The organism is Microcoleus sp. T3_B1 (genome assembly GCF_036700445.1).
Taxonomy (GTDB): domain Bacteria; phylum Cyanobacteriota; class Cyanobacteriia; order Cyanobacteriales; family Microcoleaceae; genus Microcoleus.
Genome location: NZ_JAUBOX010000027.1, coordinates 1 through 57,671 on the forward strand (window position 1 = coordinate 1; position 57,671 = coordinate 57,671).

The following is a 57,671-nucleotide window of genomic DNA, read 5'->3' on the forward strand; positions in this document are numbered from 1 at the left end:
CTCATTACCAGAGGGAGAGGAAGACCCAGAATTCAAGAAAAAGCCAGAAATAGCCATAAATTTAATCGACAAAACCTTAGCGAGAGGCTATAAACCAGGAATAGTGTTGATGGATGCAGGGTATGGTAATAACACCAGTTTTTTACAAGAATTAGAAAACCGAAAATTAAAATATATCGGAGGAATTGCCAAGAATCGCAAAGTAATAATAAAAAAAACAGTAGATGAAACAGAAGAAAGGAGAGTAGATAATTTAGCGAAAGCTTTACCTGTAGAAGCTTTCAAAAAAATTCAACTGGCTCTCGAACGACCGAGAACAGTATGGGTGGCAATTAAAGAAGTCGAGTTATCAAAATGCACGGGTAAGAAAGTAATAGCTATCGTCATGAATGCAGAAACTTTCGATGCCGCCACTGAAATAGATTATTTGATAAGTAATGTTGACTTATCAACAGCGACAGAGGAGTGGATAGTGAAAACTTATTCACAAAGAAATTGGGTCGAAGTTTTCTATCGGGAAGCCAAGGGCTGGTTGGGGTTAAATGAATATCAAGTCAGAGATGAAATCAGCCTGAAAAGACATTTCATTATGGTGTTTTGTGCCTACACTTTCATTCTCTGGCATACCTTAACAGGAGGATTAAGGCGCAAATGGGCAAACAAACCTTTAAACACTTTTAGTGATGCACTCGAAGCATTTCGGACAGCCATATCTTTTAGGTTTGTGAAATGGTTGAACCAAAATTGGGACGTATTCTCCGCTTATAAAGCCAGTTTAGGCTTTGTTTGGGCTTAAAATTTGTTTAAGTCCCGATAGGAAGGAACAAGAGGCGGCTCTTGTAGTGGGCTAGTATGAATAGTTTGATTGAGGTCTGATAGAGTAAGGAGGTACATTGCGAGCGAGCATAAAAGACTGAGCAATAGCGGCGATCGCCAGAAGTCAGGGGGGAGTGGGAAATGAGACAGTGATTTTTCCGGCTTCTCAACTGAAAACCGTAAGGGTGCAGGCTGCTTGTTACCAACTATACAAGTTTGGCTAAAAATGCTACTGAGGAAGAAATGATATCGGCAATATCATCTGGATCGAGGGAATAAATCTTTGCTAAAACTTCTTTTTTGATTTTTTCAGAGCCTATCCTTTTGCTGCCACTCACTTGACCGATCGCCACCTCATCCAAACCGCGTTGATAAACTGATAGGGATATTTCTCCATCCAAATAAAGTTGCAGAGTCTTGGTACTGCCACCGCTTAACTTTGCCAGTTGCCGAAAGTTCTTAGAATCGGATTCGGGTATCGTTTTCCCTTTTAACCACCGATATACGGTTGAAAAATCTACTCCGATAGCGGACGCTAAAGCGCTTTGAGTCCAGCCTTCTTTCAGCAGCAGCTCGATCAACTGAGTCAGCCGCTTTTGGCGATCGAGTATAAGAGAAGATACAGAGCTAACAGTCACAATTGCTTACCGAAAATTTAGGTTTAAAGTCCTGGGGCACACGGGAACTAACGCCCTTGCGAGACACCGACAAGAGTTTGGCTGAGGAGACTCCTCCGAGTGTAAGCCGAGTAGTGGAAAGAGGAAGCCCAAAGAGTGGTCTTGGGAATCCCCGCGCGCGATCGCACCCGGAGGATGTCAACTAACGCTTTTACCGTACACTATTTTACTTTCTGCTGCGTTGAAGCCGATACTTTTTCGCTATTTTACGCCCTTTCTACAAAATTTGAGCCATCAAAGCCTTAATCGATTACGCAACTACCCTTGCACTATGCAATACTTAATCTTGCACCGCGCAAAACGGACGGAACATCAATGTCATCCTCCAACACAGTTCGCGGTTCTGATGCACATAACTTCTCTGTTGTTCGCAGCGCTGAACTCACTGCGAGAGTTGCACAGGACTGCCAGCTAAACAAAGCCGACGCTAAAGATTTGTCTGCCCAGAGCACGCTCACTGATGCTGAAGCATTAGAATTAAGCAGCTTGGAAGCTACAGTCGAACGGAGCTTGAAAGCTTTTTGGGAAATAGGGCAAGCTTTGCGCCATATCCGCGATCGGCGTCTCTACCGACAAGACTTCTCGACTTTTGAAGACTATTGCACTAAGCGGTGGGAAATGTCTCGTCGCTCAGCTTACCAATTGATCGAGGCGGCAACCGTCTATGAAAATGTGCGCCATGGCGCACAAATCCTTCCCGCCAATGAGCGCCAAGTTCGCCCTCTAACAGCACTACCCTCCCAAGAGCAGCCTAGGGCTTGGGCCCAAGCCGTTTCTACTGCTCCGAACGGCAAACTTACGGCTTTTCACGTTGCCCAAGTTGTTGAAGAACACCAGAAAAAAATTTCGAGGAATAAGTCTAACAACGAGAGCAGTTCCAAAAACCAACGAACTCAAACAGCCAATCATCCGTCAAACCGTGAAATTTCAGCATCCACTCAAAAGAATGCTGGGGAATTGGGAGCAACATCCAGTCAGAAAGAAACTCCATGCCGAAGCTGCTGGAATTGCTATCATTGCAGTTTTGAGCCTGTTCAAGACGACCCTCACAGTTTTTATTGTCAAAAGCTAGGCAAACTAAGCTTTATTGAGAAAGATGGTAACGAACGAGGATCTAAATGTAAATTGTGGCTCGATCGATGGATCGAGCCAGAGTTAGTCAAAAAGGCAAGACGAGCCCAACGAGATACTTTTACCTTAACTCTACAGCTCCCGATACACCTGCAAGCCCAGATGCAAGATGCGGCTAAAACTCAAGGGCTGGCTGTAGTAGATTGGGCAGCACAAATCCTTCAAGCAGCAGTTGGTAAGTAGTATTGGGCTAGAATTCGTCTAAATTAAACAGCGTAAATTGATGAGGCGATGTTGTCGTATTTCTGGGTCGGCGTTTGCCCTTAACAACTTCTTGAACTACTGGATTTGAGTGAATTGATGTCTGATCATTCAAGTCAATAACTTCTGAGCTTTCTCCTGAACTTATTTCATGTTCGACTGGATAATCAGTATCATTTTTAGCCTGAGATTCGACAGGCTCAAACCACTCATTATACCAGTAAGCAGCGTTTATTGATTGGGGTCTATCGCTACTTAAAGTATTGCCAAGGAGCAAATCAGTTTGACCCAACCACCAAATCGGAACAGCCAGCCAAGGCGAAAACAGATAAAACTGAAACAAAGCGCATTTTAACAGAGTAGGGTCTATATCTTGACCGATACCGCTCAGACAGTAATTCGACTGTGTTAACATTAGAGCACCCGTACCGCACGCAGGTTCATTGAAGCTGGAAATTCGCTCTGTTTTATCACCACTGACTACTTCAGACATGAACTGACACAAAGCTAAGGGTGTCGGATAAAACCCTGAACTTTTTTGAGCAGTCTTTCCGCAAATTTGGGGTAGCAGTCTGCCCATATAATCTTCAGGATATAGCATGAGAATTGACAGGTCAAACATCTGATAAAGACGCATTGATGCACCTTCACAGCCGGCGGGTTCTTTGGGTAAAATCTTGTAAGCTGGATGTCCGAATGCGAACAAAACCCAGTCCAAGAAAAACTCCAAATAGTCCCAAGCTGACCAAGTTTTCCATTCTCCATGTTTGGGAATGCAATTGAGAGTGTTATCTAACATGGCTTCTGCGGCAGGAGAATGCTGCCATTCAATTTGGGGAATCGGTTCTGCTGGCAAAGTTTCCTCAATTACAAATTTGGGTAAGTTTTCGGGTTTTCTGTTTTCCAGAATGGCTAGCATTGGCTCCATCTTCCACCGCATCCAGGCATGAGCGGGGACAGCTTGACACAAAGCCCAATAATCCCACCTTCCCCATAAACATCGGTCTATTTGTGCGAGAATTGTTAAAAGCCAGCCCGGCTTTAAATCTCGTTTGAGGTTGGGAATTAAAGCTTGCTTTTTCTTAGGTTTATAGGGTTGATTTCTGAAATGTAACAGCGTTGACTCTCTAGTCTTGGAGTCAATGACTGGTAAGACAAGCTTGTTTTTCATAAGTACAAGTCTGAAAAATGCACCCCTAAAAACCGCAGTAGCGGTTCGCACAATTCTATGTTGATGCAAGCAGCGTCTTGTTTAATAAAAACAGTAAAAAAATTTGGGGAATAGAGTGTAGCTATTTTCACACAAAAAAGCTACACTCTATTCCCACTCCCATTTTCCCTATTTCTCTGTCCCTATTCCCATTTCTCAGCCGTCTCTTCCACCAATTTTTTGATATTTAAGGAGTAGAAAATGCTTCGCACAGCAGCAGCCCCACCTGCTTGAGTAAAGCTTTATTACCATCAGGGCATCCCGACTGAATCAAACATTTAGGACAGCCAGAACTGCAAGAACAACTGCGGGCTAACTCAGCAGCCGCATGAGCTAATTGAGGGAGAGAACGAAAAATAGCTTCCGAGGTTCCCGAACCCCCTTCTGCTAAATCGTAAAAGAGTCCTGCATAGTCATTTGCACCTCTCTTCTCTACCAGAAAATTCACATCATTAGGTGAAGCCAAAATAGTCAGAGGTAAAGCTGCTAAAATTTGATGGCCGAAACTGTGAATAGCCAACAAATTCGCGGGGTACTCCCACAACTGCTGATATCCGGGCGGAATCTCCTGTTGAGATTGAAGCAATTCCTGGCGAGTAGCTGTTACTACCTGTTGCAGATAACATTCAACCGGGGAATTAAAACTAATTTGCAGTACAGGAGTCGCAAATTTGATTTCGTAAGGTTGCTCAAAGTTTACCTCATTAAGAACCGATGTTAGCTCAGCAGAGCGAGTTCTCTTGCCACAAACAGGACAGGCAGTACATTTTGGTAAATGCTCTTTGTAATTGACACACTTTCTATTGAGACAAGTTAACTCGTAATTGCGAGTTAATAATTGATAACCCGTGACGAGTTGGCTAATTTCTCCCCAAACCAGTTCCAGAATAGCTTGAGCTGGAATTGCCTTACTATCCGTTGAATTGGTTTGAACATTTCCTTCAACTTCTGGAATGACCAACGGGATTTGTTGAGGCAAACTCAAATTCTGCTTGAGGCTGGTATGAGTGTGGCTAATCGCTACAGTAAACAGTCGAGTTTCAGGGGTGTTTTGCAAAATAGCTTTGCCATTCAAGAGCGAGCGCGAAGTATAAGTCACCAAACAGCCGTCTGAGTTTTGCGTGCGGTAAATAGCACCAGGAAATACCTCTCGATAAGCAATCTCCGCACTGAGGAGTTCAATCTCTTCTTGAGTCTCCGCATCCACCAGTTGTATCGTGCTAGAACCCGTTCCCCCTCGAAAGTTTACATCTTTATGGGGAAAGCCTTTAGCCCATAATTTATCCCGACTTTTGTGAAGAACACCTTGCTCAATTAAAGCCGTTGCAATTTGAGGAGCGCTCTTGCCAAAGTAGTGCTTGAGCTTATTGGCAGGAATGCCAGTTTCAACAGCCGCGCACATCAAATGTTTGGCAATATCTATGGGATAATTGGCATTAAAGCTCACCAATTCAGATTCGGCCGACACCAACAATTCAGGGCGCTCGGCAAAATAGTTATCCAAAGGTGATTGTCAGAAGTGTTGAATGCTTATTTGATAGGATTCTGAAAATAGACATACGAATCCTATAAATTGCTGATTTCAGCAATTAAAAACAAGTTCCTTAAACCAGTGAATATAGCTGATTTTCTCACACATAAAAGCCTGTAAATATCGTAACTTGTCTAAGAGTTTATTTCCAATAATATCAGGAACTTCAACTAACTGAAGCAACAAATAACAAATCAAACAGGCATAGATTTGTATCTTAATTCCATTAGTATTTTTAGTAATTAGACGAGCCAATTTTAAATGCATTTTTAAGAATTTCCACAGCAATTCAATCTGCCATCGTCTTCGATAAATTTCTCCAATTTCTTCATTGGTATATGCTAATTCTCCTGATTCAGGCAAATTAGTCACAAACCTAAATTCAGTCCGTGTTTCTAAATCTGAAAAAGTCACTAATCTTACTTGAACTTTTCGTTCGTCACTCCACACTTCATAAGTTCCATCTTCCTTCATGTTGATAGTAGAATTATTCTTAATTCGTAGTACAAAATATTGATTTTCTTTTTTCATCAATGCTTGAACACGTTCAGAACTAGAAAAACCTCTATCCATTACAGCAACTCCATTTTGAGGTGTGGCTGCTATGGTTTCATCTCCATACAGACTGTCATGACATTGGCCAAAATGAATGTGTACTCCATCAATTATTCCCCGTTTATTGTCCGTTCCAGCAAATAATTTTACTTGATGGTATTCCTGTTGCCATAGTAATTTACTTGTTAACGTAACTATCGTTGAATCTAAAGGAAATAAACTCATCCTATCTTTGCTGATTAATTGACGTTTTATATCCCCTTGCAATCTTTCAAAAATTTTTACAAAAACATCAATATCTCTCTGCTTACTAGCCTTTGAAAAAGTTGATATATCTAGGGAAATATCTCGACTGTTTAAACGGGAAAATAGGGAACGCATAGTATCGAGACTTTGGTCAAAACTGAACCCTAGCCAGCAGGAGACAAATGTGAAGCTATCTAAAACAGGATAATCATCTTTGGGTAAATGGGCGAGATACCGTTTGACAATTTTGGGGAAGTTAGAAAATAGCATTTCAGTTGATTATTAATAATTTATAACTCTGCAATTATACATTGCTCTGCCAATTTTAGCAATCTTTTCCTATCATTCAACACTTCTGCAAAAATACTTGAGTGGATCGTGATATAATTTACCTACGAAGTACAATTTCAACATTAAGCTGTTCTGCATTTAAATTGTATGTCAAAAAATAATCAAACTATTGTGGGGAGTAGGGGTTGGGCGTCCCGCCCGCCCTGAACCTACAATTTAAATGCGCGACAGCTTAGACCTCTAACAGAGGTTCAATAAACCACAAATACTTTGATTGTCTTATGGAATCACAAATACTTTCTAAAAAACTTCCTGCTGAATTACTTACACTAGAAAGCTTTCGACCGTATGGAGAGCTAATCACTGCTCAGGATCAGGGTACATACAATGGTAGACCTTCTGATAGAAGCGGCGGTGTTGTATTAAACCTAGAAAATGGCACTCCTTTTTTTTGGGGTATGCGCTTGAAAAAAACGGGTCGAAATGTTGACAAAATATTTCGTCACCTTGAATGCAATCAATGTATAGGCTCTATTCAAAAAGACTGGTTTATTGTTGTTGCTCCACCGACGGAGGTAGAACGACCAGAAATAGAGAAACTAACCGCATTTAGGATTCCTGGTAATTGCTTTATTAAAATAGGAATGGGTGTTTGGCACGCTGGGCCTTTTTTCAATTATGATTTCGTAGATTTCTATAACTTAGAGCTTGCTGATACAGGAGATAGAGATCATTTCACTCATAACTTCATCGAGAAGGATTGTCTAACAATTGAGATTGTTGACTTGGGAATGAACACAAACTGATCTATAAAACAATACGGTTCAGTTAAGCCCGATCCCCCCTAGCCCCCCTTCTTAAGGGGGGGGACAAGAACTTACTCAAAGTCAACCCCTACTCCCCAACAATCAGGGGGATTTAGGGGGATCTCCGAAGAATAAACAGTTTTAACTGAACCGTATTGATCTATAAAATGTCTGAATTATTGATTTTTTTTAGCATTAGGCAGATTGATAATGTATCCCATACTGAATTTAACAGCTCCGATTGGTAATTTAAACCACTGCGGACATATTGGTCATATTGTCAATGATTTTGAAAAACTTTGTCGTTTGGCTCATCAATATCAATTTGAGGGAATTAATATTGATTTTAATATGCCAAATCTATTAAATATTTATGAAGGCAAACAATTGCTAAACCAGCTTAATTTAAAACCAGCTTCATTTGGCATTCCTGTGAACTTATTTGGTAGTAAAAAAGAATTTCAGGAGAATTTACCATTATTTGAACTACAGGCTAAAAAAGCTAACGAAATCGGCTGCAACTTAACTCTATGTTACCTCCCACCATTTAGCGATAACTGCAACTTTAACGAGCTATTTATTCAAACAAGCAATCGATTGCGAGAACTCAAACCAATTTTACAAGAATACGACCTCAAAATAGGCTTAGAGTTTATTGGTCCAACTGAAACTAGACGCAGCACAAAATACGATTTTATTCATACTATAGATGGCATCCGCGCCTTGATTGCTAGTGCTGGATTATATGGATATGGTGGCTTAAAATTAGATGTTCACCATTGGCAAAATAGTGGGGCAGGGATATTGGATATTCACCATTTGGATTTGGAATATATATTTTATGTTGAATTAAATGATGGATTACCTGGTTATGATATATTTAACATTCCAGAATTTGAAAGAGAACTACCATTGACGACAGGAGTGACCAAGATCACAGATTTTTTACAAGCACTTTATAAGAAAGGATACCGAGGACCTGTCGCGGTAGAACCCTGGAATCATAAAATAAGAAGTATGCCTTTAGAAGAAGCTGTTAAGACAGTAAAACAGTCTTTAGATCGGTGTTTATTTTTTATAAAAGAGTAGCGTTCGCTTTTGCTTGGTTAAAGCTACCTGCTCCGGTTCCTCCGTTATTAAGGTTAATTGGAGTAGGTGGAATATTATTTGGAGGATATTGTTATGAGTTAGTCTATAAACTCTTTTTTAAAAAGTGAACGTGCCTTCGCAGGCACTACGCTGTCTGAATGTATAAAGTCGAGTTTAGATGAAGCATAAAAGCCTTAATAAGCGTACAATTCGCGGAAATACTCGCGATATAGATCGCAGCTAACAACTGATTGATTGTCGGTAATATGCACCAAACCTAAACTTTTTAACTTAAACGCCACCTCCATCTCTAACTGAAGAGGAGCCGTTAAAACCTGCTTAAAAGCGTCAGCTAATTTAGGATATTGCTGAAAAATATACAACTGATACTGAAGATGTTTATGATAAATTCCCCTATCAATGGTAGCATCTTGAAGTAACGTTTTTATAGGAATATTCAAGCGACTACTTTGATACAAAGCGAGTCGGATTAAATACGGAAAGCCACCAGTAAGCTTCATTAACTGCTCAAGTTCAGGCTTCGTGAGTGGAAGTTGGTGACGTTGAGCTAAATCCTGCACCTGTTCTTGGTTAAAGGTAGGCAGCTCGATCGCCAATCCTACATTAAATGGAGAACGATGGGTGGGTAACGGAATGTAAACTTCAACGGCATGAGCCATCACGACTCGTAACTTCTGCCAAACCGAAGTGTCCTTTGTTTCCTCATACCAGGAACGCAACAAAACGAAAAAATCACCAGCGAGTCCTGGATACTGAAATAATTGGTCGATACCATCTAGTGCTAAAATAATAGGGTTACAGGTTTCCTTGAGGATATAACCTTGAAAATAAATCGTGCTGTTCATCAAGGCTCCCATATCCTCATCCCAGTAGTCATTTAATCTAGATGCCAAACCCAACTGTTGAGTGACATTGGTACAAAACCAGCGTAAGAAGCGATCGCTCGAAGCAAATACCTCTGTGCCAGCGCAATGTAAGCTAAGTCTCACTGTGTGGTAATTCTGACTGCTACCATAATCCAAAATGCGTGCGATTAGGGAAGTCTTCCCCATTTTTCGGGGTGCAAAGATGCGAATGAACGCACGGGGTTGGAGAATTTCTTGATAACAGGTTTGTTCGATGGTCGATCGCTCAATGTAAAGGCCCGAAGCGAGGGGAACCTGTCCTTCAGGAGATTCTAAAACGTAGTGTTCAGGAGTCAAGCCCACCCCAGACATTGCTGTTGTTGTCTCAGTCGGCAGAGGATTATTCTGATTTACCAAGTGCTGTTCTAGCAGCGCCGGGAGATTTGTTTTATTAACTTTTTCACCGATCGCCTGTGAAAGCAACTGCCATAACTTAGGTGCAACTGAAAACTTAATATAGCTTTCCGAATAATTATTTTCTTCAGCAATCTGAGCGTAAGTTTTTTTGTCTTCGAGTAGAGATTCTCGCAAGATTACCTTTTGAATAAAGTTAAGCGAAAACCCTGTTTCTGTAGCAACTAACTCGATCGCAAATTCAACAATTTCTTCAATATTTTTCATTCAAGTCGCAACTTGTTAAGCTGGGATATTCCTGATTTTTCACGGCATCTCTGGTTAGGGGCTGGGTGTGGAGGAATGACACTAAGAACGAGCTGGGGAGCTGGGGAGCTGGGGGAGCTTAATGTTTCATCAACCAAGGTGATGGGTTGTTAATCATGCTTACAAGACCAGCTAAAACCTGGTTATAAGTTCCATAAAGTTCTCGACCTGTTTCAGTATTTATGTAATTGCATCTAACTGCGAATTCAATCCATGTTTGGGTTTCGGCTGCTTCAGCTTCGCAATCGTTTAGCTTAGCGATAAAGGCTGCTTGATACCGACGCTTTCGCCATGCCTCAGCAAAGTTAGCACAAACAGAGCGTGATGACCGACGAATCTGATCTGTCAATGAGTATCGTTCTTCAACCGGAAACTTTTTGGACAATTCAAAAATCTGCATCGCAGCTTCAAACGCCTTCTTGTATATGTCCAAGTCCTTATGACTTTTAAAGGTTTCTCTACTCAACTTCCCCAGCTCCCCCAGCTCCTGATCTTATTCTTGTATATGTCCAAGTCCTTATGACTTTTAAAGGTTTCTCTACTCAACTCCCCCAGCTTCCCCAGCTCCCCCAGCTTCCCCAGCTTCCCCAGCTCCCCCAGCTCCCCCAGCTCCCCAGGGCTGTCAGGGGATATTCAAGGCTCCATTGGCTCTGAGCCACTGCTTCTGTTGGCAAGTCAACCCTTGAGCATCTGTAAAACAGGCTTTTTTGACGCGAGAACCAGAGAAATCAGCACCCATTAGCTGAGTATCTTTAAAATTGGCGTGTCTCAGATCGGTCTCAACTAGATTGGTATCTCGCAAGACTGCTCCCTCTAGGTCAGCTCGAAATAGAGAGGCTTGTTTTAGATTAGCACGACTTAAGTCAGCGCCAACTAAGTTGGCTAACTCTAGAGCAACTCGGCACAAAATTGCTTCTGTCAAATCCGCATATCTCAAATCAGCCCCAACCAAATCCGCCTCCGTCAAATCAGCTCTCTTTAAAATTGCCTCATTAAGTTGGCTCTCTTCCAGATCAACTCGCTGTAACGAGGCTTGGCTTAAGATGGCACCTTCCCAATTTGTCTGACGCAGATTTGCTTCATCGATGTTGGCTGCCGTGAAATCTGCCCCTTTCAAGATTGCTTTCAATAAATTGGCTTGACTCAGTATTGCTTGAACCAAACAAGCGCCTTGTAAAGACGCTTCACTTAAATTAGCACCCTTTAAACAGGCAGAAGTTAGATTTGCATTATTTAGGAGAGCATGACTCAGGTTGGCGTTAACTAATATGGCTTCCTTTAAATCCGCCCAAACAAGGCTGCTGTGGAGTAGACACGCTTGACTTAAGTTTGCCTGTTTTAAGTTGGCTCGATTCAAATCTGTCCCCATTAGATTTGTATCGCTTAAGTTGGTGGAACTCAAATCGGCACTATTAAGGTTGGCATTACTAAAATCACTTCCTTGTAGGTCAGTACCCTTCAGGTCAACTCGACTAAGGTTAAGATTTAGAAAATTGCGTTCCTCCTCGGCATAACGCTTAAGAATGTCACTGGCATTAATTAGGTTCATGAGCATTAACGAGGCCTGGCTCGGCTTAACGATTGTTTTTGAGCAAACTGGATTCTGATGCCTTATATTCCTACCTTTGTCATCTATACTAATACTTTGTCCTCGCTTGTTTCCCAGACTAAGGCTAGATTTAAAATATTCATGAATACTATAAAAAATTGGCTGAATTTAGGAGTTTAGCGCTCGCTCTGTCTCGATTCACCAGGTTGATGTTACCTACAAAAAAAATTGAGCTTAAACTGAACGCAAGCAAATTCTAGCATAACTCTAATTAATAGTCCACACTATACCCAAGACTCGCATCAGATTTCCGAGCGATTATTCCGAGATTTACCAACTTTTGGTCAACCCGTATATCTGATAGTTTCCGGCAAAAAATTTATTGTGGTCAATACCAAAAGTATAACACAGAATGCTTAAAGTTTTTTAAGGGGCGGCGTCTTGATACTAAGTGTAATGAAAAAAAAATACGAATTCAACCCAAGCATGGAAAATATGTATTAAGGTGACTATCAAATATTCGTTCTTTATTTTTTAGAGGGGGATTTCCGGGATTGCAGATAGATGTTGCCTGAGACTCTGAAGTCATCGGGTTCTCAGGCAACTTCTATCTGCGCTCTGAATCCTTAAGTGTCAGCTTACTCGTAGGGACCAAAGAATAAGTTACCAGGCGATTCTGGGTTATTACTCAAGTAGAAATCAGCAACTAAATTCAGGTGGTCATTTTTCATAATTTTGCCATCCCCATCGAAATCAAGCTTGGAAAAAATTTCTGCGGCTAAACTATCATCACCAATTCCATGAATTTTGTAGATGAGTTTATATTCTTCAAGACTTATTGCACCGTCCTTATCTACATCCTGAATCTCGTGAAACATACTTGCTATTTTCAGCCAGAGAAAGTCGCTTTTGGGATCGTTCACTAAGTTGTCTTGATAGGAAAGCCACTCATCTAAACTCACTTTATTGTCTGCGTTTGTGTCTGCCTCTTTTGCAAGCCCCTCCCAGCGCTTAGCATAGGTTGAGGAAAGATATTGGTAGGTTTCAGAATCCTGTGATAGGTTGTAAGTTTCTGCATAACCATTGACAATTTTATCAAAGTCAGATTTTTCCAGAAAACCATTTTTATCAACGTCAAATATAGAAAATTGATAGGTCAGTTTCTTTTTTTGAAGTTCAGTTAGCATAGGTTGACCTGTATTGTGAGAACTCAACCCATAATAAGCTATTTTTTTATTTTTTAATCGTGGTTGTAATAAGTTCCTACTTTTCCTACTTTTCCTACTTTTCCTACCTTTCCACTTTAAAGTAAAGGATATTTTAGCTGCAAAAAGCTTAGAAAATGGCTTGACTCAAAAAAAATAGTGTGATATATATAAAGTCAGACATACAATTTTTATAATGAAAAAATCAATAAAGCCTCGAAATAGTAGATATATTGGTTTGTTGGTATCTACTTCACTATGTCTATTTAGCGGACAGGTCAAAGCTTATGAAGGGGTTTCCCAAAGATTTTATGCTTTTAAGAAACCTACTCAGGAACTCGCTCAATTAACCCAGCAAACGCAAACCTTAGTCTTTAATGGCAATAATCTCACGCCCTCTGATGTTATAAAAGTGGCCAGAAACGGTGCCAAAGTGAGCATTAGTGATGCAGCTTTAAAACGACTTCAAACCGCACATGAATTGCTGCTACTTGCTGCTAAAAATGGTCAAGCCATTTATGGTCTCACTCAAGGGGTAGGCTTAAATAAAGACCAGACTCTAATTGATGCAAAGGGAAATTTGAGTGAAGAGGTTATTCGACGCTCTCAAGAATTCAACCGAGGCTTAATTTACGCTCATAGTGCAGGTGCAGGCCCTGAAATGAGCAAAGATGTAGTACGAGCCATCATGGCGGTTCGCCTCAACTCTATTTTATTTGGTTCAACAGGCGTTCAACCGAAAGTTGCCCAATTATACAGCGATTTTTTAAACAACGACATTGTTCCTATAATTCCCTCTAGAGGCTCTGTGGGACAAGCTGATATTACCCTGATTACCCATATTGGTTTGGCGATGATTGGCGAGGGAGAAGTGTATTACCAAGATAAAAAGATGCCTGCCAGTCAAGCCTTGAAAATGGCTGGGCTTGAGACTTTAGTCCCCTTTGGTAAAGATTCACTGTCAATTCTCAGTTCCAATGCTTACTCAGCAGCCTTGGGTGCATTAGCAGTAGCCGAGCTTGAAAACGCATTAAATATCTCAAAACTGGTCTTTGCTTTAAGTCTTGAAGCTTTCGACGGTAATATTGAACCTTTCTTAGAAGATGCTAACAAAATTCGACCTTTTCCAGAAGCAAATCAGGTATCGAGAGACATCCGAGAAATTCTCAGTGGAAGCTATCTCTGGGAAAAGTCAGAAGAGAGAGCTCTTCAAGACCCTCTTTCATATCGCACAGGTGCTTATATACTAGGCGCGGGCGAACATTCTTTAAAACAACTACAGGAACAACTCAAGATTCAACTCAATTCCTCGGATGATAATCCGGCTGTTGTACTCGATGTTGAACCACCATCAACTCGATCTGAGGAAGCATCTCTCTATGTTAATGAGGGAGGAATTCGAGGAGCTGTTATGCCAACGGCTAACTTTTCGCCCTTACCTTGGGTAATTTCGTTTCAAGAAGCGGCGATCGCTTTGAGCTACCTTTCAAACGCATCGGCCCAGCGAACAATTAAGCTGGGCGACCCACATTTTACACACTTGTCCCGATTTTTAGGAACGGAAAATACCGTTCATGCCTATGGTGCAATTCAGAAAACTTTCGTAGCTTTAGCCGTAGAAAATCAGGAACTAGCAGCACCAATACTTGATAATTTTGCCATTGCTGGAAATATCGAAGATGTCTCAACCAATGCTCCCAGAACTGTGCAGCGTGTTAGGACACAGATTGATACCCTCTATTACATCTTAGGAATCGAAATGATGCACGCTGCACAAGCTATTGACTTAAGATTGCAAAAGAATCCTAATTTGAAATTATCGACAGTCACCAAAAGTTTCTTTGAACAGTACAGGCAGGTTGTTCCTTTCATGAAAAGCGATCGGGTGTTAACGTATGATATAGAAAAGTCGTATTCGTTCTTGAAAGCCTACCCTAAATAGGTTTATCAGTTTGAAAAAAATCACTAATTTTAGTTGTTATAGAGCAATAAAAAAGATGTTAAATTCCCTAAATCGCTTGCGTAAATTCCGTAATGCCTCCCTAGGTAATCTCAAACTGGGTAATTTCAAACTATTGAGAGGCTGGACAATTCAATCCAAAATGCAAGCGCTACTCCTAGGAGTTAGCCTCGGTTCCGTAGTGGTAGTTAGTGGGATTGGTTGGTATCAAACACAAGCTACCCTCAGAAACAAAATCGCCGAGCAACTTGCAGGTATCAGCAGCAGCAAAGCCGAGCAGTTTGAATCCTACTTTGAAAATTTGAACAACCAAGTAGGGATGCTGGCAGCAGAGAGCAACGTTGTTAAAGCAATGGTGGATTTGAATGGGAGTTTCCGCAACCTGGAGCGCAGCTTTATTCCTGCCGAATGGGATACAGCGCTGGATACTTACTACACGGAGCAATTTTTCCCTCGGTTGAAAACAAATCTCGCCCCACAAGAAGTGACCCCCAGTGTCTATCGTCCCACCGGACAAGCAGCTCGCTATCTCCAGTATCACTACATTGCTTCTAATCCCAACCCAGTCGGAGAAAAAAACAAACTACTTGATGCTGGTGATGGCAGCAATTACACCAAAGCTCACGCCAAATATCAAAAATTTTTTGCAGGGATTATCCAAAAATTCGGTTATTACGATTTATTTTTGATTAATCCTAAAACAGGGGATATCGTCTATTCCTATTTTAAAGAGACAGATTTTGCGACTAATCAACTACAGGGTTTTTACGCCCAGAGTTCACTAACTGATTTGGTGCAGGCAGTCCAGTCAAATCCTATACAAGGTAACATTCAGGTTGCTGATTTCAAACCTTACCGCCCCTCTTATAACGCTCCAGCCGCTTTCCTGGCAACACCCATTTATAGCGGTTCTAACATGATTGGCATTTTGGCCGTGCAAATTCCCATTGAAAAAATCGACCGGGCTATTAGCCGGAGTAATAATTGGGAAGGCAGTGGTTTGCAGAAAACGGGGGAAGTTTATTTAGTCGGGCCGGATTCCTTAATGCGTTCGACATCCCGTTTTTGGGTTGAAGACCCCAAAAAATATCAAAACGTGGTTCGTTACACGGGGACTGACCCGACAACTCTGCAACTGATGGAGAAATTCAACACTACCATTGGCTTACAGAAAATCAACTCGACCGCAGCCCAAGCTGCCTTAGCAGGGAAACAAGGCTTGATAGTAGACCGCAACTATCGCGGGGCTGAGGTATTGAGTTCCTACGCTCCTTTGAAGTTGAACGGCTTAAATTGGGCGATTCTGGCAGAGATGGAGGTGGGGGAAGCTTATCGTCCGCTTTACACGTTGCAGGTAATTCTGTTGATGGCGGCGGTACTTTTTCTACTAGGAACGGCGTTTTTAGCGGCAATTGCTGCAAAGATTTTCACATCTCCCCTGCGTCGTTTGACTGATAGCGCCCGGAGACTTAGTGCCGGTGAACTGGATGTGGAAGTTGATGTGAAATCCCAAGACGAATTTGGGGAATTGGCAACCGAGTTCAAAGAGGTGGCGAACAAATTACGCCAAACAGAGGAGCAACTGGAAACCAAGAAGCAAGAAAATGATATTCTCTTGCATAATATCCTACCCAGCGCGATCGTCGATCGCCGAAACGAAGGAGAGTTAGTAATTGCCGACAGCCTCAAGCAAGTAACCATTCTCAATGCCCATGTGGCAGGTATTGCTGAGTTGAGCAAGCAAATGTCACCGGTAGAGGTAACAGAAATGCTTACCAGACTATTTGATGAATTTGACCAAGCGGCAGAACATTTTGGTGTAGAACGGCAAAACACTCTTAGTACAGATTACGTAGCAGTGTGTGGACTCACCCAAATCAGATTTGACCACAGCAAACGAACGGTTGATTTTGCCCTAGCCATGTTAGACATTATCCAACGCCGAGAAAATGGTCGTCGTAATTTTGCTTTAGGTTTACGCATCAGCATTCATGCAGGCCCAATCACAGCAGGAGTAGTCGGAACCCAGAAAATTGCGTACAGCATCTGGGGCGAAACAGTGTATTTGGCAAGTCGCTTACAAAGCAAAACTGAGTTGAACTATATTTTGCTAACTCAGAATGTGTATGAACGGGTAGCAGATAGCTACACATTCATGCAGAACCCTTCGGTAAATATTGAAAATCTAGGAAATGTAGAAACTTGGACGTTAGTAACGGCCCAAAAGTTGATGAGAAGTCAGGTGGACTTGGTTCAGTCATCTTTTGAAAAAGTCAAGCCTATTTCTGGGAAGGCTGCCGAACTATTCTACAATCGGCTGTTTGAATTAGCACCTTCTTTTCGTCCTATGTTTAAGGGGAATATGAAACCGCAGGAAGGTAAGTTAATGGCTACGCTTGCTATCGCAGTCGAAGGTTTGCGTCAGCCAGAGAAGATTATCCCAGCCGTCCAGAAATTGGGTCGCGACCATGCGGGCTATGGTGTCAAGGCTGAATACTACGATACCGTCGGCGAAGCTTTGCTGTGGGCTTTAGCGCAAGGACTGGGTGAAGAGTTTACTACGCCTGTGCGAAAGGCATGGGAAGAAGCTTACACATTCTTGAGCGAGATTATGAAAGAAGCAGCAGCAGAAGTTGAGTTGGAAAAAATAGGCGTTTGAAGGAGGCAGGAGGCAGGAGGCAGGAGGCAGGAGGCAGAGGGCAGAAGGCAGGAGGAGGTAGGAGACAAGGGGCAGGAGGGTTTTAAGATTTGATTTTTTGAATGCTTGAAACTAAAATTCCTTGAAACCTATCGACTTCTTCCAAAACAGGACTAAATAGTTCAGGAGATGCTAATCCGACTTCCTTGGAAATAATCAACTGAGTGTCAAGTTCTCGAAGCGAACCTAAAGCAATGTGTAGAAAATGGATATATTCGTTTTGCGTTCGTCTTCCATAGCCTTCGGCTATATTTGATGGCACAGAAACTGCCGAACGTCTAATCTGGCTAGTTAATCCGTAAATTTCAGATTTCGGGAATTTTTCGGTAAGTCGATAGCAGTTAATAGCAAGCTTGACTCCACACTGCCAGATAAATTGCTCTCTGTAGCTCATGGTTTAGAAGTTAGAAGTAGGAAGTTGGGACAAACTAAACTAAACAATTATAAACCTCCTCCTGCCCTCTGCCTTCTGCCTCCTCCTGCCCCCTGCCCCCTGCCTCCTGCCTCCTCCTGCCTCCTGCCTCCTCCTGCCTCCTGCCTTCTGCCTCCTGCCTCCTACCCCGCTACTTACCGTTTGTTGGTTAAAAAACAATCATGGATAAATCACTTCTGGGATGGCTATTGCTTTTAGGGTTGGGATTCCCCTTGTTTGGCATACTGCTTGGTGAAGCTGCTTCAAGATTGGAACGCGAGCAACACCCCTTAGCAATTGGTCTGCGTCAGGTGCGCGAGTATCTGTTACCGCCGTTAGCCGTGCTGTTGGTAATGCGGCAGCTTTTGAACGTCGCTGGCAAAGATTCCTGGGCACGTTTTGTGGAAACGTTAACTTGGGTTGCCATGATTGTAGCGGGACTTTCTTTAGTCAACGCTTTACTGACTACAAAAAAAGAAACTATTAAATGGCAAATTCATGTCCCTAACCTGTTTTTTCAGGTAGCTAGGGCTGTAGTAATCTTAGCCATTGGCTATCACATTCTCAATGGAGTTTGGGATATAAGTTTTACTGGTTTGGGTTCCAGTGTAGGGATAGCTTCAGCAGTAATTGCCCTCGCGTTGCAAGATACCCTCAGTAACCTGGTATCAGGATTGTTGCTGCTATTTGCTAAACCCTTCAGAACGGGTGACTGGATTGAGGTAGACGGAAAGCAGGGGCGGGTACTCGAACAAAATTGGTGGTCGGTCACCATAGGAACTCCTGCCTGGAAATTAAATGTTCCCAATGGTGTGTTGTCGAAGGCAAAGATTATCAATTATGGCCAGGGAGCAATGTTTAAAAATATTTCCGCCAGCTTTTCTTACGACGACTCTCCTAATGAAGTGATTCCAGCACTAAGTAGCTTGTTGGAAGGTATAGATGCGATCGAAGGCAAAGGTTTTGCTGAGGTTAATTCCTATGGAGATTCCAGTATCACCTACGACCTTTGGTATAAAGTGCTGCCTGAAAAAGCTATTTTCGTTGCTCCAGAGCTCAAATCCCGACTTTACTATCTGACCAAACGTTATGGTTTTACCGCCCCCTATCCGATCGCAGTTCAGTACAGCGTCGATGCTAAACTTGGGATACCGAGCCGGATTCCTCAAGTAGTAGAGAACCACCAAGAGGAATTGGTAACTTATTTGCGATCGCTCCCTTATTTCCTAACGCTCAATGACAATCAAATTGAAAAATTGGCCCAACGAGCTAGATTAAAAGCCTACGGCAAGGGTGAGCTAATTATCCAGGAAGGCAAAGAAGACGAGGGACTTTATATTATGTTCAAGGGTACGGGAGAGGCATACCTAAAAGATGAAAAAGGCGATCGCAAGGTAGTGGATGAGCTTGAACTTAACGAAGCCTTTGGTGAAATGGCTATCTTTCCTGGAGAGGTAAGTCCAGTTACAGCGATCGCCCTGGAAGATGTTGAGGTTGTAGTCATTCCCGCCGCACAGATTATCGAAGCAATTGAGTCTAACAACAAATTTGCCTCAGAATTTCTCCAATATATCGAAGAACGCAAAAAAATGGTTCTAGTTGCCAAAGGAATTAAGGAGGATGTAAAGTCGTTGATTAATAATAACAATGGTAGCCGAGTGCAAGTGAGAAGATAGTTAAATAGTTGACAGTTGACAGTTGACAGTTGACAGTTGACAGTTGACAGTTGACCGATCAAGCGTGAGATTTTTCGGATGGATTTACAAAAACATTCCGCCCTGAAAGCGGGGTTTTGAACCCCGGACTTTTGAGAAAATTATAGCAACCGCCTAGGGATGCCGGACACGAGCGATCGCACAAACAGGTAGCTTTTATTACTTCTGTTTCCTGCCTCCTACCTTCTGCCTCCTGCCTCTTGCTATACTGAAATTGGCGCTAAAAATAGTGATTTTTTTTGTAGTTTGAGGCTTGACTTTTTAGGTCAAATAGGGTAAATTTTGTGTAGTGGTAAAGTTTAAAGTTTACCTCAAATAAATACGCTAAATTCAGTCAACTAAACACTACATTTTGCCGGAAAGGAGAGTAAAAACACACTAAAATATTTCCTATTTTTTTTCAATTTACCTCCTAACCACCTTGGCGGTTCCCATATATGTCATCAATCAGGATGAGAATAAGTAGAGCAAAAAATTACATAAATTACTTATTTTTGCTCAACCTAGTTTTAGTATTAACAGCCTGCGCTGGTCAATCCCAAACCTCACAAGCAAATATTGGCAATCAAGCTAGTACGGATCAAGCTTCAAAAGAAAACTTGGGTATTCAGAAAGTCGAGGGAAAATTAGTTAAATCACCCTCAAATCAAGACTCAGCTAAACAGGGCATTGTCTTACCCGCAGTCAATCCCCTGGAACTAGAGGGAACACTGGCGATATCGGGAAGCCAGGTAGTTTTGCCGATTAGTCAGGCTATTGCTCAACGCTTTATCCAAGACGGCTATCCCAGCAAGATTAATCTCGCTGGTATTGATACTCAGGTTGGCTTCAAGCTATTTTGCGAGGATAAAAAGGTAGATATTGTCAATGCAGTTCGCCCGATTACCAGTCAGGAGTTAGCAGCCTGTGCCAAATCAGGTGTTGAGCCGATCAACTTTCAAATAGCCACCGATGCTGTGACTATTGTAGTCAGTTCTCAGAATAGTTTCCTCCCAAACAGTCTGACGCGCGATGAACTAGCAAAGGTATTTACTGTTCAACATTGGTCAGATGTCAATCCCAAATGGCCAAAAGAGCTGATTAAACGCATTATCCCAGCGGGGGCTGCTACTGGTGGCTCTGTTGACCTGCTTTCCCAAGCTATTTTCCAAGGAAACGTTAGCCAACTTACTAATGCTCCCAATACGGTATTTTATGACTTTGTAGAGCAGTTGCACTCAGAAGCTTTAATTAATCCCTATATGATAGGCTTTTTAGAGTATGCCTCCTATCAACAAAACCGCGACAAGTTAAGGGCGATCGCTATTGATAGAGTAGACCCTTTCCTGGCAACATATCCGATAACTCGTCCGTTGTATATTTATGCGGATGCCAAAGCGATTCGGCAACGACCGGAAGTAGCAGGATTTGTTAACTATTACTTGACCTATGTGAACGAAGAAATTTCTAGTTTGGGCTACTTCCCAGTTAAACAAACCGTATTGGATGAATCAAAAACTAAGTTTTTACAATTGAAATGAACCAGAAAAAAATAACTACAAAAATGCGAACTTCCGGCATGGCTACTTCGGGGAAATTTTTAAGACTTGCAGGAATAGCTATCCTTGCCTCCTCTGTTTATTTGGGTGATGCTCAGGCTCAATCTCTCACTAACAATAGAAGTTTATCTCCGAAGGCAGGAGGCAGAGGAGCCCCTGAGAAAGCTCATCAACCCTCCAGCTTCCAGCCTCCAGCCTCCAGCCTCCAGCCTGTTTCATTAATAGCCCAAAATCTAGGAGGAATAGTCCGAAAAATTCCCCTAGAAGAAGTAGCACTTCCAGCAATGTCTTCAGCAAAGACAGCGACAAATGCTGCATTTAGCCAAGCCCGAATTGAACTGAAGTCAGATGGTTCGTTAATATACATACTCAGAGGTAAAAACCAACAAGGCTTTGAAGTTGAAGTACAAGTTACTCCCAGTGGCACTCTGATTCAAGTTGACGAGCAAATAGAGTCCAGTGGAGTCCCTGAAATTGCTCTAAAAGCTTTCAAAAAATGGGCACCAAATGACCCACTTATCAGCACTTGGCGGAGTACCCGTCTTGGCGAATTTTTCTATCAATTTGTCATTCGGGATTTTTGGTTAGAAATTGCTGCTGATGGTAATAAGGTCGTCATTTACCGCAAAAAAATCAATATTTAGCACATCAACAGTCAAAATATGCAATTTTGCCGCACAGATCCATGAAGAGATTTACGCTCCGTAATTGGCAGAGAATTGTCGCTGCCACACTAACTGCAACAACAATTGCTTTCACTACGAATGCTGCTTTTGCTCAATTACTTAAGGGTGCTGGTGCTTCTTTTTCCGAACCTCTTTATCAGCGCTATAGCGCAGAATACGAACGGGAAACAGGGGTCAAGTTCAACTATAGTTCCATTGGCAGTGGTGGTGGTATTCGGTTGTTCATTAATAAAACACTGGACTTCGGAGGTACTACTTTAATTCCTACCCCAATTGAGAAAAATCAGATGGAAGATGGGTTGTTAATGGTACCCACAGGAGGAGGGGCAATAGCTATTGTTTACAACCTTGAAGATGTGACCTCCGATGTCAAGTTATCTCGCGAGCAACTGGCACAAATATTCACAGGTAAAATTGCCAATTGGAACCAAGTTGATTCCCGTTTTCCTAACAAAAAGATTCAAGTTGTAGTTCAATCCGATAGTAGCGGTACTACCTTCACGCTCACTAAATACTTGCGAAAAATTACAGGTGGAAAGATAGAAGCGGCGCGGGAACCTAATTGGGGATTTCAGGTTTTCGCTGCCCTTCCTCAAGATAGTGCAGTGGCTGGAGAAGTACGAAGGATTGATGGTGCGATCGGCTATGTGCAAACAAGCTTTGCTCGTAAGAACAATCTAGCTATAGCTAGGATTGAAAATCGGGCTGGTCGTTACGTGGAACCGACTTTGGCAGAGACTGAAAAAGCCTTAGCTAATATAAAGTTTAACGATGACTTCACGACGGAAGATATTGATGACCCAGAAGATGGCTACCCCTTGGTTAGTTTGAGTTGGCTACTATTTTATGAAAAGTATCCCAATGAAACTCTTGTCCAAGCTAATAAGAACTTGTTGACATGGATTCTAACTAAAGGTCAAGGATTTAATCGAGAATTAGGGTACACGAAAATTCCTGAAGATGTAGCTAATAAAGTGATTGAAACTGCAAATAATGAATTTAGAGTTCGTCCTTAATGAAGGAGGCAGAAGGCAAGAGGCAGGAGGCAGAAGGGAAGAGGCAGGAGGAAAGAGGAAGAAGGAAGGAGGAAAGAGGAAGAAGGAAGGAGCCAGAACAAGTGTTTTTACAAATATGAGATGCTCCCCAAGAGGCAGGAGGAGCTTTCTCAGTAGGGGATTCGACTTCTCCTGCCTTCGGTCTTAAACCCTTGCTCCCTCCGATGTGGCAGGAAACAGACGGCAGTTTTCCTTCTGCCTCTGCCTCCTGGCAAGAGCCTCCTGCCTCCTGCCAAGAGCCTCTTCCCTCCTGCCAAGAGCCTCCTGCCTCCTGCCAAGAGCCTCCTGCCTTCGGAGATAAAAAGGTTTGTTATCCATTGTATGTACGATCGGAAAGAGAAATTATGAGCAAATTGAGTCTGCCGTTGCCGCTAACCTCATTAATACTGGGTTGTAACTTGTTAATATTACCCCCTGTATTGGGGCAAGCAAATCTTGCCGATATTCCATTACCGGACTTTCAAACAACTACAACTGCGAATTTGCCAGAGAAGAATGAGGCTACTGAGCAAGTTATTAGATTGGCAGAGCCTTCAGATGTTATGCTTACATCAACTGATGAAATTAATACGACTAACGAATCTCTGCGTCCATTATCTGTAACAACTTTAAACTCAAATGATTTTGGGGAAGAATCCCAAGACTTGTCGGTTAGTAATATTGAATCGTCGAATATTCCCCCAACTCCTCTTGGAAAGGAGGAGGGCTATGTCCCCCCCTCCTTAAGCCAGATCGAAGGTAAGGAGGTTAGGGGAGATCGAGTCTTATCCGAGAAGTATTGGGAAGAATTACTGAGTAATTCAAAGGTAATTTCTAACACATTAGAAAACCAAGTATCTTCTGGTAATAGGTTGCCCTCAGTTAACGCGGATGATAAACCTCAAGTCCAAGAAATTCCTACTAACCAATTACAACCGCCCCAACTATATAGCCAACCACCAGATGCTATGGAGGAAGTTACCAGTGTCACAGACTTGCGAGATGTTAGTCCGGGGGACTGGGCTTATGAAGCGCTGCGAAGCTTGGTAGAAAAATATCGTTGCGTTGCTGGTTCTGGCAAAGGTACTTTCGAGGGTAATCGTGCTATAACCCGTTATGAATTTGCTGCTGCCTTGAATACTTGCTTGATTAAAGTTGGACGTATAATTTATAGCTTAAGCAATACATTCCCCAATAAAGAAGAGTTGGCAGTTGTACAAAGGCTACAAGCAGATTTTGCTACTGAACTGAAAACTCTCACCGCTAAAATAGATAATTTAGAACAGCGAGTAACCTCTCTCAACGAAAATCAGTTTAGCACTACTACAGTGCTCCGGGGAACAGTAGATTTTAATTTAATTAGTGCTTTTGGAGACGAGAAAGCTGTTCCTCCTGGGGAAAAGCCCCGGGACGACTTGAATGAAAATCTCACCTTATCAGCGCGCCTAAATCTCAACTTTGATACCAGCTTTACAGGTCGAGACCGATTACGTACTAGCATTCGGGCTGGAAATGTCAGCAATTTTGGTAGTAGTATTACAGGAACAGATATGACTCGCCTGATTGGTGCCGTTAACACTACCGATAACACTACCAATAATATTCAGCTTCAGCTAGGCTCGTTGTTGTATGAGTTTCCTATAGGTAAACGCGGTAAAGTAATGATTGCACCTCGTGCAAACTATCCTACTCCCATTTTCCCTGCACTTAATCCTGTTTCTTCTATTTCTAATTTTGGTGGTGAAAGTCCTATCTATTCGTTTGCTTCGGGTACGGGGACTGTAGTTTATTATAATTTTACCGATAAAATTGCCGCTGGTGTCAGTTATTCAACTATGAGTGGTAGCAATCCAGTTGAGGGACTATTTGGCGGTCAATATACTGCTTTAACTCAGTTAACTTATACTCCATCTAATAGGTTAGCGATCGCTTTTACCTACGGTCATTACTACGCTCCTGAACGCGGTTCAACTGTTAATGTAACGGGGAGTAAAGGCAGTATATTTGCTCAGTCACCTTTTGGAAAAAGTACAGCGACTTCTTCTAATGCTTATGGCTTACAATCTACTTATAAGTTGAGCAATAAGTTGATTTTAGGCGCTTGGGTTAGCTATTTTAATGCTAGGGCTGAGTCTTCGCCCCGTGTTAATAGTTTAGATGGTTCAAAGGGATCTAGTGCCGATATCTGGAGTTGGGCAGTTACTGCGGTAGTGCCAGATTTGGGTAAGTTAGGGAGTCAGTTAAATTTTGTCTTTGGGATGCCCCCGAAGGTGACAAGTAATGATGTTTCTTCTCGCTTAGACCGCGATAGTTCGCTGCATTTTGAGCTATCTTATCGTTATCCACTTACTAACAACATATTTATTACTCCCGGAGTTTTGTTAATTACTAATCCTGAGCATAATGCTGCTAATGATAGTATTTGGATTGGCTTATTCCGAACTACTTTTACGTTTTAATTAAAAAGACATCTCCAAAATAGTAACAGTTCGTGGTAAGATCACATCATAAAGCTTTTTTGACACAGAAACATGAGCGACATACTCAATCATATTGAAGAGCATCCTAAAGAAACACAGCGATTAATGGGTCTGGATTATGAGCAGTTACAACAATTAATCCAAAACGCGGAACGATTACATCATGAAAAACAAGCTTTACTAGAATCAAAGAAAGTTAGACTTATTGCTAGTGGAGGCGGTAGAAAACCCAAACTATCTCGCTCGCGAACAAATAATTTTAACATTGGTCTATCTGAGGCATCTGACAACATTTCAACTTCTGGGCATCCAGTTTGGAGTAAGTGAGTCTACAGCTAATGATACATTTAACTATTGGTTGCCTCAATTGCGAGAATTGCTACCATGTAGCTTACTTGAACAAGTAAAAAAAACGCTGCTGACTATGAAATAGTCAAGGAAATACTCACAGAATATGAATTAATAGTAGATACCTACGAACAAGTCAGAGAGAGACCTGGAGATCAGGATGAACAAGAAAAATACTTTTCAGGCAAGAAGAGTAATCATACATTTAAAAGTCAAATAATTGTCATGCCAGATGGTAGAGATATCGTTGATGTTGTGGCAGGGAAACCTGGACCTAAAAGCGATATAACTTTATTCCGAGAAGAACGCTCACAGTTTGACCCTCAACTCATATTTAAGGGAGATAAAGCTTACGTTGGAGAAGCTTTAATTACAACTCCGATTAAAAAACCCAGAAATCGAGAATTAACAACTGAACAAAAAGAACAAAACAAAGCATTTTAGGCTCAAAGAATCTTTGTTGAACATCGAATTCGCTCGCTCAAAATATTTCGATTTGTCCAAGAAAGATTTAGGTTGAATCCCCAAAAATATGAGCAAGTAGTGTTGACGATTTGTGGCTGGGGGGGTGACAGAAAGGTCTAGGAGATAGACCGGATAAGGGTTGCAGCCCGCATACCTTGTTGATAAAATCGGCGTTTATTTGGACTTAACTTCATTAACTCTTCAACTTGTTCAGCATATTGTTTTAGATAATTAACCCACTTTTCTCCATCTATACCCACACCAAATGTACTCCGTCTACGATATTTTTTTTTGGGTTCTTTACGACGAGATACATATTTTTGCACCTGCTTTTGCCGGATTTCAGTTCCTTGAAATATTGCCGCAGTGTAGGCGAGAGTCATCAGCAAAATCATCTTAATCAGTCGGTCTCCTTTTAAGCTAGTTCCTTCAAGATCGTAGCCTCCTGTTTTACAATCTCGGAACATTTCTTCAATTCCCATCCGCTGCTTATAAGCATTGATTGCTGCTGGCAATGACCCTAAATCTGTGAGAATAAACCATGCTTCATCCACTGTAAATCCTCCATAGTTTCTTTTCCATTTACAGGCTAGGTCAAATCCAGTAGCAGGACGACTTTTTCTGACTCTTTTTCCTTGAAAGTATAAAGACGTTCCCGGCACTATTCCTAGTTGATCTAGCCGTTGCCAAACTAAATGTTCTGTTTCGATACAATGATTCTTTTTCAGCCTCAAGCAAAAAGACACACCTTTTTCCATCAGCCAGTTCCCCAAATCTACAGAGCAGAATTCACGGTCTCCCAAAACGATGACTTTATATTCTGAAAACAATGGTAAAACTTGCTCTAAATTTGTAGTTTGTTCTTCCAAATTACTATTTCCTAATTTGGGCAACAGTGACCAGTATAATGGAATTGCTCTGCGCTCCCAGATTAAGCTTACCATAAACAGATTAATACGCCCCCATTGACTGCGGTCAATTGCGATTGATACACGAGTACCAACAGGACAATACTTGGTCAACCAATAAGCAATTAATGGGAACCAAATAGCATTAATTGTTAAACTAGGCCAATCCAAAAGTCTTTGTAATTTTCGCCGACGACTTTCGGTTGAAATTGGGTACGGAAATACCCTGGTCAACCGCTCTAATCTCACTTGTTTTTCTGCTTGTATTATAGGTAACAAGAGTTCCATCACTTTCAACTGAGCTAAAGTTAGTTGTTTTTGTAAATGTGTCTGGTAGAATGTTGGTAACATTATTTTTTAGATAGGCAAGCCTGTAACAATTTTGCTGCCTATCTTTTTTTACCACACATTGCCTCAATCCTTACCAAATAAGGGTTCCAGGCTCCTTGTCACCCCCCCAGGATTTGTGGAATAGTAAGGTTACGAATTAGAGCGCTAATATTACCATGAGAAATATCTGCTACATCATCAGGTTAAAATCAACGCAGATAACTAGATATTTTGGCTTAATTATCAACAATAAATATCTCAAAGCCTTATTAGAGCGTACAGAGTCGCTAATTTAGGATGATTGCATTTACGTCATACAGCCTAGTTACACAAAGGCTTTAATTGTTTTTGGAGATGTCTATTTATTCGCGGCCTAGGTACTAGCTCATTTCCGAGGGCGTGAGTTTCGATTTCTTTTCGGCGGTCATCCCGATTTTCGCTCGAATCGGACTCAAAACTAACCGTTATTGGGTTGTACACCGCGAAATCGATCAAGAACATTTAGCAATGGGAATTGACCTCAACCCCCAGTGCGATGAAGATTCGGCATTGGGAAAAGAGTACAGCCGCATCGCTTATGAAACTAGCGTGCTGTATGGTCGGATGCTGGATTCTTGGTGTACCGCCGACAAGGGCAATCAGGAGAAACCTTCACCTGCTCAAATGGTGGCAGCAAGAAGATAGCGGACACCTAATGAAAAAGCAACTAAATCATGGTGGCGAAACTCGCGCAGCGCCACCATTTTCAGTATCGCAGGGCATCCCTGGAAGTTGGCTTCCTAAAAATTAATCGCGCTAACTTTGTTCTGCGATTCTCTCAAGCGCCTTGCGATTAACAGCATGGCTTGGTTTTCTTCAGTCTCGTCTTTGAGTTCGGACAGAGCGCGTTCGATCCTTAAGAGCGGGTGCTCTTCTCTCTCTCTTTTCTTCCTCTCCAAGTCATTTTGAGAGGTGATGATGCTAACCACCTGGGCGCACTCACTGCGCGGGCGCAACCGGGCAATTACCTCCATGCACCGCCACAGCAAGTCGCTGCTGAGATCCTGCTTTCCCTGCCGCACTTTGCTCCAAGTCTGCCGCGCAATACCGCTTTGTTGAGCTAATTCTGTGCCATGAATGTCCGCCTGTTCTTCACAAAGCCACCTCAATAAAGGTGATACGGGTTCAGTCATTGTAAATATTTATTACATATTTACTTTGATAGAGCTTTGGCGGCGGGTCACAAAGAAGTAGTAGTGGTCGAAGGGGTGACGGATGCAGCGGTGGCTCAAGCATTGGGAGATAGCCGAGTTGTGGCTTGTGTAGCTGCCAGCTTGTCGGGAGAACAGGTGCAATCACTACGGCGTTCGGGTATCGAGAGAGCGGTGATTTGCCTAGACCCGGATAGCGCGGGGGATAAGGGTATCGAAAGCTGCATTAAATCTTTGTTGTTGGCAGGGATTACACCTTATGTAGCTCCCCGATTGCCGGTGGGTGAAGATGGTGACGGCGACCCGGATAAATTCATTACCCGAAACGGCATCGATGCTTGGCTGCAACATACTCACTTGACAAAAGCCCAACACGGCTTGAGGTGGAAAGCTCAACAAATAACTCGTTTGGCGGGAAACACCGATGCTGACAAACAAGCAGTGCTCCTAGAAGCGACTAAGGAATGAAAATTTAATAACATCAGCGATGTATAATAAATAAATGAGTGAATATGAATAGGTTTATGTTGCGGTAGAGATATCAAATATTATACCTACTTGGTTCTTTTTATGTCGGCCATGATTTTTTTATTTGAATAATTTCTGACTAACTTAATTTATGTGTTACTCAGACGAAATTACTGATTTAATGCGAAAACATCATCAGTCTTTATCTGAAAAAGACCAAAGAAAATATGCAGCGATAGAAGCCGTAAAACTTGGCTATGGTGGAATTATTTACATAGCCCGAGTTTTGGGAGTAGACAGGAATACAATAGCCAAGGGAATTAAGGAGTTAAAAAGTGAATCAGACACTACTTGTAATCAACAGAGAATTCGCCGACGTGGAGGAGGAAGAAAAACTAGGGACTCTGAGATACCGGAGTTAAATGAGCGTTTTTTAGAAGTCTTAAAAAACCATACAGCCGGAGATCCAATGTCGGAAAAAATTAAATGGACAAATCTTACCCAGCAACAAATAGTTGAAGGTCTGAAGGCTCAGGAAACAATAGTCAGTACAACAGTTGTTCAAAAACTGTTAAAAAAACATGGATATGTAAAACGCCAAGCTCAAAAAAAACAAACAACCGGAGTAACAAAGAATCGTAATGAATAATTTGAAAATCTTGCCCGAATTCCCGCAGAGTATGAGTTACAGGGAAATTCGATTGTTAGTATGGACACGAAAAAGAAGGAATTTATTGGAAATCTATATCGAGCAGGAAGTCTATATACTACGGAAGCTATTACGACATTTGACCATGCTTTTTGGAGTTTGGCTGAAGGAAAAGTAGTACCTCATGGAATTTATGATCTGCAACATAACCGAGGATATTTAAACCTGGGAATCAGTAAAGACACGAGTGAATTTGCTTGTGAATCGATTAAATTATGGTGGGTTAATTACGGAAAATTTATCTACCCTCCAGCCTATTCAATTTTGATAAAATGCGATGGCGGTGGTAGTAATAATTCCAACCATCATATCTTTAAATCGGATTTACAAAAATTAGTTGACGAGTTAGGAATAGAAATTAGAATCGCACACTATCCCCCCTATAGAACCCATTTGAGATCTTTTTAGCGATCGCGAGCCGCAGTCGATCGGTTCACAGCAGGCGATCGGCTTGACAGCAAGCGATCGGCTTGACAGCAGTCGATCAGCTTGACAACAGGCGATCGGCTTGACAGCAAGCGATCAGCTTGACAGCAGTCGATCAGCTTGACAACAGTCGATCGGCTTGACAACAGTCGATCGGGTAGAATCAGTAAGGTTAAGTAGGTCAGGGCTGAAAATGGGTTATTCGAGTGATGTGAGCGACAAAGAGTGGGAAATCATCGAGCCATTACTGCCGCAGAAGAAGAAAACTAGGCCACCAGTGTGGACAAAACGGCAAATTCTCAACGGCATATTTTATCAACTCAAAAATGGTTGTAATTGGTCTGACCTACCCAGAGATCTACCGCCATACTCGACAGTATTTTGGCATTACCAGAATTGGTGTGAGGAAGGTGCACTCGATCTAATCTTGGTACAGCTACATAGCAAGGTGCGTGAACAAGTCAAAAAAAACCGCAGTGGACGACATTAATTATGGTTGATTCACAAGCGGTAAAAAACACTTGTAATGCTAGTATTGAGTCGAAAGGGTTTTGTTTTTACAAGACAACAAACGGTATCAAAAGACACCTAGCCGTCGATATCCTGGGCTTTCCGTTCTTTACTCATTGCACCAAAGCTAGCTTATCAGATGATTGTGGTTTGATTGAAATGTTTTCCCAAAACATCGATTATTTCAAATTGAAACCTGTCGAGTTACCGAAGACAACCATCTTATTAGATAACGGCTATCATCCTGAAAAACTCACGCAAGCTTTGGAGGAGATTTACCCTGACATTATGACTAAGATTCAATTTGAACTCTCAGCCAAACCATCAAAAGCAGAGAAGGCAGCTAAAGGGCAATCTGGATTTGTGCCTGTGGCGGCTAGATGGGTAATTGAACGTTCAAATGCTTGGGTAGATCGATGTAAAAGCTTAATCAAGAATTTTGACCGTACACTCGCTCGTTCCAATGCCAAGCTCAAGCTGTGTTTCATTCGGCTAATGCTCAAACGGCTAGCATCCTCTTAAAAAGATCTCAAATGGGTTCTATAAGTTTGGCTGAATTTTCATCTCGATCCAAAGACTCCCCGCACTGACAGGAATGCCAGCGCTCCGATAATCCTTTCGGCACTTTGTTGAGGCAGTTCCAACAGTGCTGAGAAGTGCCTTTCGGGTCATCAACAAACAAAATGCTTTTACCCAATTTCCAAGCGACATATTTTAGGACGATCGCGAATTGCCCATGAGCCGCATCAAGCATGGATTTATTCAAGCCACTTTTAGCTGACTGACCGTTCGGCAAATAAACCAAATTACCATTTTCAACATCAGTCTTGGGTTTGGCACGTCTAGTTAAATTTTTGCCACTCAAGTCTTCAACAACTAAAACATCACATTTGCTAAATAACTCATGTGCAGTTTTAAATTGAAAATCTAATCTAGCTCTAGCTACGAAATGTCGCTCAGTCGAGCGGCATAGTTCACGGCGAAGCCTTCCTTTCCCCTCCCCAAATAATCAGCTTTTTCTACCCTTCCCCTTCCTCTTCCCTTCCTTTTTCCACCCTTCCCCTTCCCCCTCCCTCTCTTGCAAACCTTTTAAGAGATGAAAAACTGATAAATTCCGAGCGCATAGAACCAGATTTAAGGTTAAGGAAAGTGGCAAACCTCCGCAAGTCATTCGTCAAAGTGAGACGGAATAAATAGTCAGCAATAATGGAGGCCATCGCCTGATTAATTGTGAGACTCTGAGCGTTAATAGTGGATAACTCAGCACAAGATAAATGGGGTTCTGCCAGTTCTTCAGGCTGGGATTCTCTCAAATTGGGGCACTGCCAAATAGGAGAGGGTAACGCTCCCATAATGCCTGTTTTCTCAAATTGATCTAGGTGAGTAATTAACCCCTCACCACAATTATGACTACCTAGTAGAATTTGACCGCTATCAAAGTTATTGCCAGCATCAAGATACCAGATTCTTGGAATATCAGAGTGGCGGTTACTTTCTAGTGTTTTGCCGAGGGAACGACGAGCCGCACTATTGTCAACGCAGCCAGTGATAATTACCAAATCATTCCAGTATGATTTTACCAATTTGGGGTCAAAATAGTCAGGAATTGCACTAATTTCTAGCCCCCAGGTAAGATTGTAACGCAAAGCAAGAGTAGCGGCTTTATTCAATCCGAGTTCAGATTGACAAAATCTCTGCCTTCCCAAGTTTTTCTCTTCAACAATGTCAGGGTCAACAAAGGCAACATTGACATTTTTACCACGTTGTTTGAAAACGTAAGCTAATCGTGCTAAACTTTCAGCTACATAAGAGCCAGTGCCCCCACAGCCAACGAGCCACAAGTGTAGGTGAGAGTAATCTTTGAGGAGGAGAGGGGTAGAATTGGCGTACTCAAAGTCGAGGTTTAAGGGAGTTTTGGTAAGCATCGGTGATAAAATATGGCTCTTCAAATACAGAACTAGCTTTAATTAAGCTATAGTGTCCGAAAATTCCGATTCTGACTAAAATCTCAGGATTTAAAGTATTAACTTTACCCAAGACTGCATAGAGTCTAAACCCGCGCTCGTCAGCATCATCTGTGCTACTAAAGAAAGCAGGCATTTCTCCGTGAGAGTGGCATTCAATTAAGGCAGTTGAGCAGGATAAATTATCAAGAGGTTGGCAGCTTGTTCGTGTAGTTGTTTGGAGTGGAATTGTCAGTTGCCATTGATTGCGGCTGTCAAGGGATAGGTGAAATAAAATCTCTGTGAGATTCCCACTATTATCTTTGCTAAATGCAGATTTTGTACACATAGAAAGGAGTAATTCTAATGGTACTGAACGAGTGTCAAGGTGCAAGTACGGTTCTATAGATGGCAACCCTTTGATAGTATTGGGCGCTGAATTTGCAACAGGAATCATTGCCTCTAGTCCGGGGCGAACTGAACGCACAAACACGCCGTTAGAAGCTGTAACGTATTCGCAGAATACTCCAGTAGCAATGGGAGGCAAGGGAATAGAGGCATGAATGTGGTTAAAAAGTTTTAGCATTAACTTAAACTTGGCGGTTGAAAGAAAAATGTTGAGTGCAATGCCTAGATAGGGTTAGCAATCAATAAAAGGTGTTCTATTAAAGAGTTAATTGACTGGTTGCACCTGCTTTCAACTAAATCTTTAACAGGATAGAAACGCCTTTTTTTCAAGGCTAAATTTTTCAGATGTTCTCTGACATCTTGGGGAAACTTTCGGCTTTTTTGGCTGGATAAGTCAGCATTGAAAGGAGTAGTGATGAAAGTTTGCCAAGCAATATCAATGGTTTGAGTTGAAGCAACCGGGGGAGTATTTTGTCCCCAGCAAATTAAACCGTTTGGGTGGATATTTGGTAAGGGAGTATGGTAAGCTTTCGCCTCTGGGTTGAAGGTGGCGACATCAGTTGCCCATACCCAATATTGAGTGTTCTGTCCTACCAATACCAAAGCGGTTAGCGGAATAGTAATCGGTTCAATATCATCAAAGTGGAGGTTATATTGAGCAGGATGTATGAATTTTACTACCCAATTTCCTTGAGAATTAGTTCCCCACCTTATGACTCCTGGAGGCATCCAACCTGTATCAATTGGCTCGTGAGAAAATGCAGTTCTCAAACTGACAGAGGAGAGTAGTTTGTAGTGTTCCTTTGTCCCTTCTCGATAATGGAACAGGTATTGTTCTTTGATGAACAGTAATTCAGCATCAATTTCTGTTAGCTGTCGGGGAGCTATTTGCAGAATTTCACGGAAGGCTTCTCCTGACAAAGGTTGCATAATAGCTTAAAATTGATAGAGGTTATAGAGCTAACCCGATAGGTAAGGTTAGCTCATGCTTGAAAATTAGTATTCATTCGATTTCATTAGGGTAGCAACTCTCCAAGTTTTATCCGAGTTTTCTGGGCATTCTGAACTCACTTCTTGGTTGTCCAGCCAAGCTTTTCTGTCAAAATAATCAATTTTGAAAAAGTAGTTTTTGCTATCCAGTTGAATGGCAAAAAAATCTCGTTCTCCGTAGGGGTCGTTGCCCGATTCAAAACTGTTAAAATCTCTTACTAATTGCAGTAATTTTTGTTGGTATTCAGGAGGAAGAGCTTTTACAGTTTGAGTGATCCGAATTTCACCAATTTTGGTATTTCCTTGACGCAACTGGTCATTGAGACGTGCAATTCTTTCGGTTGTTGTTAGAGTTTCAGTCATGGTTAAGACCTCAATTTCCAACAGCTACAACCGCACTAGCGGTTGCTGCTTCACAATGAATACGCTTAAGCGGGGAGCTCAGCATTTTTAGACTTGAGAGTTTCAATCGTAATTATTTGGATTCATAGGTAATTCAAATTGACAAAGTGCTCTTGTTCCAGAGTTCAAGAATTTGCTGAAAACGTCGAGGGCGGTCAGTAGCAAGCCAGTCGATAACCTGTTGAGCTTGGGTTATTACTTCTTTAGCACTTTGCCATTGCGCTGATAAAGATATCAAGTTTTCGACTGTCCATTCTCTAAATTGATACTCGTCTTGAGCGCAGCCGTCTAGCCAAATATTACCTGTTGAATAATTGAGGAAACTTAGTACAATTGGCACTAATTTTATGGGAAAGTCAGCCAGAGAGCAAAGCTCTTGGAATTGCAGATAATTGATACGATCGGGTGGTAAAACGTGAGAAAATAAAACGTTAAATTCCTCTTCATACCAATCTTGTGCGTCATTTTCAGTTAGCCAATCTAGTCCTTTAGAAGTTAGAGGCAGCAAGATTTGCCACTCAGGGGCTAATGACTCAATATCATAATCTTCATAGCTCAACCAATCTAACCCCCAAGGCTCTATCAGGAGTTCGTCGAGGCGTTCTTCTTGGGCTATTTCTAATTGCCAGGGGCTGATAGGGATAAGTTCTGTTTCGTCAAGCCGACTGAAAAATTCTAATTCGCGGGGGCTATGAATGTCAGGACTATCAGAGTAAATAGAACTGGTACTGGTGGTAAATTCAGTTGGAAAAAAGTGTTGGTAAAGGTTTAGTATTTGAATACTATTAAGCGTTTGCTGGAGAAATTCAATCGCTTCAATTGGCTTGGTTACTGGGTAGGAGTGTCGCAAACCAGCGATGGCTTGCGACACAGACAAAATGGTTGCAGGCATTAAAAATTCAGGGGAATTTGGGGATGTGCAATAGCTGGCGCAAGTTGCAGTTGTTTGAGAGTTGCTTTAAATCGCTGTAGTTCTTGTTCACCTCTCGCTATTGCTTGAGAGATTTCTTGAGTGCGACTTGCTAAGGTTAGCGGAGTAACATAACCGTTGATAGATTCACATTGGAGAGCCCAAGTGAGTTGGACAGCTTGATTCGGTTCTTCTGGTGCTGCCATAAGTGAGGAGAGTGGGGAATGGGGGGGAGGATTTGATGAGTTTTTATCTGGCATTGAAATACGGAATTTTTATGCAGTACGGATAGTTTTTTTTGCGACTCTTCTACACCTTTTGTCTTGGCTTGTTTGATGATTTTAATGGGTTGACCTGCTTTTCTTTCAATCGTAGCTTCGCTTAATTCCGGGAAGTAAGGAAGCAGGACTTCGAGTAACTTTTCATCATTTGAAGTAATTTCGTTGGGCAGTTCAATTTGTCTGCCTTCGTATTCTATTAGACTCATTTTTACCTCTTTAAAACAAGGAAATTTGGACTCCGATTTCACCCTTATTGACGGGTGAATCAGTAGGGTGTTGAGGGATTGGTTTAGCTTTCTTGCGGGGTGGACGTAAAGAAGAGCGAATTTGAGCACTCACTTTTCGGTTAGGTAAATTGGAGGCTAACCGCTGGAGCAATTCTTGTAAAGCACTTGGCCAAGCTCCAATTGAGTTCTCTCTAACTTGTGTTAATAGTGGTAAGTCGTCGTGGCTCGTTGCTGTAATTTCTACGATTCGCCCTTCGGGATGCCCGTCGTCTGGTCGCATAATAATGTGGATTTTGACTGTACAAAAATTGAATTCATAAGGTTCTGATTCTCCTTCATCAAGTAAGTCAGGACTCTGTGAAATGTTCTCAGTTTTGTTGATGGTTTCACCCACTTTTTGAGTAGCTGAAAGTGGAATATCCTCTCCAGTTAGTTCGGAATTTGGTTCTATTTGGGTCATGGCTGGATTCGCAGTACAAGCAAGTGCAGCTTATTCTCACAAATTGCCGCGCTCGCGGCCTTGCTTTTAACGATCTATTTTTTGTAAAGTTTTAACGGTAAGCGTGTTTCCCAAGAAATTCCTTAATTAATTCCCATTAATTATCTGTCCGACAAGATGCGGTCGCACTTGTCTCTATTGATTCTTTGATTGTAATTGCTCAACCCCTTTGACAAGAAGACGAGATAGACATTAGATAAAGGAATGGAAAAACTCCCCGACTTAAAGCAACTATTGAACGAGGCAAAAGAAGCCTTGATAGTAGAGCTATGGCAAGAAATCCAAAAACTCAGCGCAACATTAGCCACCTACGAACCTTGCGCCAGAGCCATCTCTCAAAAAAACTAGCAAAAATTCCGAAGTATTGATAGAGAAGGAATATCTATTGCGCTCGCAAGCTATATTACTATTAGCCACATCTACGATTGCACAGCTATCAATCAGAGCATATTTACTTATGCAATTGTAACTATCCGTACAAATGCGATCGCTTTAGAGCGTAAATCAACACTATGATAAAAAGTTGTAGTTAGTAGATGATCGGTAAAATATATAAAAAATTCTCCCAGCTATCAGTAGGTTCTGTCGCTGGGAGAAATCGCTGGAAAGTCGGTTTGTTCAACTAACGCAGGTATCTCGATTAATTCAAATTCAAACCTTCGCTGCATTCGCCGTTATTCTTTAGGCACAGTAGGCTTTGGTTGCATGTCAAAAATAATCACAAATGTGCGCGTTTTCACTAATCGCTGCAAAACCCGTAGATGATCATCTGCATCGTTTCTCTTACGAAATCGTGCCACAATAACACGCTGACAATTAGGAAGCAGGCTAATGATACACCACGGGTGCAATTTTTCAGAGTAGGTCATTTTAGTACCTCAGCAGTAAAAGTAACAGATTGTGCTCTTGTTTGATTGCTTGCCAAGACAGTAATTGAATAATCTTGTCAAAGACAGGTCACGGTGACATTGATATTTGACGAGGTTTGTGCTATAACCAGCTCAAATTATCTTTTGATGCTGAAAAAGCTTGATGTATGTATAGCAGCCACCAAAACTGTTGGAACAAGTCAGCAGTATATGATTGCGACAACGTATACAGTCGTTGCCCTGAACAGTCTTTCCGTTATACCCGCCACTATTAATCCAGGCTATTCTCTTCGCAAGGCGGACACAGGAAAGCCACCAATGTCTCTGGAATTTCCTCAAAGTGTTCCAGCAGAAAATCCATTAAAGCCAAATGACGCAAATCGACAGCAGTAGGGAATCGGCGATTTTCCCCCTTTCTAAACCAACCCCGCACTGTAGAATCAGAACGAGAACAAATAAAAGCAATTTCCTCATAACTCACTCCCCACTTTGCATAAAACTGCCTCGGTGTCATTTGCAATTGGCATTGACTGTAAACTGCAATCAAATTGCGTTCTCTATCTGTCAAAGTCTGCTGCTTTTTTATCATCCTCAAACTTCTCCAAATCTTCCTCCCAGGCAGTATCAAACTGACACCACTTTGCACTCTTGGAATCAGGAGTAAGGCAAATGATGTAGCACCACATCCAACAACGCTGACGCTGTTCATAGTTGTAAAATTTGCCTATAACCATTCCTCTGTCACCTTCTTCGCCAACATCAGTCCAGCGCACCATCTCGCCACACTCAAAGCGCGGGGGATGAATTTTGGCAAAATTTGCAGGCAACTCAGTTGAAGGTGGTATATCCTTCAACTGTTTTAGTGGCAGGCCCGAAATCAAATCTCGCTTTCCTTTTGAGATTGACATGAGTTCTTAACTGTGCATCGACTGCAACTGATTTGTTTTGATAGGTTTTCAGATCAATTTCTTGATAAAGAAATTGCAGCGCGACATCTCCTTGAATCAATCAATTGGAATCTATATTTGACCGACTATTTTCAAATTCAAACTCTGACTAGGCTATGAATTTTTTGAGACTCCGCCTAATCGCGTTGACTCCTTTTTTGCCCGCTGCAATTAATTTCTAGACTGCTGTTTGTCCGAGAGAAGGTACTAAAACTTTGCTTAAATCGGCTGCGTTTGATCAACCAGAATCCCTTCTAGGATTTATTAGCAGGAGTATTGCCACTGCCAGCAGAGAAGTTGGCAGCGATCGCCCTCAACGGCAAGAGTTGCTACCATATCTAAACCGGGGACTAACTCAATCAAAGACCATCGGGAAACTTCTTTTGGATTTTCCAGAAAGTTTAACAGTGCTGCTGGTTCTCCCGGCGCAATCGCAACATCAAATCCATCCAAAGGAATTGAAAGACCTTTACCTACCGCTTTGATGTAGGCTTCTTTGCGAGTCCAGCAGGTAAAAAAAGCTCTCAGTTGTTGATGTTCGGGGAGCGAGCGCAATACGGCGTTTTCAAAAGGCGAAAAAAAACTTTCGGCTATCTGCTGGTAGGGAAAATCTTTACGAATGCGTTCAATATCAATGCCAACTTCTCGATTTTGCTCCACAGCAATGAGAGCAATTCCGTGAGAGTGAGACAAATTGAAGCAAAGTTTATATTCGGATACTGCGGTAACTAAAGATGGTTTTCCGTAGGGGTTATAGCTAAAGCGCAGTTCGTTAGGATTTTTATTTAGATAGCAGCCCAAAATTTTTCTGAGAATACCGCGAGCTGCGATAAAATGCGCTCTGTCTTTCTGAAAGTAAAAACGCTCTGCTCTTTTAAGTTCGTCAGTAGAGAGACTCTCCTGCAAGCTTTGTAGGCAAGATGCTCTCATCTCCAGATCAACGCGCCAAACATGAACCTCATCGCTATTAAGTATTAGGTCTTTTGGGGGTATTTTCCACTCAATTATATTAGTATTCATCATTAGTCGTAAGCCGTGAAAAATTATTGATTTTGCTGCAATTTTTGACAAGTAGCTTGAAGCAAAAGCAACTGATATCTCTTTAAAAAAAAGTGATGGTATGGAAACATTTGCAGCGAACAAAAAGCGATTGTATGTTTGTTCCAACCTTCAATAATATCGGGACTCGTTTCGGGGTATTGCAAACCACCAATTACAGTAATCGGACATTCTAATGGCGCTTCGTTAGTATAAACATAGACTTCATCAATTGCTAAATCTGCCCGCACAATAGGAATCAGTAGTTGCATCATTTCGTAATTTTATAGAACTTCTTTAGGGATACCGTTGAGACGATGCAATTCATGCAACAATTCCGGTTCTGACAGAGCGTGCATTGGCTATGGATCGGGAATGTGAGGTGCAAGGCTAGCGGATGCGACTGCTAAAAATTGGTAACTCGCTAAATAGGACTCAGATTTTCGCAAACAATTAGGCCTACCACCAGAGACCTCAATAACAAATAAGTATCAATTAGGAACAAATCTAGTGAAGAAATGGTAGTTGTAGTTGATAAATAACTACTTTTTGTTGCTATATTTGGGTAAATTAAGTAGTTAAATTAATTCCATATCACACTAAATATTAATTTTCATTAAATATGAATTTTGCAGGTATAAAATTATTAAAAATTTGGCGCTACATCTATTATCTTAGAGTGCTACCATTTTAGCGATGGAACTCCATCAACGCACTTGTTGCATAAATTGATGGATGGTCAACTGATTTCCAGCAACGCGCGATCGCCATCAACAATTCAGGAATATCCTCAGCAGAAATCTCCTTAATTGCATTCTCCACACCCGCTCCTTCCACCAGCTCCCCAGCTACCAGCGAACAAAAATGTTTGCGTGCTCCCGGAGCAATTTTCTGCATCGCCTCCAACAGGTTGTCGAGCATCTCGTCAGTTACACCCTTCTTGCCGTGCCTAAACTGCGACACAAGACTCTCGCTGACCCCAGCAACTCGAGCTAGGGCTTTGCCACTGATGTCATAACGTTTCAAAGTATTGTGGAAGGCTTCATAAATTAGCATTAAGATTTGTCACCTTAATTCACTGTGGGTGAATCTAGATTTACCATTGGTAAATAATTGGGGTCAAATTGGAGGTTTTTGATGGAGACTGACCTGCATCCACAGCCGCATCAAGCTTTTTGGCTGGGGAAGCAAAATTGGATGCTATTTAACTTTAGCAAAATTAGGAGATTTGCCAACACAAATTGCCAAATTTTTAGCAAAAACTTCTCGGTAACCCGGAGCCGGCACTTGGAAGATGTCAAAACAGGCATCGCCCAATTCCTCTCATATCGCTTGGAGGTGCACCGATGAGCGACATTAATCAGGCTCCCCAGACGATCGCCCAGACAATCGACTGGCTCCACAATTGCTTGGGCCGACCTGCGCTGCCGGAATGTCCCAAGGAATGCGAAAGGGACTGCGACGTTCCCGGAGGCAAAGCGCCTGCTTGGATAAACCAGAAAGGAAAAGCAGTCAAAGTCAGTTGGAAACCCTATCAAAACCAATTGCCAACTCAGGCAAACTTAGGGAAGTGGTTCGCCCGCACCACTGGCATCGGCACTCTCGGCGGCGGACCTAATGCACAGGGCCACTACATCGCCTTTGTCGATCTAGATCGCAAAGAAAAAGTCTTCTCCTCGCCACAAGCTTTTGAGGCGCGCCTTGAACAGTGGTTCAACGAGTACCCCCTTCTGAATGTCGCCCCTCGATTTCGCACCCCTTCGGGCGGATACCGAGTCATCCTCGCCTTCACAGAAGAACCAGATTGGACAGCCTTCAGCCTAGATCGAGACAGGTCCCGAATGGGCGAACTGCTTGCCCGAAACGGCGGTCACACCCTGCTGCCCCCTACTGTCGGCGCGAACGGCATCCCTTACCGCTGGGAATATTTTGTTGCATATCCGCCTACAGTTGCCAAACCGGAAGATGTTGGTATTTACCCAACACGGCAACAGCACCCGTCTATTCCTGCCAACACCTCGCCCCGTTCTGCAGGAAGTTACGTCCCCGGCGCAATTCGCCTAGAAGACCTCATCTCCCCCCGCACCCTTGAAATTCTGACAGGTGGTGCCAAAACAGGCGATCGCTCCGACGCCCTGACCGCTCTCGCCTCCGAATGTTACGGCTGGGAAGAGTTCTGCCACCGCTACAGTATCTCCTACTCCGGCACCACTGAAATCTTAGCCGAGTACGCCTGGGGGCAAATGGAAGACAGCAGCCGAGATCCCTACAAATGGCAGCGCATCCTCAAAACCATTAGCCCCTCCGCTTGCCAAACCGCCGCCGAATATCACAGCGGAGACTCTGAAAATTGCTGGAAAAAGATTTACCGGCTGGATCGAGAAACCTTCCAGGCTTCATGCCCCCCTCACATTAAAGACAGGATTTTAGGAGAATGGGGTATCGACAAGCGCCCCAGGGCATCACCGACCGCGAGCCAGCAGCAGCTCAATTCTCAAAAGTTACAAGCAGATGCGCCAGAGAGCATCCCGCCAAACAACGGTGAGGTTACAGATAATTTTTACCCGCCGGATTCTGACAGCAAACAGAAAGAAAACCTGCTCCTCAAATATATCGATCGGCTCCTGGAACGGGGCAACATTCCCCTGTCAGAACGAAGATCCGAGTGCGCCCAAATCGCTCAAGCTTTGGAACTCGACCCCAAATACGTCGAACAAATCGTTTTAACCCGACTGCAAGAATGGCAGTTCGCAGAAGTCGAAAGCGAAAAAACCCTTATTGAAGATTTAGTTAGCAAGCGCAAGCAGAGTCTCGACTTGCACCAAATTTTACCGCCTGAAATTGCCTGCATCCTGGCACAAATCGCTGCTGCAATGCCCACCAGCGCCGAACACCTGATGACAGTAGGTTGGTCAACCTTCGGCTGCGCGATCGGCACGGCCGCTGAAATTGTTGCTTGGCCTGGATTCAGACAAAAGTCCTGCGTGCTGTGGACAATCAGCACCGCCCGGTCGGGGAAGCTTAAAAGTCAAACTCAAGAAGTTATGGTCAACCCCATCCGGCTCTTGCAGCAGGATGCCAACAGCGAATACTGCATTGCCCTCAAAAGCTACAAAGAAGCACAAAAAGCCACCCAGCAAAATCGAGACTCTGACAGCCCGCCAGAAGAACTCCCGCCCCCACCCGTTCCTCGCGAGTATTGGGTCGAACACATCACCGTAGAAGCCCTGATCCGCACCATCAACGAAAATCCGCGCGGCTTCCTCGTCCACCGCGACGAAATCGACGGCTTCTTCAAAGCCCTCAACAAATATCGGGCTGGCAAGGGGGACGACGAAGCCTTTTACCTCACCCTCAACAACGGCGGCGGTCCCAAAGTCATCCTCATTGACCGCGATCGTCGAGTCGAGGTGGAGAGGTCGTGCGTCCCCATCACCGGCACCATCCAGCGCAAGACGCTTGACGAAGAGATGACGCCCCGCAAAATTTCCAGCGGCTGGATGGCCCGGTGGGTAATCTGCTTGGCCCAGATGCCCAAACGGCGGCGGACGCGACTGCCCTACCCCGACATTGACGCCTTTCTCAAAGACATCTACCACAAACTTTCCGTCCTCAAAATGCACTATCGTCCCGTTCAAAATGAGGAGACAGGCGAAGTGCTCAAAGATGAAACGAACCGCACTGTTTACCAGGGTTTTCCGATCACTTACCACCTCAGCGACTCCGCAGCAGACTACTACGAACAGCACTTTTTCAACCCGATGGTCGAGCGCGAAGAAGCTGAACTGAATGAAGGTTTCCAGCTAGCCATGTCCAAGTGGAGCGGGTACTGCCTGCGGATTGCCCTCATCCTGCATTGCTTGCACGAAATCTGCAAGTTGAAAAACCTGGACGGCACCCTCAAAACTTACTTGCAGTTGAAAGAAGAGTGGAAGCTCTCAGGCAGGGAACATTCCGAGAAGCCTTTTGAGATTGAAATCCCTACCTTGATTGGGGCCGACATCATTCAAAAGGCGATCGCCACCAGCTACTTCTACATCAACCAAGCTGAAGTGCTTTACAAAGGGCAGCAGCAAGATGAGGACGATACAGTCCCGGTCATCCAGAAACTGATTCAGAAATCAGAAGAGTTGCGGGATACGGTTGCTGAAGGTTGGATCAGCACCCGCGAAGCATACCGCAACTGTCGCGAACTCGTTGCAGGAGCTAAACTCCGTCAGATGTCGAACACCGACTTTACGGCTGCGGTCTTTAACCAAATGGTTTCGATGAACCTCGGTGAAACGAAAAAGGTCGGCAAGTCTTTCAAGTGGCGGATTCTAAGATAATTGTTGCTCGGCCACGTTTTGGCGGTTATCTCATTTCATAAAAACCCTGCTACAAACACGAGCGTTGGGTTGATTCGCAAGTCAAAGCCAACAAAAAAGTTGCTACTGTTGCAGAATTTTTCGGAAATGGTATTAGTTGCAAGCCCGCAGAGCGATCGCGCGAACCGAGTTGCAAGTGCAGTCCAGGGTATTTGTGGCAACTTGCAAAAAATGCCGTCTTCCGACAGCAGCGATTCTTCCAAAGTTTTCCAGAGTAAGCGATTACGTTATCAATAATGACAGTTGTGACGATTCTCAACCGTCATTGACGATCGCGCTTCCCGCCTGGAGCGCTCTACACGGTGGGGCTGCTCGTACCGGAGTCAGAATCGTCAAAACCAGGTAGGGCATTCCTCAAACCGCATGATAGAAATCTGACCTTAGCGGGTATTTGCACTTCAATCGTCAAAACCAGGTAGCGCATCCCTCTTGCCTTATAGGTCGTGAACTCGATCGCGAGAATCGTCAACCAGACTTACGCAAAACCTCTATGTGTAAGGTGCGAAGTGATAGCGTAACGCATCAAACCACCACATTTTTTGTCGCGGGGTGAGTCGTGGTCAAAAATTTTGTAAAAAATCATTGGTGATTCTTAAAAGCTGAAACCTTTACAGAGAGAACAGTTCACTATAATCGTCTTGCACGTTGGGCGAAATTTGTAACTGTTGGCAGCCTGGGCTAAAGCTGAGCATTGAAACCTTCGTCTGTTGCCTCAAGAAAGAAGCTGTGTTGGGAGAAGAGCGGAAGAAACTAAATAAAGCCCAGTCGGTTGTGGGCGATCGCAATTGTCACCGGATACCTAATTACCGCTAGTTGAAAAATTGCGTTGACGATTTGACGATAGTTTGAAACTCTTACACATCAAGCAGTTCCCTCGTCAATAACAGCTTCGACGATTGAAAATCGTCATTGACGATTCCTCAGCACATCCCAAGAGATTTACGATCGCCCGCAGGTGAGCATACTGGTAACAGCGGCAACCTACAAACTGCTAGTTCGGCAAGCTGGACTCGTCAAGCAATCGTCAGAATCATAGAAAACTCCAAGTACACCAAATTTTGTGTTGACGATTTGACGATTCCCTATAACTGTTACCCCGTAAGCACTTCAGTCGTCAATAACAGCTTTGACGATTCTGAATCGTCATTGACGATTCATTGTTGACCTTACTCGCGGGACTTACAAAAAACGGTATATATAGTGTTTTAGTAAATTAAAGTCTACATAAAATAATATATAGAGTAACTGCGTAAGTCCTGCTCATTCGCTTACATCGAGTTCATGTGATAGTGGCAGTTCGCTTGTCCACCAGAGGTTGTCAAGCAATCGTCAGAATCGTCAAAAACTCGCAGTACATTCCCACAGCCCTTGCAGAGAAAGCGTTTATCGAGAATCGTCAAAAATAATGTCAATAATCGTCAATAAAAGCTAGAAGCTGAAAGCTTTATAAATAGAAGAGTTTAGGAGAATCGTCAAATCGTCAAAGAAAAATTTTTTTTTAGTCGCGCTTTGGTTCACGGCTTGACACTGAATCCCAACCCTTTGTAGAAGCTGTGTTAGGAGAAAAGCGGAAAATGCTGGGGTGCAAGTTGGTTGTGGACGATCGCGGCGGACTATCCGGCATCTAATTACCGCTAATTTAAAAATTGCATTGACGATTTGACGATAGTTTGAAACTCTTACACAGCAAGCAGTTCCCCCGTCAATAGCAGCTTTGACGATTTTCAATCGTCATTGACGATTCCCCAGCAACATCCCAATAAATTCACGATCGCCCGCAGACGCGCGGAGTGGCGGTGACAACAAGGACAATCCGCTTCCCTGCCAGCTTGATAGGGCGATGGGCGTCAAGCAATCGTCAAAATCGTCAAAAATTTGCAGTATATCCCCAAAATCCATGCTGAAAAAGCGTTTGGGGAGAATCGTCAAAAACAATGTCAATAATCGTCAATGAAAGTTAGAAGCTGAAAGCCTTATAACTACGATAGTTTAGAAGAATCGTCAAATCGTCAAAGAAAATTTGTCGTGACCTTGAGTTAGGACACTCGTGAGGCATCAAGTCCTCAAAAGCCAAGGTTATGTCGGATGCTGGTTCAAAACGCTACAGGGAAGTTAGTTGCTCCCGAGTGTGATCGCGAATGCCTGCCGATCCCTTTTTTGCAAAAGCTTAAAATTAGCGTTGACGATTTGACGATTCCCTAAAACTTCTACTCCATAAGCACTTCAATCGTCAATAACAGCTTTGACAATTCAGAATCGTCATTGACGATTGTCAATCAGATAGCAGTGGCGACCGGATCATGTCAGGCGCAAGTCGTCAATGACGATCGCGACAGGTCGATCAACCAATCGTCAGAATCGTCAAAAACAGAGCGGCTATTCCCCAAACTTATAGTTGGAAAGCATTTGGGGAGAATCGTCAAAAACAATGTCAAAAATCGTCAATGAAGCTTAGAGGTTGAAACCTTTACAAACAGGGAAGTTCAGGAGAATCGTCAAATCGTCAATAAATTTTAGTTATAAGTAGTGTTGAGACTCAAAATTGAAACTGAGTATTTTTACAGCCCAGCAAATTTTCTGCACGTATTCAAGTTGTCTTTCAAGGTTGAATCTTGTGCTATTTGCACCTCTCGATCGGGTAATCTGGTCTGGAAAAGCACATTATGAGGCCGGCTATGGACTTAGAACACGCTGCTAATTCCTTTGGAGAAATAGCTTCGACGCGCGACCTAGTGGCAGAGCTGTTAGCTGCCAAGCGCTCTGTCAACACTAGGCGTGCTTATGAGAAAGACTTGTACGATTTCTTTGCGACAATGACGGGACAGGAACCGCACCCGGCATTAGTGCGCGAGTTCCTACGGCTGAACCGCTTCGCCGCTGTCGCGGTGGTTCTCAAGTATAAAGCCAAACTAATCGACAAGGGACTTAAGGAAGCGACGATTAATCGGCGGCTGGCGGCGATCAAAAGTTTGGTGAATTTTGCTCGCAAGGTGGGCGAGTGCGAGTGGAGTTTGGTAGATGTTGAAGGAGAGAAGGTGGTTCCTTACCGGGATACTACAGGGTTTGGCCGAGTTGCTTCTGAGAATGTGGCGGCGATGCAGTCGGTGTTGTCCATTCCTGACCGGAGTACACCCCAGGGAAAGCGCGACTATGCAGTTCTCCGGCTGCTGTGGGACAATGCGCTGCGCCGGGGGGAGCTCGGCGGAGCCAATATAGGCGACTTTGACCCGCTAGCCCGAACTCTGAACATTTACGGCAAAGGTAGGGGAACTCAAGCGCAGCTAATTGACTTGCATAGCGCGACGGCAGATGCGATTTCTGATTGGCTGAGCGTGCGGGGAACTGCAATGCTCCAAGAGCCTTTATTTATCGCTTTGACAAAGCGGGAATACGGGTTGAGGTTGAGCGGGTACGCTATTTACAAGCTTGTTTTCTCAACTTGCTCTGCTGCGGGAATTCCTAAAAGAATCAGCCCGCACAGAATACGCCACGCTGCAATTACGACGCTGTTAGATGCAAGCAACGGCAATACGCGAATGGCGCAGAAGTTGAGCCGCCATACGAGCTCGAACGTCCTTAATTGCTACGATGACAATCGGCAGAGCTTGCAGCGGGAAGCGTCGGGGCTGCTGGCTAGTTTGGTGCGCTAAGTCAATATATGAAATAGTTTTACTTGGTAATTAGGGTTGACCAATAAGAGTAAAGGCAGCCCAAGCTCTGGAATTGTTTGGGTGTTGCTGCATTATTGTTAACATTGCGCTTCGCAACGCTTGGGCTTTATTCAACTTGCGCTTGTAGAAATTTTTATAGAATTCAGTCATCAATTCAGCGGTGGGGGCATCTGGTACAGCCCACAAAGAAACTATTATACTGGGTACTCCAGCAGAAATTAGGGAGCGAGACAACCCAATGACCCCATCTCCTGCTAATCGACCTCTCCCCGTGTCACAGGCACTTAGAACTACCAATTCGGCATTTAATTTTAGCTCTTTAATTTCTCCGGCTGTGAGCAGACCATTATCTTCCTCCTCAGATGCCAGAACGATCGCGCCCGGTATGCCTAGTCTCTCAAAATCATCCAGTAACCCATGAGTTGCTAGGTGAATAATTCCTGAAGAGGGCATCTGTTGCAAAATGGCTACCTTGGTGGCTTTGTCACCAATAATAGGTTGAGTATTCAGGAGAGATGCAATGTCTTTTGCTTCTCTTTCAGCACCTGGTAGAGGTCTTAACGATTTCAGGCAGTCTTGTAAAAGTAAGGATTTGTCATAGCTACCTCCAGAACAGGTTGTGCATACAGATTTTGCCGTCTTTATTGTTTGAGGACTATCGAATTGAGGTGATTGACCGCTCTCCAAAGCAATCTTGGGCATAGTAGGATTGCCGACCACCAGTGCTTTTACCTCTGCTAAATTTGGGTCTTGTTTTTGTTTTTTTTCCCGCAGTGACGCTGAAAGGTTTTGAGTTATAGCTAGCACCTGAATCGAAGGAACTGTAAGAATGGTGTGCTTTTCAATTAAGTACCGACCTGAAGCATCCCAAAGCGCAGGAAAGGGAACGAGAAACAGAGGTCCAGTAGGAATGAAGATGACGTGAGAATTAGTATCTGTTGGTAAGAGGTCAGCAATCGGTTCGATTAGAAATTCGTGGAGTTGCCTTAATTGTTGGTTGTTGATTGATGAAACTTCATCGCTGGTTACTGCGAAAGCATCTCGACTCCTTACACCTATGGATTCACGGGCGAAGTCAACGAATTGTCCCAGGGGTGTATTCTGTTGCTTTAAAAAGGTGATATCGACTGAGCGAAAGGTGACGCAGCCTGTGGGCTGAATTACCCAAATTAAGAGGTCTGTATTTCGATATTTTGGTTGTCCTTGTCCTTGTAAACTATGGTAAATAACCGAGTATTCAACTAGAGTTGCATTTTGTTGTTTTGCGATAGATTTTATGTTTTCTAAAGTGGTATAATCCGAGGGAGGTTGAGTAGAAAAACGGGTCGTCAGTAATTCTACAAGCGCACGGGTACGTCCCTGCTCGGCAACTTCCAAAGCTGCATCGGTTTCGCCTCGGGCAATCAAGGCTTGCTGGAGGTGGCGGTAAGTTTTAGCCTGGACATCAAAAATAGACACTTTATAGGTATCGTAAGTGCCTAATCCTACTCGTATAGAATCCCAAATTTTAATTGCTTCTCGTAGCGTCTTTTCGGCTTGCTCAAAATTTCCCGATCGAAAGAAAGCGCAGCCAAGGTTGTTCAGCGTGCCTGCCTCTAAATGATGATCTTGCAGTTTTCGTGCGATCGTTAAACTTTGCTGATAAGAATCAATGGCTTTTTCACAATCTCCGAGTTCATTATATACATTGCCTAAATTTTCCCAAGCCTGCCTCTCTACAGGGTGCTCTGGAATTTGTCGCGCAATTTTGAGACTTTGCTGAGAGAACTCAATCGCTGTAGCATAATCTCCCTTGAAATAGTAAGCTTCACCTAATTTTGCCAGCGCATGAGCTAACAACTGGCGATTAGGTAGTTCCCGTACAATTGCTAAAAACTGCTGCTGGTACTCAATTGCTTTGTCATAAAGTCCCGCGTTAAGGCAAACTGAGCCTAGCTTTCCTAGTATCTGCCCTTCCAACTCACGCTTGTGTAGTAATTGTGCGAGACCTAAACTCTGCTGATAGAATTCACTTGCCTTGGTTACGTCTCCCAAAGATTGGTAAACCATTCCCAGTTTGCAATGAATCCAGGCTTCTCTTTGATACTGAAAGTTATATGGTTCTGAAGAAGCCTTGAGTTCTTGTGCGATTATCAAGCATTGCTGATAAGATTCAATTGCCTTAGCATAGTCTCCCAAGGAAAAGTAGGCTGATCCCAAATTTTCTAGTACCCACGCTTCATCCTCGCGGTCTTGAAGTTCCTGCATAATAGCAAGACTTTGCTGATAATACTCAATTGCTTTTCCATAATTGTTAAAATCACTGTAGGCTGATCCTAAATTTTCTAGTACCCACGCTTCATTCTGACGGTCTTCGATTTCTCGTGCTATGAATAAACTTTGTTGATAATGCTGAATTGCTTCGCGATAACTTCCCATAGCAGCGTAAGCCAGTCCCAGTTTGTTCAGACTCCTTCCTTCCTCCTGAACGTCTTCGAGTTTCTGGGCAATGAGCCAACTCTGCTGATGGCATTCAATTGCTTTGATATTGTTTCCTAGACTGTAGTAAACATTGCCCAGGCTATCTAAAGCTGTATGTTCTCCTTCTTCGTCTTCAAGTTCCCGCACTAGCCCTAAATACTGTTGATAGAACTCAATCGCTTTGACGTAATTTCTCATGTCGTTATAGATAAGTCCTATATTTTCTAGAGCTTCTGCTTCACCTTGGCGGTGTTTGATTTGCTGGTAAATATTGAGTGCTTCTTGCAAAGACTCTATGGCAGCTCCAGATTTACCAGTTTCATACTCCTCAATACCTTGCTGTATCAGTTGGTCAGCTTTAGCTTTTGGCTGTGCATTCATTTTGCCTTTGTAATTATATTGAAAAGTTTTTCAGCTTGGGCTGTCAGCATCCACAGGTTTCGATGCCCACTCTGCTTCACCTATCAGTGTAAAGGCTGCCCAAGATCGGGGGTTAGGATTTTGTTTCATTGTCATTAGCATCGCTTGTCGCAATGCTTGAGCTTTGTCGAGGTTGTTTTTAAGATTTTGATAAAATGCAGTCATTAAGAATGCAGTAGGGATATCTGGTACTGCCCACAAGGACACAACAATACTGGAAACACCAGCAGAAATGAACGACCGTGACAACCCCACCACACCATCTCCTGTAACTCTACCTCGCCCTGTGTCGCACGCACTTAAAACTAATAGTTCAGCATTAAGTTCCAGACCTAAAATTTCTTCAGGGGTGAGTATACCGTCATCTTCCCCGCAGGGTGCGAGAGCGATCGCCCCTGGTACGCCCTTACCCTTGAAGTCATCCAGTAACCCGTGGGTGGCTAAGTGAATAATCCTTGCCTTTGGCATCTTTTGTAAAATGGTGTTCTTAGTAGCTTTGTCACCTGTCAGGACTTGAGTCTTCAGAAGACGAGCAATCTCGATAGCTTCGTGTTGAGAACCGGGTAGAGGTCTTAAATGCCTGGGCGGTTGCCCAATCTCCGACGTTATTTTGGGCATTGTCGGATTGCCCACTATTAGCGCTTCGGACTCTAACTCTTTGGCTCGTTGCTGTTGATGACGAGTTAAGTCTAAAACTTGAATTGAAGGAGCTGTAAGGAGGGTATGTTTTTCAATCAGATATTTGCCTTCAGTGTCTTGCAAAGCAGGAAAGGGAAGAAGAAATAAAGCTCCTTGAGGGATGAAAGTAACATGAGCATTTGCATCCGTTGGCAAGAAGTCTTCAATGGGTAGAATTAAAAGGTCGTAGAGTTTCCGTAAAAACTCTTTTTCAGATTGCTGAAACTCAGGGTCGCTAACCACTACCGCATCGCGCCCCCTTGCCCCAATAAATTGACGGGAACTAATTACTAACTCCGCCAGCGATTTTTTATGTAGTTGCCATAAAGGTTTGAGATCGACTTGGCGAAAATATACTTTTCCAGTTGGTTGAATTACCCAAATAAAAAGTTCAGATTCCTGGCTGTTCTCTTGGCCTTGGACTTGGAACTCCTTATAAATGATTGAATATTCAACGAATGTGGCATTCTGAGCTTTAGTAATTTGTTTAATTTTATGAATAGTTGGTAATTCAAGATTTAAGTGAGTAGCTGTGGCAGCAGATAATCGCCTTGATAATAACTCTACAAATGCACGGGCTCGTCCCCGTTCAGCCACTTCCAGTGCCGGAGCAATTTTATTCTGAAGTATGAGAACTTTTTGCAAATGATTATAGGTACGAGATTGTTCTTCAAAAATCGACACTTTATAGGCATCATTGCTACCTAATCTTGCTCTTAGAGACTCCCAAACTTCAATTCCAGCCAGTAATGTTTTTTCTGCGTTCATAAAATTGCCAGATTGCCAGAAAGTATAGCCTAGATTATTCAAAGATTGCGCCTCTCCCAGACTGTCTTGAATTTCCCGTGCAATTTCTAAAGTCTTTTGATAGTAATTGATTGCTAGGGTGCAGTCTCCTTGGGAAAGGTAAACATTTCCTAAATTTCCTAGAGACCGTCCTTCCCCTTGCGGATCTCCAATTTGGCGTGCGATCGCCAGGCTTCTTTTATGGTATTCAATCGCCTTGGTACACTCTTCTAGGGCGAGATAAACACTTCCCAAATTTCCCAGAGCTTGCTCTTGTCCTAGGCAATCTCCAATTTCGTATGCGATCGTCAAACTCCTTTCATAGCAATTAATCGCCTTGGCATATTCTTTCAGGGGAAGGTAAGCATTTCCCAAATTTCCCAAAGCCTGCTCCTCTCCCAAACGATCCTGAAATTCCCGGGCAATAACCCAGCATTGCTTGTAGCACTCAATTGCTTTAATATACTCTCCCAAAGCTAGGTAAGCATTTCCCAAATTTCCCAAAGCCTGCCCCTCCCCGTGGCGGTCTTTGATTTTCAGCCTAATTGCCAAACTCTGCTGCTGGTAATCAATTGCTTTGATATACTCTCCCAAAGCTAGGTAAGCATTTCCTAAATTCCCTAAAGCTTGTCCTTCCCAATACTGATCTTTCAGCTTCCGTGCAATTGCCAGACTTTGCTGTTGGTAGTCAATTGCTTGGATATAATTTCCTAGTGCTTCGGAAACATTTCCCAAATTTCCTAGAGCTTGTCCCTCTCCGCGCCGATCTTTGAGCTCCAGTGCAATTGCTAGATCTTGTTCATAGCACTTAATTGCCTCAACATAATTTCCTAATTCCTTATACACAATCCCCAAGTTTCCCCAAACTACCCCCTCTCTGTGGCGATCTTCAAGTTTTTGATATATAGTCAGTGCTTGTTTCCAAAAGATTAAGGCAGATTCAAATTGACTGGCTTGATACTGCATAAAACCCTGCATAAACAGTATGTCTGCTAAAGTTTTCGATTGCATCACGCACATCTCCTAGTTTCTACCTATTTATACTGTCCCGATCTTGCCATCTCTACTTTTTGCAATCAAAACTCAGTTAGATTCCCTGCTTATTCCGCTTCACCAATTAGTGTAAATGCGGCCCAAGATCGCAAGCTATTTGGATGCTGTATCATGCTCGTTAACATCGCCTGACGCAGTGCTTGAGCTTTATCGAAACCTCGATCTAGATTTTGATAGAAATCCACCATTAATTCTGCCGTTGCAGCATCAAAGACCGCCCATAGAGATACAATTACACTCTTGACTCCGGCAGAAATCAGGGAGCGAGATAACCCCGTAACACCGTCTCCAGTCAAGCGACCTCTACCTGTATTGCAAGCACTCAAGACAACGAGTTCAGCGTTGAGCTGCATCTGTAAGATTTCTCCTGCCGTAAGCAGTCCGTTATCTTCCCCTGATGGAGCTAGAGCGATCGCCCCTGGAATCTCCGCGCCTGTAAAGTCATCTAGTAACCCGTGAGTGGCTAGGTGAATAATCCGTGCTTCAGTCATTTGTTGTGCGATGTTTTTTTTAGTAGCTGCATCACCAATGATGGCTTTAGTTTTGAAAAGCTTGGCAATCTCAATTGCTTCGCGTTCAGCACCAGGAAGAGATCTTAACCGTTGAGGGGGTTTTCCAATTTCAAGGCAAACCTGGGGCATTGTCGGATTGCCTACCACCAATATATCATTATTTTTTCCTCGTATTTGCTGCCGTTGCCGGTGGGTTAAATCTAGAATTTGGATGGAAGGGGCTGTGAGAATCGTATGTTTTTCAATTAAGTATTTACCGTTAGCATCTTGTAGAGCTGGGAAAGGAACTAGAAATAAAGATTCGTGAGGGATAAAAATGACCTTTTCATTAACATTTTTTGGCAGACAATCAGCAATAGGTTGGATTAGTATTTCATGGATATGCTGTAGATTTTGGTCGTCTGTGTTTGTTGAGTCAGGGGTGTTAACTGGCAAAGCGTCCCGTCCCCTAACACCTATGGATTCGCGGGTCGTGCTGACGAAATCTGCAAGCGCTGTGTTATGTTTCTGCCATAATGGTTTGAGGTTAACCCTCTGAAACGTAACTGTACCTAGCGGCTGTATTACCCAAATAAACAGTTCTGATTCCTTGGCTTGTAGTTTCCCTTCAGTTCTAAACCCATCGTAGATAATCGAGTATTCAACAAGAGTGGCATTGTGTTCTGTGGCTATTTGCTTGATGTGTTCAATTTTGGGTAGAGTTCCTGTAAATTTAGAATCGGTACGTTCTCGCAGTTTGCCAGCTAAAAACTCTACGAACATACGAGAACGCCCGCGCTCTGAAATTTCTAAGGCTTCTTCAAGTTTGTTTTGGTCAATCAGAGCTGTTTGCAGAAGGCGATAGGTTAAATCTTGTGTTTCAAAAAATGACACTTTTGGCGCAACATCTTCGCCTAATTCTGACCGCAGAGATTCCCCTATTTGAATAGCCTCATATAGATAAATTGTCGCTTTTTCAAAATCGCCACACTTTAATAAAGCATCACCTAGATTTTTTAGAGAATCTACTTCCCCGATCCGATATTTGATTTCTCGAATAATCGACAAACTCTGCTGGTGGTGTTCAATCTCTCTTTGATAGTCCCCTAGCTCACCGTAAACCAGTCCCAGTCTTCCTATAGTATGTGCTTCACCCCGACGGTCTCCAATTTCTTGCTTAATTTTTAAACTTTTTTGATAAGATTTAATAGCTTTATTAAGTTCTCCTGTAACATAGTAAAACCATCCTAAATTACCCAAAACATTCGCTTGTTCGCGAATATCTTTAAGTTTTTGGGTTAGTTTAAGACTTTTTTCTAAATAGTCTATTGCTTTGTCATAGTCTCCTATAATTTGGCAGGCATTTCCTAGATTACCTAGAGCTGCTGCTTGCATCCGAATGTCTGGGATATTCTGGGCAATTTCTAAACCCTGTTCGTAATAATTAATTGCTGGTTCGTATCGTCCCAGGTCAATGTAAACATTTCCTAGATTAATCAGGACATCTCCTGAGCCTTTATAGTCTTGGATTTCTATGGCGATCGCCATAGCCTTGTCCAGGTAATCAATTGCTTTTGCATAGTCTCCTAGACCTTCGCAAGCTAGCCCTAAATTTGTCAAAACTGCTCCTTCTGCCTGCCGGATACCAAGTTCTCGATAGATGCCAAGTGACTTGTTCCAAGAATGTAAAGCAGCTTCAAATTGACAGGCATGAAACTGATCGTAACCTTGCATAAGTAGCAAATCTGCACGTTGCAGAAGGCGGCGATTTAGGGATGAATTACTCTCTTGATTTGCCTTCAAACTTTCTGCCTCTTGACCGCTGGAACTGTCCATAATAATTTGTTGATAATCTTGTTGTTTTTGTGACTCCTAGCTAATGTCTAAAAAGGGCGATTTCACACTCGCATTTTGGGAGAAGCCGCTAGCTTTTCACTATGCAGGGTTCTGCGTTGCAGGAAAAAAGAACGTTCTACTGTTGTCCACTCCTCATTCGGCGGTAGACTGGTAGGCCGAGCATCACGCTCGCCGTTCCCCGTCAGTGCCATATCCAGTAACTGCTCCAAAAGCGTGTCGCTTTGTCGCGAGCCGGACTGTAGCAATACGCTAAAGTCTACTGGGTAAGTTGTGGCAAAGACCTTGAAAGTTTCAGTTCCTCCAGATTGGGAATTGGGAAATTTATCTGGAAGGTACAATTCTATCGGTTGACCTTGGCGTGCGCCAATTTTGACGTATTTACTGGGTTGAAACTGCTGGTTGGCTCCTGCAACCGGGTAGAGCGGAATTATCCCGTAAGTCAGCCCGAAGTCTAGAACACTGACATAGATCGGTTCATTATGATGGTTAACGATCTCAAATATCAGGCGAGCTCCGTCTTCAAAAACAATCAGTCCGCTATCATCTTCTGGTTTAGCCTCTACCCAGTTGCCATCAAAAGTCTGTCGCTTCAGGATGAACTCCACTTGGCCGTTAAGTAAGCTTTGGAGGTTGGGGTTATTGAGAGCTAACGCCGAGCGATAGCGCACGATTTTCTCTAAGTTTTCGCGTATTATGACCTCAGCGCTGGCTTCGTCCACAGCACGAGTCGGCATCATAAGCTGACCATCAGCTCCCACTACAGCCCAAGTTGGTTTAGTAATGGCTCCCAACTGGGGGACAGGAGTGCCTTCTCTGATTTCTGTGCGGGGTGCGATGATATAAACCCGTGCATCAGCAGGTTCGCCCTCTTCAGTTTGGCGCAGCAGTGCTGAGGAGGAAATCATATCTAGCAACTCATTCACATTCGCTTCACAGTCCATCTGCATTTGGATTTGTACCTTCAGGCGCATCTCGCCATAGAAGTGAGCTTCTTCTACAGCTCTAGTCCCTGCGGTAATAGAGCCAGTCAGATTTTCTTCAACAATCTCGGCATCAGATGTCACGGCGCGGACAGCCGTAATCTTTACCGTACCGAGTTTTTGAGTTTCCTTAGCTACTTGTTTGGTTCCTGATTGGTAAATAGCCCATTGCGAACCCGCAGTGAGTCCGTGAGCTGCGCCTGCGCCCAAGGTGACTCGATTGCCTGTGCGCTCCTTGAGCAATACAAAGCGGACAGGTTGGATTTCCCGCACGTTGAAGAGTTCCCTATCCCCCGCTCCTTCCATCTGCGGGTGCTGGGAAGAGTATTTTGCTGTCACTGAGGTACTCGTGCGTTCAAAGATATCGCGATAGGTTGTGCCTGACTTGGCTTGTCGCAATTGCTGGCACAAGAAATACGTCAAGGCTCCGTGGTAAGTTTTGCTGTTATCTTGCGTTATGGAGTGTTCGTAAGCTTTCTCCTCAGCACTACAGCCAGCGATGAGTACATACCGCTGACTAAGGGGTAACCAGCCACTAGAACCAACATCCCGCTGCGTTCCTCTAAGCAGAGTATTAGCTACAGGCGATGGTGGGAGTTCTTCAATTGGACGGGTATCGGGTTCAATCCAGCGATCGCTAGTGCCAAAAGTGTCGCGGACGATGCCCCCTGAGTGACAGGAATCGAAGAGGAGGGTTATGTACGGGGTCTTCTCGCTCAGGCGCAACAGCCAGTCGTAGAGTTCGTCGTCTGTGAGATCGCGGTTTTCGTGGGGATAGCGCCCACTATCCCAAGGCACAATGGTTTCGTCCATGCCATCGGGTTTGTCGCCCTCGCGGTCAGTCATCCGGGAGCCGTGACCGCTGTAGTGGATGACCGCAATATCGTCAGAGCCTACACGTTCTACTAATTGCTGTAAAGCCGTCAGAATATTGTCGCGGGTGGCCTGTTTGTCCAACAATTGAGTGATGTGTGCTTCTAAAAAGCCAAAGTTTTCTTGCAGGATTTTGGTCATTAGCTCTACATCGTTCACACAGCCTTGGAGTTGGCGTACATATTTGTATTTGTTGATGCCAATTAGCAAGGCCCACTTATTGTTTTTCACTGCACTGCTGCTCATAACCAGTCTACCTCGCCCGATTAACGCTCTCATTAACTTGCTCAGAATTCTGCTTCCGCTTGCACTCCTGCATGCTCCAACGACAGTGTCGCCAACGCTGGTAAAGACAATATTTTTGGCTTCCTTTTCAATAGTTCAGAGAGGTCTCAACTGAAGAGCTGCGATCGCGCTCTCGAAGCAGGTAGGCAGGGTCTACAGGAATTCCCTAAAATTATAACTTCAGGGAAAGCTGCTTGTAATACAGCAATGGCAGTGTTGGCTCCATGAGGATTGGCAATGGCTGCGGTCATTGCAGCCGTAACAATAAGCTGAAGAGCCGATGCGCGTTGTATAGTCGAGACTAGCATTCTGCCCGTTCCATAAGGATTTCCGAAGCGCAGCGGCTGTGAAATTTAGATTCACAGTAGCTTGATGTGAAAAGAAGCGAGTAATTTAAGTAGCCCCGCTTTAAAATCAGCTTCAATTTTCCAATCCCTCACCCACCAATGCTTCCAGTTCAGCTAAC

53 protein-coding genes and 2 pseudogenes (1 of these 55 running past the window's edge) are annotated in these 57,671 nt (G+C 43.2%); 23 read left to right on the top strand and 32 right to left on the bottom strand.

The features are described 5' to 3' along the window. On the top strand, positions 1 to 796 hold a 796-nt coding region (locus QT990_RS16300), incomplete at its 5' end, for an IS701 family transposase (RefSeq protein WP_333142098.1). 226 nt (positions 797 to 1,022) lie between these two features. On the opposite strand, the gene QT990_RS16305 is transcribed toward QT990_RS16300, so the two are convergent. Then, positions 1,023 to 1,454, bottom strand: coding sequence for a helix-turn-helix domain-containing protein (locus tag QT990_RS16305; RefSeq protein WP_193975537.1), 432 nt, complete (start codon positions 1,452 to 1,454; stop codon positions 1,023 to 1,025). A gap of 354 nt (positions 1,455 to 1,808) precedes the next feature. On the opposite strand from QT990_RS16305, the gene QT990_RS16310 reads away from it, so the two are divergent. After that, the gene (locus QT990_RS16310; RefSeq protein ID WP_333098692.1) at positions 1,809 to 2,807 is read left to right on the top strand and encodes a hypothetical protein; all 999 of its coding nucleotides are present in this window, start codon (positions 1,809 to 1,811) and stop codon (positions 2,805 to 2,807) included. A 7-nt stretch (positions 2,808 to 2,814) separates the two neighbouring features. Here QT990_RS16310 and QT990_RS16315 read toward each other — a convergent pair whose 3' ends face one another. The 3 genes from QT990_RS16315 to QT990_RS16325 form a co-directional block, all read right to left on the bottom strand. Next, a complete protein-coding gene (locus tag QT990_RS16315; protein WP_333465467.1) occupies positions 2,815 to 3,996 on the bottom strand; it encodes a hypothetical protein in 1,182 nt (393 codons plus the stop codon). A gap of 226 nt (positions 3,997 to 4,222) precedes the next feature. Continuing rightward, positions 4,223 to 5,539 (bottom strand): Zn-binding domain-containing protein, encoded by a 1,317-nt coding sequence (locus QT990_RS16320; protein WP_333465468.1) that lies wholly within the window; start codon positions 5,537 to 5,539, stop codon positions 4,223 to 4,225. A gap of 78 nt (positions 5,540 to 5,617) precedes the next feature. Beyond that, positions 5,618 to 6,637 (bottom strand): IS4 family transposase, encoded by a 1,020-nt coding sequence (locus tag QT990_RS16325; protein ID WP_333465469.1) that lies wholly within the window; start codon positions 6,635 to 6,637, stop codon positions 5,618 to 5,620. Between the two features lie 302 nt (positions 6,638 to 6,939). On the opposite strand from QT990_RS16325, the gene QT990_RS16330 reads away from it, so the two are divergent. Both QT990_RS16330 and QT990_RS16335 read left to right on the top strand, forming a co-directional pair. Further along, positions 6,940 to 7,464, top strand: a complete 525-nt coding sequence (locus QT990_RS16330; RefSeq protein WP_333465470.1) for an ureidoglycolate lyase — start codon at positions 6,940 to 6,942, stop codon at positions 7,462 to 7,464. Between the two features lie 210 nt (positions 7,465 to 7,674). Continuing rightward, complete coding sequence (locus QT990_RS16335) at positions 7,675 to 8,553, top strand: TIM barrel protein (protein ID WP_333465471.1); 879 nt, start codon at positions 7,675 to 7,677, stop codon at positions 8,551 to 8,553. A gap of 194 nt (positions 8,554 to 8,747) precedes the next feature. On the opposite strand, the gene QT990_RS16340 is transcribed toward QT990_RS16335, so the two are convergent. From QT990_RS16340 to QT990_RS16355, 4 genes are all read right to left on the bottom strand, one after another. Next, complete coding sequence (locus tag QT990_RS16340; RefSeq protein ID WP_333465472.1) at positions 8,748 to 10,100, bottom strand: AAA-like domain-containing protein; 1,353 nt, start codon at positions 10,098 to 10,100, stop codon at positions 8,748 to 8,750. A 118-nt stretch (positions 10,101 to 10,218) separates the two neighbouring features. After that, positions 10,219 to 10,605 carry a four helix bundle protein gene (locus tag QT990_RS16345; RefSeq protein ID WP_333143179.1) on the bottom strand — a complete coding sequence of 129 codons (387 nt, stop codon included), beginning with the start codon at positions 10,603 to 10,605 and terminating at the stop codon, positions 10,219 to 10,221. Positions 10,606 to 10,761: 156 nt separating this feature from the next. Further along, positions 10,762 to 11,688, bottom strand: a complete 927-nt coding sequence (locus QT990_RS16350; RefSeq protein WP_333465473.1) for a pentapeptide repeat-containing protein — start codon at positions 11,686 to 11,688, stop codon at positions 10,762 to 10,764. A 638-nt stretch (positions 11,689 to 12,326) separates the two neighbouring features. Further along, entirely contained in the window at positions 12,327 to 12,875 is a 549-nt protein-coding gene (locus tag QT990_RS16355; RefSeq protein ID WP_333465474.1) for an EF-hand domain-containing protein, read from the bottom strand. 214 nt (positions 12,876 to 13,089) lie between these two features. Between QT990_RS16355 and QT990_RS16360 the strand changes: the two genes are divergently transcribed. Continuing rightward, positions 13,090 to 14,835: an aromatic amino acid ammonia-lyase gene (locus QT990_RS16360; RefSeq protein ID WP_333465475.1), complete on the top strand. Its 1,746-nt coding sequence runs from the start codon at positions 13,090 to 13,092 to the stop codon at positions 14,833 to 14,835. Positions 14,836 to 14,890: 55 nt separating this feature from the next. Continuing rightward, positions 14,891 to 17,512, top strand: a complete 2,622-nt coding sequence (locus QT990_RS16365; RefSeq protein ID WP_333465476.1) for an adenylate/guanylate cyclase domain-containing protein — start codon at positions 14,891 to 14,893, stop codon at positions 17,510 to 17,512. An 82-nt stretch (positions 17,513 to 17,594) separates the two neighbouring features. Here QT990_RS16365 and QT990_RS16370 read toward each other — a convergent pair whose 3' ends face one another. Then, a complete protein-coding gene (locus tag QT990_RS16370) occupies positions 17,595 to 17,945 on the bottom strand; it encodes a four helix bundle protein (protein WP_333143184.1) in 351 nt (116 codons plus the stop codon). A 200-nt stretch (positions 17,946 to 18,145) separates the two neighbouring features. Between QT990_RS16370 and QT990_RS16375 the strand changes: the two genes are divergently transcribed. The 8 genes and pseudogenes from QT990_RS16375 (at position 18,146) to QT990_RS16410 (ending at position 26,349) form a co-directional block, all read left to right on the top strand. After that, positions 18,146 to 19,639: a mechanosensitive ion channel family protein gene (locus tag QT990_RS16375; RefSeq protein WP_333465477.1), complete on the top strand. Its 1,494-nt coding sequence runs from the start codon at positions 18,146 to 18,148 to the stop codon at positions 19,637 to 19,639. Positions 19,640 to 20,115: 476 nt separating this feature from the next. After that, positions 20,116 to 21,198 (top strand): substrate-binding domain-containing protein, encoded by a 1,083-nt coding sequence (locus tag QT990_RS16380; protein ID WP_333465478.1) that lies wholly within the window; start codon positions 20,116 to 20,118, stop codon positions 21,196 to 21,198. Then, positions 21,195 to 21,860 carry a hypothetical protein gene (locus QT990_RS16385; RefSeq protein ID WP_333465479.1) on the top strand — a complete coding sequence of 222 codons (666 nt, stop codon included), beginning with the start codon at positions 21,195 to 21,197 and terminating at the stop codon, positions 21,858 to 21,860. The genes QT990_RS16380 and QT990_RS16385 overlap by 4 nt, the downstream gene beginning before the upstream one ends. A 41-nt stretch (positions 21,861 to 21,901) precedes the next feature. Beyond that, a complete protein-coding gene (gene pstS / locus QT990_RS16390; RefSeq protein ID WP_333465480.1) occupies positions 21,902 to 22,918 on the top strand; it encodes a phosphate ABC transporter substrate-binding protein PstS in 1,017 nt (338 codons plus the stop codon). A gap of 383 nt (positions 22,919 to 23,301) precedes the next feature. Continuing rightward, complete coding sequence (locus tag QT990_RS16395) at positions 23,302 to 25,395, top strand: iron uptake porin (RefSeq protein WP_333143193.1); 2,094 nt, start codon at positions 23,302 to 23,304, stop codon at positions 25,393 to 25,395. A gap of 72 nt (positions 25,396 to 25,467) precedes the next feature. Next, complete coding sequence (locus tag QT990_RS16400) at positions 25,468 to 25,743, top strand: hypothetical protein (protein ID WP_333465527.1); 276 nt, start codon at positions 25,468 to 25,470, stop codon at positions 25,741 to 25,743. After that, positions 25,682 to 25,849 (top strand): transposase family protein, encoded by a 168-nt coding sequence (locus QT990_RS16405; protein WP_333465526.1) that lies wholly within the window; start codon positions 25,682 to 25,684, stop codon positions 25,847 to 25,849. Before QT990_RS16400 ends, QT990_RS16405 begins: the two co-directional genes overlap by 62 nt. A gap of 29 nt (positions 25,850 to 25,878) precedes the next feature. Continuing rightward, positions 25,879 to 26,349 (top strand): annotated as a pseudogene (locus tag QT990_RS16410) (HARBI1 family protein). Here QT990_RS16410 and QT990_RS16415 read toward each other — a convergent pair. After that, positions 26,346 to 27,488: an IS4 family transposase gene (locus QT990_RS16415; RefSeq protein WP_333465481.1), complete on the bottom strand. Its 1,143-nt coding sequence runs from the start codon at positions 27,486 to 27,488 to the stop codon at positions 26,346 to 26,348. The pseudogene QT990_RS16410 and the gene QT990_RS16415 sit on opposite strands and share 4 nt — an antisense overlap. Before the next feature lie 378 nt (positions 27,489 to 27,866). Here QT990_RS16415 and QT990_RS16420 point away from each other — a divergent pair, with 378 nt between their 5' ends. Beyond that, positions 27,867 to 28,151, top strand: a complete 285-nt coding sequence (locus QT990_RS16420) for a hypothetical protein (RefSeq protein WP_333465482.1) — start codon at positions 27,867 to 27,869, stop codon at positions 28,149 to 28,151. A 95-nt stretch (positions 28,152 to 28,246) separates the two neighbouring features. Here the strand turns inward: QT990_RS16420 and QT990_RS16425 are convergent, their stop codons facing one another. After that, complete coding sequence (locus QT990_RS16425; protein WP_333465483.1) at positions 28,247 to 28,639, bottom strand: hypothetical protein; 393 nt, start codon at positions 28,637 to 28,639, stop codon at positions 28,247 to 28,249. A 36-nt stretch (positions 28,640 to 28,675) separates the two neighbouring features. Between QT990_RS16425 and QT990_RS16430 the strand changes: the two genes are divergently transcribed. Together QT990_RS16430 and QT990_RS16435 are read left to right on the top strand one after the other, a co-directional pair. Beyond that, positions 28,676 to 29,125, top strand: a complete 450-nt coding sequence (locus QT990_RS16430) for a toprim domain-containing protein (protein WP_333465484.1) — start codon at positions 28,676 to 28,678, stop codon at positions 29,123 to 29,125. A 181-nt stretch (positions 29,126 to 29,306) separates the two neighbouring features. Further along, a pseudogene (locus QT990_RS16435) lies at positions 29,307 to 30,242 on the top strand (ISAzo13 family transposase). On the opposite strand, the gene QT990_RS16440 reads toward QT990_RS16435, so the two are convergent. Further along, positions 30,239 to 30,406 (bottom strand): hypothetical protein, encoded by a 168-nt coding sequence (locus QT990_RS16440; RefSeq protein ID WP_333465485.1) that lies wholly within the window; start codon positions 30,404 to 30,406, stop codon positions 30,239 to 30,241. The pseudogene QT990_RS16435 and the gene QT990_RS16440 overlap by 4 nt on opposite strands. Positions 30,407 to 30,453: 47 nt before the next feature. Between QT990_RS16440 and QT990_RS16445 the strand changes: the two genes are divergently transcribed. Together QT990_RS16445 and QT990_RS16450 are read left to right on the top strand one after the other, a co-directional pair. Continuing rightward, positions 30,454 to 30,750 (top strand): transposase, encoded by a 297-nt coding sequence (locus QT990_RS16445; RefSeq protein ID WP_333465486.1) that lies wholly within the window; start codon positions 30,454 to 30,456, stop codon positions 30,748 to 30,750. Positions 30,751 to 30,752: 2 nt separating this feature from the next. Further along, positions 30,753 to 31,292 carry a transposase gene (locus QT990_RS16450; RefSeq protein WP_333465487.1) on the top strand — a complete coding sequence of 180 codons (540 nt, stop codon included), beginning with the start codon at positions 30,753 to 30,755 and terminating at the stop codon, positions 31,290 to 31,292. A gap of 7 nt (positions 31,293 to 31,299) precedes the next feature. On the opposite strand, the gene QT990_RS16455 is transcribed toward QT990_RS16450, so the two are convergent. From QT990_RS16455 to QT990_RS16490, 8 genes are all read right to left on the bottom strand, one after another. Beyond that, positions 31,300 to 31,635: a zinc ribbon domain-containing protein gene (locus QT990_RS16455; protein ID WP_333465488.1), complete on the bottom strand. Its 336-nt coding sequence runs from the start codon at positions 31,633 to 31,635 to the stop codon at positions 31,300 to 31,302. Positions 31,636 to 31,789: 154 nt separating this feature from the next. Continuing rightward, positions 31,790 to 32,695, bottom strand: coding sequence for a ThiF family adenylyltransferase (locus tag QT990_RS16460; protein ID WP_333465489.1), 906 nt, complete (start codon positions 32,693 to 32,695; stop codon positions 31,790 to 31,792). Continuing rightward, complete coding sequence (locus QT990_RS16465; RefSeq protein ID WP_333184762.1) at positions 32,661 to 33,299, bottom strand: Mov34/MPN/PAD-1 family protein; 639 nt, start codon at positions 33,297 to 33,299, stop codon at positions 32,661 to 32,663. The genes QT990_RS16460 and QT990_RS16465 overlap by 35 nt, the downstream gene beginning before the upstream one ends. A 44-nt stretch (positions 33,300 to 33,343) precedes the next feature. Then, positions 33,344 to 34,051, bottom strand: coding sequence for a hypothetical protein (locus tag QT990_RS16470; RefSeq protein WP_333465490.1), 708 nt, complete (start codon positions 34,049 to 34,051; stop codon positions 33,344 to 33,346). 66 nt (positions 34,052 to 34,117) lie between these two features. Beyond that, positions 34,118 to 34,474, bottom strand: a complete 357-nt coding sequence (locus QT990_RS16475; protein WP_194060237.1) for a DUF3768 domain-containing protein — start codon at positions 34,472 to 34,474, stop codon at positions 34,118 to 34,120. A gap of 133 nt (positions 34,475 to 34,607) precedes the next feature. Continuing rightward, complete coding sequence (locus tag QT990_RS16480; protein ID WP_333465491.1) at positions 34,608 to 35,405, bottom strand: hypothetical protein; 798 nt, start codon at positions 35,403 to 35,405, stop codon at positions 34,608 to 34,610. After that, positions 35,405 to 35,629, bottom strand: a complete 225-nt coding sequence (locus QT990_RS16485) for a hypothetical protein (RefSeq protein WP_333184772.1) — start codon at positions 35,627 to 35,629, stop codon at positions 35,405 to 35,407. Before QT990_RS16485 ends, QT990_RS16480 begins: the two co-directional genes overlap by 1 nt. A gap of 291 nt (positions 35,630 to 35,920) precedes the next feature. After that, a complete protein-coding gene (locus QT990_RS16490) occupies positions 35,921 to 36,391 on the bottom strand; it encodes a hypothetical protein (RefSeq protein ID WP_333465492.1) in 471 nt (156 codons plus the stop codon). Between the two features lie 243 nt (positions 36,392 to 36,634). Here QT990_RS16490 and QT990_RS16495 point away from each other — a divergent pair, with 243 nt between their 5' ends. Further along, entirely contained in the window at positions 36,635 to 36,778 is a 144-nt protein-coding gene (locus QT990_RS16495; protein WP_333195947.1) for a hypothetical protein, read from the top strand. A 792-nt stretch (positions 36,779 to 37,570) separates the two neighbouring features. Here the strand turns inward: QT990_RS16495 and QT990_RS16500 are convergent. The 5 genes from QT990_RS16500 to QT990_RS16520 all read right to left on the bottom strand — a co-directional run bounded on the left by QT990_RS16500 (position 37,571) and on the right by QT990_RS16520 (position 40,340). Next, positions 37,571 to 37,888: a helix-turn-helix domain-containing protein gene (locus tag QT990_RS16500; protein ID WP_333465493.1), complete on the bottom strand. Its 318-nt coding sequence runs from the start codon at positions 37,886 to 37,888 to the stop codon at positions 37,571 to 37,573. Then, on the bottom strand, positions 37,857 to 38,207 hold the full coding sequence (locus QT990_RS16505) for a hypothetical protein (protein WP_333313952.1): 351 nt from the start codon (positions 38,205 to 38,207) through the stop codon (positions 37,857 to 37,859). The genes QT990_RS16500 and QT990_RS16505 overlap by 32 nt, the downstream gene beginning before the upstream one ends. A gap of 303 nt (positions 38,208 to 38,510) precedes the next feature. Beyond that, positions 38,511 to 39,269 (bottom strand): 4'-phosphopantetheinyl transferase superfamily protein, encoded by a 759-nt coding sequence (locus QT990_RS16510; protein WP_333465494.1) that lies wholly within the window; start codon positions 39,267 to 39,269, stop codon positions 38,511 to 38,513. 20 nt (positions 39,270 to 39,289) lie between these two features. Next, positions 39,290 to 39,559 carry a thioesterase II family protein gene (locus QT990_RS16515; protein ID WP_333273574.1) on the bottom strand — a complete coding sequence of 90 codons (270 nt, stop codon included), beginning with the start codon at positions 39,557 to 39,559 and terminating at the stop codon, positions 39,290 to 39,292. Between the two features lie 415 nt (positions 39,560 to 39,974). After that, on the bottom strand, positions 39,975 to 40,340 hold the full coding sequence (locus tag QT990_RS16520) for a helix-turn-helix transcriptional regulator (RefSeq protein WP_333465495.1): 366 nt from the start codon (positions 40,338 to 40,340) through the stop codon (positions 39,975 to 39,977). Between the two features lie 290 nt (positions 40,341 to 40,630). On the opposite strand from QT990_RS16520, the gene QT990_RS16525 reads away from it, so the two are divergent. Further along, on the top strand, positions 40,631 to 43,612 hold the full coding sequence (locus QT990_RS16525; RefSeq protein ID WP_333465496.1) for a DUF3987 domain-containing protein: 2,982 nt from the start codon (positions 40,631 to 40,633) through the stop codon (positions 43,610 to 43,612). Positions 43,613 to 43,661: 49 nt separating this feature from the next. Here QT990_RS16525 and QT990_RS16530 read toward each other — a convergent pair whose 3' ends face one another. Then, positions 43,662 to 43,910, bottom strand: a complete 249-nt coding sequence (locus QT990_RS16530) for a hypothetical protein (protein ID WP_333465497.1) — start codon at positions 43,908 to 43,910, stop codon at positions 43,662 to 43,664. Between the two features lie 650 nt (positions 43,911 to 44,560). Here QT990_RS16530 and QT990_RS16535 point away from each other — a divergent pair. Continuing rightward, positions 44,561 to 44,815 carry a hypothetical protein gene (locus QT990_RS16535; protein ID WP_333195934.1) on the top strand — a complete coding sequence of 85 codons (255 nt, stop codon included), beginning with the start codon at positions 44,561 to 44,563 and terminating at the stop codon, positions 44,813 to 44,815. 567 nt (positions 44,816 to 45,382) lie between these two features. Here the strand turns inward: QT990_RS16535 and QT990_RS16540 are convergent. After that, positions 45,383 to 45,580 carry a hypothetical protein gene (locus QT990_RS16540; protein WP_333465498.1) on the bottom strand — a complete coding sequence of 66 codons (198 nt, stop codon included), beginning with the start codon at positions 45,578 to 45,580 and terminating at the stop codon, positions 45,383 to 45,385. Positions 45,581 to 46,326: 746 nt separating this feature from the next. On the opposite strand from QT990_RS16540, the gene QT990_RS16545 reads away from it, so the two are divergent. Then, positions 46,327 to 47,301, top strand: coding sequence for a tyrosine-type recombinase/integrase (locus QT990_RS16545; RefSeq protein ID WP_333460376.1), 975 nt, complete (start codon positions 46,327 to 46,329; stop codon positions 47,299 to 47,301). Between the two features lie 30 nt (positions 47,302 to 47,331). Here QT990_RS16545 and QT990_RS16550 read toward each other — a convergent pair whose 3' ends face one another. The 5 genes from QT990_RS16550 to QT990_RS16570 all read right to left on the bottom strand — a co-directional run. Beyond that, on the bottom strand, positions 47,332 to 50,163 hold the full coding sequence (locus tag QT990_RS16550; RefSeq protein ID WP_333460378.1) for a CHAT domain-containing tetratricopeptide repeat protein: 2,832 nt from the start codon (positions 50,161 to 50,163) through the stop codon (positions 47,332 to 47,334). A gap of 30 nt (positions 50,164 to 50,193) precedes the next feature. Then, positions 50,194 to 52,677, bottom strand: a complete 2,484-nt coding sequence (locus QT990_RS16555; protein WP_333460379.1) for a CHAT domain-containing tetratricopeptide repeat protein — start codon at positions 52,675 to 52,677, stop codon at positions 50,194 to 50,196. 89 nt (positions 52,678 to 52,766) lie between these two features. Next, the gene (locus QT990_RS16560; protein ID WP_333465499.1) at positions 52,767 to 55,046 is read right to left on the bottom strand and encodes a CHAT domain-containing tetratricopeptide repeat protein; all 2,280 of its coding nucleotides are present in this window, start codon (positions 55,044 to 55,046) and stop codon (positions 52,767 to 52,769) included. Between the two features lie 62 nt (positions 55,047 to 55,108). Further along, complete coding sequence (locus QT990_RS16565) at positions 55,109 to 57,166, bottom strand: caspase family protein (RefSeq protein WP_333460382.1); 2,058 nt, start codon at positions 57,164 to 57,166, stop codon at positions 55,109 to 55,111. A 459-nt stretch (positions 57,167 to 57,625) separates the two neighbouring features. Continuing rightward, positions 57,626 to 57,671 carry the final stretch of a ParB/RepB/Spo0J family partition protein gene (locus tag QT990_RS16570; protein WP_333465500.1) on the bottom strand. It continues 896 nt past the right edge of the window, so the window shows 46 of its 942 coding nt (coding positions 897–942); its start codon lies off the right edge, out of view — the gene reads right to left on this strand; its stop codon occupies positions 57,626 to 57,628.

Bases quoted from the DNA above. Each gene is read 5' to 3' on its own strand.
- QT990_RS16470 (WP_333465490.1), bottom strand. From the start codon at position 34,051: ATGCAACCTTTGTCAGGAGAAGCCTTCCGTGAAATTCTGCAAATAGCT.
- QT990_RS16485 (WP_333184772.1), bottom strand. From the start codon at position 35,629: ATGGCAGCACCAGAAGAACCGAATCAAGCTGTCCAACTCACTTGGGCT.
- QT990_RS16350 (WP_333465473.1), bottom strand. From the start codon at position 11,688: ATGAACCTAATTAATGCCAGTGACATTCTTAAGCGTTATGCCGAGGAG.
- QT990_RS16310 (WP_333098692.1), top strand. From the start codon at position 1,809: ATGTCATCCTCCAACACAGTTCGCGGTTCTGATGCACATAACTTCTCT.
- QT990_RS16525 (WP_333465496.1), top strand. From the start codon at position 40,631: ATGAGCGACATTAATCAGGCTCCCCAGACGATCGCCCAGACAATCGAC.
- pstS (WP_333465480.1), top strand. From the start codon at position 21,902: ATGAAGAGATTTACGCTCCGTAATTGGCAGAGAATTGTCGCTGCCACA.
- QT990_RS16465 (WP_333184762.1), bottom strand. From the start codon at position 33,299: ATGCTAAAACTTTTTAACCACATTCATGCCTCTATTCCCTTGCCTCCC.
- QT990_RS16380 (WP_333465478.1), top strand. From the start codon at position 20,116: ATGTCATCAATCAGGATGAGAATAAGTAGAGCAAAAAATTACATAAAT.
- QT990_RS16555 (WP_333460379.1), bottom strand. From the start codon at position 52,677: ATGCAATCGAAAACTTTAGCAGACATACTGTTTATGCAGGGTTTTATG.
- QT990_RS16560 (WP_333465499.1), bottom strand. From the start codon at position 55,046: ATGGACAGTTCCAGCGGTCAAGAGGCAGAAAGTTTGAAGGCAAATCAA.
- QT990_RS16315 (WP_333465467.1), bottom strand. From the start codon at position 3,996: ATGAAAAACAAGCTTGTCTTACCAGTCATTGACTCCAAGACTAGAGAG.
- QT990_RS16335 (WP_333465471.1), top strand. From the start codon at position 7,675: ATGTATCCCATACTGAATTTAACAGCTCCGATTGGTAATTTAAACCAC.
- QT990_RS16370 (WP_333143184.1), bottom strand. From the start codon at position 17,945: ATGAGCTACAGAGAGCAATTTATCTGGCAGTGTGGAGTCAAGCTTGCT.
- QT990_RS16385 (WP_333465479.1), top strand. From the start codon at position 21,195: ATGAACCAGAAAAAAATAACTACAAAAATGCGAACTTCCGGCATGGCT.
- QT990_RS16330 (WP_333465470.1), top strand. From the start codon at position 6,940: ATGGAATCACAAATACTTTCTAAAAAACTTCCTGCTGAATTACTTACA.
- QT990_RS16425 (WP_333465483.1), bottom strand. From the start codon at position 28,639: ATGACTGAACCCGTATCACCTTTATTGAGGTGGCTTTGTGAAGAACAG.
- QT990_RS16365 (WP_333465476.1), top strand. From the start codon at position 14,891: ATGTTAAATTCCCTAAATCGCTTGCGTAAATTCCGTAATGCCTCCCTA.
- QT990_RS16490 (WP_333465492.1), bottom strand. From the start codon at position 36,391: ATGACCCAAATAGAACCAAATTCCGAACTAACTGGAGAGGATATTCCA.
- QT990_RS16565 (WP_333460382.1), bottom strand. From the start codon at position 57,166: ATGAGCAGCAGTGCAGTGAAAAACAATAAGTGGGCCTTGCTAATTGGC.
- QT990_RS16510 (WP_333465494.1), bottom strand. From the start codon at position 39,269: ATGATGAATACTAATATAATTGAGTGGAAAATACCCCCAAAAGACCTA.
- QT990_RS16550 (WP_333460378.1), bottom strand. From the start codon at position 50,163: ATGAATGCACAGCCAAAAGCTAAAGCTGACCAACTGATACAGCAAGGT.
- QT990_RS16500 (WP_333465493.1), bottom strand. From the start codon at position 37,888: ATGATAAAAAAGCAGCAGACTTTGACAGATAGAGAACGCAATTTGATT.
- QT990_RS16375 (WP_333465477.1), top strand. From the start codon at position 18,146: ATGGATAAATCACTTCTGGGATGGCTATTGCTTTTAGGGTTGGGATTC.
- QT990_RS16355 (WP_333465474.1), bottom strand. From the start codon at position 12,875: ATGCTAACTGAACTTCAAAAAAAGAAACTGACCTATCAATTTTCTATA.
- QT990_RS16415 (WP_333465481.1), bottom strand. From the start codon at position 27,488: ATGTTACCAACATTCTACCAGACACATTTACAAAAACAACTAACTTTA.
- QT990_RS16545 (WP_333460376.1), top strand. From the start codon at position 46,327: ATGGACTTAGAACACGCTGCTAATTCCTTTGGAGAAATAGCTTCGACG.
- QT990_RS16520 (WP_333465495.1), bottom strand. From the start codon at position 40,340: ATGCTAATTTATGAAGCCTTCCACAATACTTTGAAACGTTATGACATC.
- QT990_RS16395 (WP_333143193.1), top strand. From the start codon at position 23,302: ATGAGCAAATTGAGTCTGCCGTTGCCGCTAACCTCATTAATACTGGGT.
- QT990_RS16450 (WP_333465487.1), top strand. From the start codon at position 30,753: ATGGTTGATTCACAAGCGGTAAAAAACACTTGTAATGCTAGTATTGAG.
- QT990_RS16505 (WP_333313952.1), bottom strand. From the start codon at position 38,207: ATGTCAATCTCAAAAGGAAAGCGAGATTTGATTTCGGGCCTGCCACTA.
- QT990_RS16475 (WP_194060237.1), bottom strand. From the start codon at position 34,474: ATGACTGAAACTCTAACAACAACCGAAAGAATTGCACGTCTCAATGAC.
- QT990_RS16460 (WP_333465489.1), bottom strand. From the start codon at position 32,695: ATGCTTACCAAAACTCCCTTAAACCTCGACTTTGAGTACGCCAATTCT.
- QT990_RS16340 (WP_333465472.1), bottom strand. From the start codon at position 10,100: ATGAAAAATATTGAAGAAATTGTTGAATTTGCGATCGAGTTAGTTGCT.
- QT990_RS16515 (WP_333273574.1), bottom strand. From the start codon at position 39,559: ATGATGCAACTACTGATTCCTATTGTGCGGGCAGATTTAGCAATTGAT.
- QT990_RS16400 (WP_333465527.1), top strand. From the start codon at position 25,468: ATGAGCGACATACTCAATCATATTGAAGAGCATCCTAAAGAAACACAG.
- QT990_RS16445 (WP_333465486.1), top strand. From the start codon at position 30,454: ATGGGTTATTCGAGTGATGTGAGCGACAAAGAGTGGGAAATCATCGAG.
- QT990_RS16325 (WP_333465469.1), bottom strand. From the start codon at position 6,637: ATGCTATTTTCTAACTTCCCCAAAATTGTCAAACGGTATCTCGCCCAT.
- QT990_RS16480 (WP_333465491.1), bottom strand. From the start codon at position 35,405: ATGCCTGCAACCATTTTGTCTGTGTCGCAAGCCATCGCTGGTTTGCGA.
- QT990_RS16360 (WP_333465475.1), top strand. From the start codon at position 13,090: ATGAAAAAATCAATAAAGCCTCGAAATAGTAGATATATTGGTTTGTTG.
- QT990_RS16495 (WP_333195947.1), top strand. From the start codon at position 36,635: ATGGAAAAACTCCCCGACTTAAAGCAACTATTGAACGAGGCAAAAGAA.